45 protein-coding genes (2 of these 45 running past the window's edge) are annotated in these 57,671 nt (G+C 44.6%); 14 read left to right on the top strand and 31 right to left on the bottom strand.

Going from position 1 to position 57,671, the window contains the following annotated elements:
• The 10 genes from ACYTPF_RS15540 to rplM form a co-directional block, all read right to left on the bottom strand.
• A protein-coding gene (locus ACYTPF_RS15540) for a cytochrome c1 (protein ID WP_110288465.1) crosses the window boundary here: on the bottom strand, positions 1-22 show its start. The gene continues 713 nt to the left of window position 1, outside the view; only the first 22 of its 735 coding nucleotides appear in the window; it begins with the start codon at positions 20-22; its stop codon lies beyond the left edge, outside the window.
• A complete protein-coding gene (locus ACYTPF_RS15535; protein ID WP_110288466.1) occupies positions 19-1,284 on the bottom strand; it encodes a cytochrome b in 1,266 nt (421 codons plus the stop codon). The genes ACYTPF_RS15540 and ACYTPF_RS15535 overlap by 4 nt, the downstream gene beginning before the upstream one ends.
• Positions 1,285-1,289: 5 nt before the next feature.
• On the bottom strand, positions 1,290-1,919 hold the full coding sequence (gene petA, locus ACYTPF_RS15530) for a ubiquinol-cytochrome c reductase iron-sulfur subunit (RefSeq protein WP_118490220.1): 630 nt from the start codon (positions 1,917-1,919) through the stop codon (positions 1,290-1,292).
• Positions 1,920-2,269: 350 nt separating this feature from the next.
• Complete coding sequence (locus tag ACYTPF_RS15525; protein WP_461852846.1) at positions 2,270-3,787, bottom strand: amidohydrolase; 1,518 nt, start codon at positions 3,785-3,787, stop codon at positions 2,270-2,272.
• Positions 3,788-3,789: 2 nt separating this feature from the next.
• A complete protein-coding gene (locus ACYTPF_RS15520; RefSeq protein WP_461852845.1) occupies positions 3,790-4,998 on the bottom strand; it encodes a M14 family metallopeptidase in 1,209 nt (402 codons plus the stop codon).
• A gap of 75 nt (positions 4,999-5,073) precedes the next feature.
• On the bottom strand, positions 5,074-8,199 hold the full coding sequence (locus ACYTPF_RS15515) for a TonB-dependent receptor (RefSeq protein ID WP_461852844.1): 3,126 nt from the start codon (positions 8,197-8,199) through the stop codon (positions 5,074-5,076).
• A 67-nt stretch (positions 8,200-8,266) separates the two neighbouring features.
• Positions 8,267-9,256 (bottom strand): FecR family protein, encoded by a 990-nt coding sequence (locus tag ACYTPF_RS15510; protein WP_461852843.1) that lies wholly within the window; start codon positions 9,254-9,256, stop codon positions 8,267-8,269.
• Positions 9,256-9,819 carry an RNA polymerase sigma factor gene (locus ACYTPF_RS15505; protein ID WP_461852842.1) on the bottom strand — a complete coding sequence of 188 codons (564 nt, stop codon included), beginning with the start codon at positions 9,817-9,819 and terminating at the stop codon, positions 9,256-9,258. The genes ACYTPF_RS15510 and ACYTPF_RS15505 overlap by 1 nt, the downstream gene beginning before the upstream one ends.
• Before the next feature lie 141 nt (positions 9,820-9,960).
• Positions 9,961-10,353, bottom strand: coding sequence for a 30S ribosomal protein S9 (gene rpsI / locus ACYTPF_RS15500; protein ID WP_014948330.1), 393 nt, complete (start codon positions 10,351-10,353; stop codon positions 9,961-9,963).
• 12 nt (positions 10,354-10,365) lie between these two features.
• Positions 10,366-10,794, bottom strand: coding sequence for a 50S ribosomal protein L13 (gene rplM, locus ACYTPF_RS15495; protein ID WP_012517329.1), 429 nt, complete (start codon positions 10,792-10,794; stop codon positions 10,366-10,368).
• Positions 10,795-11,288: 494 nt separating this feature from the next.
• Here rplM and ACYTPF_RS15490 point away from each other — a divergent pair, with 494 nt between their 5' ends.
• Entirely contained in the window at positions 11,289-11,939 is a 651-nt protein-coding gene (locus ACYTPF_RS15490) for a tetratricopeptide repeat protein (RefSeq protein WP_461852841.1), read from the top strand.
• Positions 11,940-12,103: 164 nt separating this feature from the next.
• Here the strand turns inward: ACYTPF_RS15490 and ACYTPF_RS15485 are convergent, their stop codons facing one another.
• Positions 12,104-14,113, bottom strand: coding sequence for a TonB-dependent receptor plug domain-containing protein (locus tag ACYTPF_RS15485; protein ID WP_461852840.1), 2,010 nt, complete (start codon positions 14,111-14,113; stop codon positions 12,104-12,106).
• A 252-nt stretch (positions 14,114-14,365) separates the two neighbouring features.
• On the opposite strand from ACYTPF_RS15485, the gene ACYTPF_RS15480 reads away from it, so the two are divergent.
• Entirely contained in the window at positions 14,366-15,532 is a 1,167-nt protein-coding gene (locus ACYTPF_RS15480) for a hydroxymethylglutaryl-CoA reductase (RefSeq protein WP_461852839.1), read from the top strand.
• 21 nt (positions 15,533-15,553) lie between these two features.
• Here the strand turns inward: ACYTPF_RS15480 and ACYTPF_RS15475 are convergent, their stop codons facing one another.
• The 12 genes from ACYTPF_RS15475 to djlA form a co-directional block, all read right to left on the bottom strand.
• A complete protein-coding gene (locus tag ACYTPF_RS15475) occupies positions 15,554-15,922 on the bottom strand; it encodes a YbaN family protein (RefSeq protein ID WP_461852838.1) in 369 nt (122 codons plus the stop codon).
• Between the two features lie 301 nt (positions 15,923-16,223).
• Positions 16,224-17,171, bottom strand: a complete 948-nt coding sequence (mazG, locus tag ACYTPF_RS15470) for a nucleoside triphosphate pyrophosphohydrolase (RefSeq protein WP_461852837.1) — start codon at positions 17,169-17,171, stop codon at positions 16,224-16,226.
• On the bottom strand, positions 17,149-19,332 hold the full coding sequence (relA, locus tag ACYTPF_RS15465) for a GTP diphosphokinase (RefSeq protein WP_461852836.1): 2,184 nt from the start codon (positions 19,330-19,332) through the stop codon (positions 17,149-17,151). The genes mazG and relA overlap by 23 nt, the downstream gene beginning before the upstream one ends.
• Positions 19,333-19,344: 12 nt before the next feature.
• Positions 19,345-20,805: a 23S rRNA (uracil(1939)-C(5))-methyltransferase RlmD gene (gene rlmD / locus ACYTPF_RS15460; protein WP_461852835.1), complete on the bottom strand. Its 1,461-nt coding sequence runs from the start codon at positions 20,803-20,805 to the stop codon at positions 19,345-19,347.
• Positions 20,806-20,935: 130 nt separating this feature from the next.
• Positions 20,936-21,313: a holo-ACP synthase gene (acpS, locus tag ACYTPF_RS15455; RefSeq protein WP_269917273.1), complete on the bottom strand. Its 378-nt coding sequence runs from the start codon at positions 21,311-21,313 to the stop codon at positions 20,936-20,938.
• A gap of 20 nt (positions 21,314-21,333) precedes the next feature.
• Positions 21,334-22,071 (bottom strand): pyridoxine 5'-phosphate synthase, encoded by a 738-nt coding sequence (gene pdxJ, locus ACYTPF_RS15450; RefSeq protein ID WP_461852834.1) that lies wholly within the window; start codon positions 22,069-22,071, stop codon positions 21,334-21,336.
• Between the two features lie 264 nt (positions 22,072-22,335).
• Positions 22,336-23,049 carry a DNA repair protein RecO gene (gene recO / locus ACYTPF_RS15445; RefSeq protein ID WP_461852833.1) on the bottom strand — a complete coding sequence of 238 codons (714 nt, stop codon included), beginning with the start codon at positions 23,047-23,049 and terminating at the stop codon, positions 22,336-22,338.
• An 87-nt stretch (positions 23,050-23,136) separates the two neighbouring features.
• Complete coding sequence (locus ACYTPF_RS15440; RefSeq protein WP_179982417.1) at positions 23,137-23,418, bottom strand: hypothetical protein; 282 nt, start codon at positions 23,416-23,418, stop codon at positions 23,137-23,139.
• Between the two features lie 107 nt (positions 23,419-23,525).
• Positions 23,526-25,247 (bottom strand): single-stranded-DNA-specific exonuclease RecJ, encoded by a 1,722-nt coding sequence (gene recJ, locus ACYTPF_RS15435; protein ID WP_179982416.1) that lies wholly within the window; start codon positions 25,245-25,247, stop codon positions 23,526-23,528.
• 250 nt (positions 25,248-25,497) lie between these two features.
• A complete protein-coding gene (gene dsbC, locus ACYTPF_RS15430; RefSeq protein ID WP_179982415.1) occupies positions 25,498-26,220 on the bottom strand; it encodes a bifunctional protein-disulfide isomerase/oxidoreductase DsbC in 723 nt (240 codons plus the stop codon).
• Positions 26,221-26,603: 383 nt separating this feature from the next.
• Complete coding sequence (gene xerD / locus ACYTPF_RS15425; RefSeq protein WP_179982414.1) at positions 26,604-27,530, bottom strand: site-specific tyrosine recombinase XerD; 927 nt, start codon at positions 27,528-27,530, stop codon at positions 26,604-26,606.
• Positions 27,531-28,400, bottom strand: coding sequence for a co-chaperone DjlA (gene djlA, locus ACYTPF_RS15420; RefSeq protein WP_179982413.1), 870 nt, complete (start codon positions 28,398-28,400; stop codon positions 27,531-27,533). It abuts the gene before it with no gap.
• A gap of 407 nt (positions 28,401-28,807) precedes the next feature.
• Between djlA and lptD the strand changes: the two genes are divergently transcribed.
• The 7 genes from lptD to ACYTPF_RS15385 all read left to right on the top strand — a co-directional run bounded on the left by lptD (position 28,808) and on the right by ACYTPF_RS15385 (position 37,759).
• A complete protein-coding gene (gene lptD, locus ACYTPF_RS15415; protein WP_179982412.1) occupies positions 28,808-31,066 on the top strand; it encodes an LPS assembly protein LptD in 2,259 nt (752 codons plus the stop codon).
• 53 nt (positions 31,067-31,119) lie between these two features.
• Positions 31,120-32,409, top strand: a complete 1,290-nt coding sequence (surA, locus tag ACYTPF_RS15410) for a peptidylprolyl isomerase SurA (protein WP_269475054.1) — start codon at positions 31,120-31,122, stop codon at positions 32,407-32,409.
• 13 nt (positions 32,410-32,422) lie between these two features.
• Positions 32,423-33,409: a 4-hydroxythreonine-4-phosphate dehydrogenase PdxA gene (gene pdxA / locus ACYTPF_RS15405; RefSeq protein ID WP_179982410.1), complete on the top strand. Its 987-nt coding sequence runs from the start codon at positions 32,423-32,425 to the stop codon at positions 33,407-33,409.
• On the top strand, positions 33,406-34,233 hold the full coding sequence (gene rsmA / locus ACYTPF_RS15400) for a 16S rRNA (adenine(1518)-N(6)/adenine(1519)-N(6))-dimethyltransferase RsmA (RefSeq protein WP_179982409.1): 828 nt from the start codon (positions 33,406-33,408) through the stop codon (positions 34,231-34,233). The genes pdxA and rsmA overlap by 4 nt, the downstream gene beginning before the upstream one ends.
• An 8-nt stretch (positions 34,234-34,241) precedes the next feature.
• Positions 34,242-34,616 carry a Co2+/Mg2+ efflux protein ApaG gene (gene apaG, locus ACYTPF_RS15395; RefSeq protein ID WP_179982408.1) on the top strand — a complete coding sequence of 125 codons (375 nt, stop codon included), beginning with the start codon at positions 34,242-34,244 and terminating at the stop codon, positions 34,614-34,616.
• 7 nt (positions 34,617-34,623) lie between these two features.
• Entirely contained in the window at positions 34,624-35,451 is an 828-nt protein-coding gene (locus ACYTPF_RS15390) for a symmetrical bis(5'-nucleosyl)-tetraphosphatase (protein WP_461852832.1), read from the top strand.
• A 283-nt stretch (positions 35,452-35,734) separates the two neighbouring features.
• Positions 35,735-37,759, top strand: coding sequence for a HAMP domain-containing methyl-accepting chemotaxis protein (locus ACYTPF_RS15385; protein ID WP_461852831.1), 2,025 nt, complete (start codon positions 35,735-35,737; stop codon positions 37,757-37,759).
• A 76-nt stretch (positions 37,760-37,835) separates the two neighbouring features.
• On the opposite strand, the gene lysC is transcribed toward ACYTPF_RS15385, so the two are convergent.
• From lysC to ACYTPF_RS15355, 6 genes are all read right to left on the bottom strand, one after another.
• Positions 37,836-39,185, bottom strand: a complete 1,350-nt coding sequence (gene lysC / locus ACYTPF_RS15380) for a lysine-sensitive aspartokinase 3 (protein ID WP_179982405.1) — start codon at positions 39,183-39,185, stop codon at positions 37,836-37,838.
• A 58-nt stretch (positions 39,186-39,243) separates the two neighbouring features.
• Entirely contained in the window at positions 39,244-39,693 is a 450-nt protein-coding gene (locus ACYTPF_RS15375; protein ID WP_179982404.1) for a DUF192 domain-containing protein, read from the bottom strand.
• A gap of 72 nt (positions 39,694-39,765) precedes the next feature.
• Positions 39,766-42,378, bottom strand: coding sequence for a bifunctional aconitate hydratase 2/2-methylisocitrate dehydratase (acnB, locus tag ACYTPF_RS15370; RefSeq protein ID WP_461852830.1), 2,613 nt, complete (start codon positions 42,376-42,378; stop codon positions 39,766-39,768).
• Positions 42,379-42,741: 363 nt separating this feature from the next.
• Positions 42,742-43,695: a DNA ligase gene (locus ACYTPF_RS15365; RefSeq protein WP_461852829.1), complete on the bottom strand. Its 954-nt coding sequence runs from the start codon at positions 43,693-43,695 to the stop codon at positions 42,742-42,744.
• Positions 43,696-43,835: 140 nt separating this feature from the next.
• Positions 43,836-44,117 (bottom strand): DNA ligase, encoded by a 282-nt coding sequence (locus ACYTPF_RS15360; RefSeq protein ID WP_461852828.1) that lies wholly within the window; start codon positions 44,115-44,117, stop codon positions 43,836-43,838.
• A 6-nt stretch (positions 44,118-44,123) separates the two neighbouring features.
• Positions 44,124-45,302: an alpha/beta hydrolase-fold protein gene (locus ACYTPF_RS15355; protein ID WP_461852827.1), complete on the bottom strand. Its 1,179-nt coding sequence runs from the start codon at positions 45,300-45,302 to the stop codon at positions 44,124-44,126.
• A 355-nt stretch (positions 45,303-45,657) separates the two neighbouring features.
• Between ACYTPF_RS15355 and ACYTPF_RS15350 the strand changes: the two genes are divergently transcribed.
• Entirely contained in the window at positions 45,658-46,662 is a 1,005-nt protein-coding gene (locus tag ACYTPF_RS15350; protein WP_461852826.1) for a 5'-methylthioadenosine/S-adenosylhomocysteine nucleosidase family protein, read from the top strand.
• A 77-nt stretch (positions 46,663-46,739) separates the two neighbouring features.
• Here ACYTPF_RS15350 and ACYTPF_RS15345 read toward each other — a convergent pair whose 3' ends face one another.
• Positions 46,740-49,550, bottom strand: a complete 2,811-nt coding sequence (locus tag ACYTPF_RS15345) for a bifunctional aconitate hydratase 2/2-methylisocitrate dehydratase (protein ID WP_179982398.1) — start codon at positions 49,548-49,550, stop codon at positions 46,740-46,742.
• 401 nt (positions 49,551-49,951) lie between these two features.
• Entirely contained in the window at positions 49,952-51,166 is a 1,215-nt protein-coding gene (locus ACYTPF_RS15340) for a PQQ-dependent sugar dehydrogenase (RefSeq protein ID WP_461852825.1), read from the bottom strand.
• A gap of 151 nt (positions 51,167-51,317) precedes the next feature.
• On the opposite strand from ACYTPF_RS15340, the gene ACYTPF_RS15335 reads away from it, so the two are divergent.
• From ACYTPF_RS15335 to ACYTPF_RS15320, 4 genes are all read left to right on the top strand, one after another.
• Entirely contained in the window at positions 51,318-51,794 is a 477-nt protein-coding gene (locus ACYTPF_RS15335; RefSeq protein WP_461852824.1) for a hypothetical protein, read from the top strand.
• Positions 51,795-51,904: 110 nt separating this feature from the next.
• A complete protein-coding gene (locus ACYTPF_RS15330; RefSeq protein ID WP_461852823.1) occupies positions 51,905-53,473 on the top strand; it encodes an AMP-binding protein in 1,569 nt (522 codons plus the stop codon).
• Positions 53,474-53,723: 250 nt separating this feature from the next.
• The gene (locus ACYTPF_RS15325; protein ID WP_461852822.1) at positions 53,724-56,612 is read left to right on the top strand and encodes a PAS domain S-box protein; all 2,889 of its coding nucleotides are present in this window, start codon (positions 53,724-53,726) and stop codon (positions 56,610-56,612) included.
• Positions 56,596-57,671 carry the 5' portion of a response regulator gene (locus tag ACYTPF_RS15320; RefSeq protein WP_179982393.1) on the top strand. It continues 4 nt past the right edge of the window, so only the first 1,076 of its 1,080 coding nucleotides appear in the window; the start codon lies at positions 56,596-56,598; the stop codon falls past the right edge of the window. The genes ACYTPF_RS15325 and ACYTPF_RS15320 overlap by 17 nt, the downstream gene beginning before the upstream one ends.

Below are 57,671 nucleotides of genomic sequence, written 5' to 3'. Positions count from 1 at the left end.
AAAAGCACATCATTTTTTTCATTTAGAAATCCTCTCTGGCACAGGTTTAGTGTTTTCGTTTTTGCTGTACAAGAACAATGCAATGAAGAAACCGAAGTACATTACTGTAGCAACTTGCGACGCAATGATTTTCCAGTTTTCTTGTGGCGTACCACCTAAGTAACCTAGGAAGATAAACACAATTGCAAACACAATAAGGTTTACTTTGTGCAGACCACAGCGATAGCGCCATGACTTAACGCGACCACGGTCTAACCAAGGCAGAGCGAATAGCGCAGCAATTGCACCGAACATAGCTAGTACACCGAACAACTTATCAGGTACCGCTTTCAAAATTGCGTAGAACGGCGTGAAGTACCACACTGGGAAGATATGCTCAGGTGTTTTCAACGGGTTAGCAATTTCAAAGTTAGGATGTTCTAGGAATTTACCGCCCATTTCAGGGGCAAAGAACAACACATAAGTAAATAGCGCTAAGAAAATACAGAATGCCACAAGGTCTTTAAGTACGATGTGTGGGAAGAACGGCAATACGTCATCAGCAATGTCGTACTTGCTTGTGTAGTATTCATGGATTTCATATTTGGTCTTTTCAGACTCAGGCAGTGAACCTTTCTTGTGCTTAATTGCAATACCATCTGGGTTGTTAGAACCCACTTCGTGTAGCGCGATAATGTGAAGGAACACAAGAATAACGATAACTAAAGGCAACGCAATAACGTGTAATGCGAAGAAGCGGTTAAGTGTTGCGCCAGAAATAACGTAGTCACCCTGTAGCCAGATAACCAAATCAGGACCAACAACAGGGATAGCGCCAAATAGCGATACGATTACCTGTGCACCCCAGTAAGACATTTGTCCCCAAGGTAGTACATAACCCATGAATGCTTCAGCCATAAGCGCTAGGTAGATAAACATACCAAACACCCACAGAAGCTCACGAGGCTTCTGGTAAGAACCGTAAATCATGCCGCGGAACATGTGTAGATATACCACAATAAAGAACGCTGATGCGCCAGTACTGTGCATGTAACGAATGATCCAACCGTAGTCGATCTCACGCATGATGTATTCAACAGAGGCAAACGCGCCTTCTGAAGATGGAACGAAATTCATGGTCAACCAAATACCAGTAACAATTTGGTTTACCAAAACGATAGTAGCTAGAAAACCGAACACATACCAAAAGTTCATGTTCTTTGGAGCAGGATATTGAAGAGCGTGCATATTCGCAACGCGCATCATTGGGATGCGTTCTTCAATCCAACCTAGGAAAGCATTCATAATAATTAAGCCTCCGCTTCTGAACCGATGATGATGTTATTGTCATCAACGAATTGATATGGCGGTACAACTAGGTTTAATGGTGCCGGTACGTTTTGGAATACACGTCCTGCCATATCAAACTTAGAACCGTGGCATGGGCAGAAGAAACCATCTGGCACACCCTCAACCACTTCTTCGAAAGCGCCGTCTTTAAGGTGCTGTGGAGAGCAACCTAGGTGCGTACAGATACCCACTAGAATCAGGTATTCTTCTTTCATCGAACGGAAACGATTTTGAGCAAAAGTAGGTTGCTGCTCAGCTTCAGAGTTAGGATCTTTCAGCTTATCTTCGTGTGTGCCTAGTTCTTCAAGAATCTCAGGCGTACGACGTACAATCCATACAGGCTTGCTTCGCCACATTACACGTACTAATTGTCCAGGCTCAATCCCGCTGATATCTACTTCAACGTCAGCACCGGCTGCTTTCGCTTTGGCGCTTGGATTCCAGGACGCAATAAAAGGCACAGCAGCACCAACGACACCTACACCACCAACTACCGACGTGGCAACGGTCAAGAACCGACGACGAGTGTTGTTTTCTGGCTGGTTTTCATTGTGTGCAGACTCTGTTGCATCTACAGATACATTGCTCATCCACATTTCTCCAGGTTTGGATAATTATGATGTGTAACCCAAGCTTATACTGGTTTTATCACGCTTGCGTCATGCATCATATGGCTTGTCATGACAGCAACGTAACAGCAAAAATTTACTGGTTTACGAGGTCACGAAAGTTTTCAAAATTTTCGACCGCAAATGATAAAAGAAAAGCCCTTATAAACACAAGGTTTTACTGATATTTAAGCGATAATTTAATCTGGGGTCATCGTTAAAAATTAGCGAGTGTTCGGAATAGAATCAAGAATTTGACCGAGATTCGGCCAAACCTTTTAGTTACATTACAAGATTGTTATAAACCTCTGACGCAGTAGTACGAGAATATTCTACTTACGATAATCAAGTGCTGGTGCTCTCTGCCCAAGCATGGGTTCATAGTTCAACGTACTTTTTCGTTGCTGAAACTCTTGCTTCGCTTTACTGATATTTTCAGGTTCAGAGAAAAGGGATACAGCAGTTTGCGTGATGACCTCACTGGCCAAGTACATACCTTTGTAACCTATATCAGTACCACTCATTGCTGATGCCTGCCAAGTATGGGGTGGGGTTCCTTTTACCCAGGTGGCGCTAGATACTCCCACGGTAGGCACTTGCCAACTCACATCACCAACATCAGTTGATGCAGACCAAACAGTAATCTTTTCATCGAAGGGCTCTGGAGTGCTGTGAGCATTGTGGTTAAAGGCCTGCTCGCGAGTGCGACTTATTTCGCTAGCAAACTGTTGCTCGCTTTTAGTCAAAATAATCGGAGGTGCGGCGTCAATGTGCTTGTGCATTAATTTTGATAAGGTCACATTAGGTAATACATTCCACACCCCACCTGTGACTTCCCAATTAACACGGGTTTCAGTACCAAGTGCTGCTCCCTCCGCCGCTTTTTCCAATCTATCCCACAGTGACAGCACAACAGCTGGCTGTGCTGAGCGTACGTAATAATACACTTCGGCGAAGTCCGGCACTACATTGGGCGCAGTTCCGCCGTCAGTGATGACATAGTGAATTCTCGTGCCATCCGGTACATGCTCACGCATTAAGTTTACCATCATGTTCATAGCTTCTACGCCATCTAATGCCGAACGCCCTTTATCTGGCGCAGCAGCAGCATGCGCGGCAATCCCATAAAAGCGAAACTTACCACTTTTGTTGGCCAGCGAAGATGATGGTGAAGAAGTCGTGCTATCCGATGGGTGCCAATGAAGGGCAACATCTACGTCTTCAAATACGCCAGCTTTCACCAAATAAACTTTCCCTGAGCCCCCTTCTTCAGCGGGTGCGCCGAAAACCTTAAGAGAACCTTGATTTGGATGGGAATCGAGATAATCAGCCAAGCTAAGCGCAGCACCTATTATCCCGCCGGCAAACAAGTTGTGTCCACAAGCATGACCTGCGTGAACATGTCCGTTAGTGCTAATCGGCTGTTTATCAGACGTATTTAAAACCCCCATGCTGGGTAGGGCATCCATTTCGGCAAGCAAGCCGATAACAGGCTTATGCACACCTTCTTCTGTCTGGCCTACCGGGTTGTACTGCGCAATGAATGCAGTGGGCATTCCCGCAATACCGGCCGTTACTTTGAAACCACGCTTAATTAACGTCTGTTGCATTAATGCGCTGCTATTGTGCTCTAGAAAACCCAATTCAGGTTTTTCCCACATAGTTTTAGCAATATGCTTCATTGTGCTTTGATGAACAAAAGTAAGCGCGGCTTTAGAGTCTATCGCCGAAACATCCGTTTGCTCTATACTTTCAGCCCTAACAGGGCCTGCAACACTAATCGAGGACATGAGAACTGCGATAGCAAGTTTATGGCGAAGCGCTTTGGGTTTATTTGTGCGTAAATGCATAATCATTGCTCACAACTTGCTGCTTCGTCTGCACACGCTTTAATATAAAATTCTTCAGCAGGAGTGGCAATTAACGTATCGATAAGCGTATTGGCGGCGTGTTTAGCAACGTAGCGAGTTTTCTCATTCGGCTCATTATCACCAACTTCATAGGTAACACCATGCACGTGATAAACATCAGCAAAAAACTGTTTAAAAACGCCTTTACCTGGTGAAGTGCCAGGTTTATCTACGACTTTAAACACGCCTTTGGTTTGTGTTTGCAAGTCGGCCAACCAACCTACAACCATGTCGCTAGGGGCGATACTTTCATCTACCGGAATGGTATAAAAAACATTGTTGTGGGTAGAATGAAAGTCCATACCCATTACAATTTTCCCGCCAGCATTCGTGATTTTATCTAGATATGTTTTCACTGCTTTGGTCTCTGGTTGAGAGAAGACATTCCAATCGCGGTTTAGATCTTTATGCCCAACACTATGTCGCCAATGACCATTGGCTACACCATCAGGGTTTATGTTCGGAACAACCAGAACATTAAAGCGCGACAAAAACGCATTGTTTTCAGATGTAATGGATAAGAATTGATTTAGAAAAGAGAACATGGCTACCGCGCCTGTTACTTCTGGTGGATGTTGACGACCAACGAAAATAACCCACTCGGTGTTTTCAGGCTTTTCAAGAGCAAATGCAGAAAGTGTGCGGCCTTCGGTAGATTTACCAATCGTAAACGGCTTAATGCCAAAGTCTTGCTCTGCTTGTTTTAGCCAGTTTGTGTAAACAGAATTTGGAATTGGACGCTGGGCAGCCACATACAGTGGCTGCTTTGATACCGGCAAAGTTAGTGTCATGCCCTGCTCTGTGGTATCAAACGCGGTTATCTTCCAGCTTTTTCGATCGTAACTCACTTTAGGTAAATACCTTGGCGTATAACCATCAAAGGTCAGCACTACATCTACTTTTCCTGCTTGTTTTGACAATAAATCACCTGCTGCGGTAACACTAAAGTAATACCAAGGGCTAGGATTTATAGGCTTATCTTCTGGTAAGAAGCTCAATACATAGGTGCCGTTTTCGTCGACTTCACAGGAATCTAATTTTCCGGCTTCAAAATCTGCAGAAAAAGTAACGCCCTTGAATTCGCACGCCAATGTAACGGCGGAAGCAAGAAGGGAGACAAACCCCAATGCAATGACAAATAATCGAAACATGATATCTCCATGAAATAAGCGCCTCCTAATGGTAGACGCCTCTTTATGATGTAAAAGTAGGAAAAGTTTTTTAACTTAAAATTTATGATTAAGTGTTACGTAGGTATAACGGCCAATCGATGAATGAAGGCTACTGCTAAAACCAAAGGTTTCATCGGCAAACGGCGGTTCTTCGTTAGTCAGGTTACGCATGCCTACGGTCACTTTCGTTTTTCCGCTAAACAATGCATCTTTACTAAAGCGGTAACTTACGTACGCATCTAACGTTGACCAGTCATCAATGACGTAAGTCACTAAATCACCTGAATCGTCGGTATAATTTAAGCTAGTGTCTTCAACATCACTAACGTAACGATATTTAAGACCAGCACGCCATGCATCTCGAGAATAGGTTAGCGATAAATTAGCCCGCCATTTTGGGCGTTCGTTTTGACGAATAAGGTCGCCATCGCTACCAAATATGGCAACTTGCTCCCCTTCGTACAATAACGCTTCGTTTCCAGCTTCTTGTGCTGCAACCACTAGGTCTGTGATATCGTCTGACCCTTGATCAAACTTTCTCAAGTTGGCGGCACTGAGCTTAATGGAAAAATCACCTACTTCAGTTTCAAAACGGTAATCAGCACTGTAATCGATACCAGAAATATCTCTTGGTAGTAAGTTAGTGTAATCATTTCGAATATATATAATTTCGTCATTTTCATCACGAACCACATTTTCATTCGAGCCACCCTGGCTACGTAATAGCGCATCATACAAAATTTGTGTTTGGCTATTTAAAATACCCACCGTGTTCTCTTGTTTGATTTGCCACCAATCGACTGTAAGGGTTAACTCTTTGGTAGGCGTAAGTACTACGCCAAACGAGTAATTTTCACTTTCTTCGGGGCTTAAGGTATCGCTACCATTTCGAAGTTCTAGCGTACCACGATTCGTTTGTGTCAACGGATCGGTTCTGGTATTAGAACGGGCAACATTTACTGCTGTGGTTTGTGGCAACCCTGGCGCTTTAAAGCCCCCTGAATATGCACCACGAATTAATGCGTTTTCATTTACCGTCCATGCAAGGGCAAATTTAGGTTTAAATACACTGCCTACGTCAGAGAAATCTTCGTAACGCCCGGCTACCTGTAAATTTAAATTTTCAACAAACGGTTTATCGGCCAACAGTGGAATAGCAAATTCCGCGTACGCAGATACCACATTACGACTTCCGCTAGCATCTGGCGTAGGGCTACTTCCTAATACTTGGCTAGCAATTTCGGACGAAGTGCCACCCACTAAGTCACTGAAAAACAATGTGCCATTCAAATCATCGGTACGTTTGTCAAAAAAGCTTTCATAGCGATATTCAATACCTGCGGCAAAACCTACATCACCGGCGGGTAAACTAAATAAATCTGGTCGAGATACTTTGGCATCAATTGAAGCAAGTTCTGTTTCTGACTCCCGCTCAACATCCACCATAAAGCTGTCGATAACACTTTGAGATACCGGCGTATCATCGACCGTATTTGGGTTAGTCACACTGGCGCCGCTAAAAATATTGTAAGCCGTGCTTTCATCAGTACTATTAGCCGCTTGTTGGAACAAGGTGGTGTTAATTCGATTTGCGGTATCGATAGTATTGGCTTTTGAATACAACACGGCAGAATCGAAGTCCCAATCACCGATATAACCACGAGAGCCTGCTAATAAACGATAGCTGTAATCATCGACTTCGATATTTCGAGGGCCTGTATCAATGGGACGATAGCGACGAACAGTCACGTCTTCACCAAAAGGGTTGTAAAATGCATCAGCAGAAACTGTAAAACGCTGTGCTGTTAGATTGCCCGATTGTTCACGAATACGTTTCGCTGTTGCTGAGTAGTAAAGGGCTTCACCGTATATCTCAACATCATCATTGATTTGGTGATTCACCAAGGTGTATAGATTGAGCCTATCGACTTCCGAGCTCAAGCTACGCTGTGAGTTTGAGTCGAAGCGCATATCTCGAGGCGTTGATCCAGAAGACGCGCACACATAGCCACTAACTTCCGCAACACAATCGTCGTATGACGTTGGCTCAAGGTGAAAGGTGCCTAGACTGTCTGAGGAAAATTCCCCCCATGGCGTTACCGTTGAGCGATTATCTAGTTGTGTATCGCCAACAAAATCAGCAGGCACTTCGCTGTAGTTACGTAAGTCAGAACTGGCAGAATAATCCCGCTCACTCGCCATAACCATATCGCGATGATAGTACCCACCACTAAAAGTAACGTGAGTTTTATCATTGTTAAATAACCAACCACCAGCGCCGGATAAATTGATTTGGTCACGACCTGTACCCTGACTACTGCCATAATGAGCTTGAAGCTCACCGCCCGTATACTTGTCGTCTAAAACATAATTTACTACACCTGATATGGCGTCAGTACCGTAAATAGCTGCAGCGCCATCGCGTAACACTTCAACACGTTTTAGTCCTTTAACTGGAAGCGTATTTGAGTTCACGGTAGTAACAGGTACTAAGTTTTCGGCTTGCGTACCTGGGTGTAGCACTAATCGGCGACCGTTCAACAGCGTAAGCGTATAACCTGTGCCTATACCACGTAGGTTTACTGATGAGACATCGCCACGTGCGTCGTTAACACCACCAACTACACGCTCGCTATTAAAATTTACAGCACCTTGTTGCGGTAACTCCGCTAAAATTTCAGCGCCACTGCTTAAGCCTAAACCGTCAATATCTTCAGATGACATCATGGTGACGGGCAATGCGCCAGTATCTTGCATCCCACGGATGTTTGAGCCAGTAACCTGAATACGCTCTACACTTGCTTCTTGTTTCTGAACGTTAGCAGTAACGGGAACGGCAGAAGGGTTTTGTGGTTGGTTTTTCTCTTCGCTTCCAATCGGTGTAACAATATAGGTACTTTTAGAGGTTTGCTTGTAGATGAAGCCAGTACCTTCAAGCAAGGTAGAAAGTGCTTCTTGCACATCCATACTACCTTCTAGCTTAGGGGCGATTGTTTGCTTTATTCTAGCGTCTGAAAACAAAATTTGAATTTCACTGTGCTGTGCCAGTGAGAGTAATGCGTTATCAAGTGTAGTAGCTTGAATTGAAAGGTTATCTATTTGCTGTGCATTTAAGCCTGAGCTTAGTGACAATGCGACACACAGGGCTAACGTACTTGTTGTGGTTTTTGGCAACTTCATGGCTGCTCCTATAGTATTTTAATGTGTTCCCTTTTAGTTAATACGCAGCCAAAAACAAAACCCTCCGCTATTTCTTCACTAGTTTTATATTTTCTTCATCTCTTTTCGCTTCTATCGGCAAGGTTGCTTCAAGTGCCGTTAAAATCGCATCGCCATCTGACAGCTTAAAAACGCCACTGATACGCAAATCGGCTACATCCTGACTAATCACTATTTTTTTGCTTCTATAGCGGTTAAAACTGGCAATAACTTTATCTAACCGTTCTTCATCAAAACGTAAGTAACCCGTACGCCAACTTTGCGCTTTTACTACACTGTCCACATTTTCTTTTGCGATAAGTGCACTGGTATCATTGAATGATGCAACTGCGCCGGCTTCCAATAACACTTGGGTATCACCTTTCGCTGGTTTGTCGGTGTTCGACTCTGCCTTTTCTTCAATGGCGACAATACCTTCTTCTACGGCTATATCAAACCCAGACTGTGACAGCTTTATATTAAACTTCGTCCCTACGACTCTCACTGTTTTATTTACGGTATGAATTAAAAATGGACGGGAGCGATCTTTAGCAATATCAAAAAATGCCTCACCGTGTTCTAGCCAAAGCTCTCTGTGCGCTTCGCTAAACTCTATATTAATGCGGGTATCTGTATTTAACGTAATGGTAGAGCCATCTGGTAATCCAACATTGCTCACCTCGCCGATGGCAGTGGAATAACTATTGGCAAGCTCACTGTTAGCAATACGTTGGTCAGGCGCATCATAATGCGTGATGAGTAAAAAGCAGAATGATGCTACAACAATAGATGCGGCTAGATAGCGCATGCGATAGAAACGTTTTTCCAACTTTTGGCGCCACCCTATATGAGGCGCAATGTGAGCAGAGCTCTCCCATACTAAAAGCGCATCGTCAAAAGCTGCTTGATGGGAGGCTTTTGCATCGCACCATGCAAGGATCTCACTTTCTTCTTTAGCTGTCAGTTCACCAGAGTAAAGACGCACAACGTAATCACTTGCACGTTTATTGATTGAATGCTGGTTCAAAGCCGTAGCCATTAATCTTGCACCTTATTTCGAATAGCCGTCAATGCGGCCGAAATGTATTTTTCTACTGTACTAACAGAAACGCCTAATATATCGCTGATTTCCCGATAAGCTTTACCTTCAACACGGCAAAGTACAAACGCAGATTTGTGATGAGGATTAATATTTTCAAGCACACTTTCAATTTCGATGAGTTTCTCAGCTATCCCTGCGTGCTTCTCGGGTTCATTGCTCCACGTAGAGTATAGGGTATCAGAAAATGGTTCATGCGCTTCATGAGCACGTACCTTTGCTCGCCGTTCTCTATCGATGATTAAATTGGTGACAACGGTAAACAAGAAACTTCTAAACGTATCTTGGCGCGCTTCAATCTTTTTAGCCATTCCATCTAGTGAAAACAGTTTGGCGTACATTTCTTGGAGAATATCTTCCACTTCCGAGGAATTAGCTCGTGCCCTTACTCGAATAAACCGACGAAGTGCCGGTTCATGCTCAGAAATGAGGTGGTAGAGCGTAGCGTTGTCGCTTTGAGATTGCGCTATAGCTGATTGAGTATTTAAATAAACAACTTTCACACTGATTCTTCATTCATTTCTGGCCTACTTATTAATACGCAGTGAAGCATAAATCCCTCCACCTTTTTTTATTTTATTTCTAGCCAGAAAATAAAAAACCCGGCATAAGCCGGGTTTTTGCAATACAAAAAAACGTAAAAATTAACGCTTTGAGAATTGTGGACGCTTACGCGCTTTGTGTAGACCAACTTTCTTACGTTCAACGCGACGTGCATCACGAGTAACGAAGCCAGCTTTACGAAGTGCTGGACGTAGTGCTTCATCATACTCCATAAGAGCACGAGTAAGACCGTGACGGATTGCACCCGCTTGACCGTTAGAACCACCACCTTTAACAGTGATGTATACGTCAAACTTTTCAGTCATTTCAACAAGTTCAAGTGGCTGACGAACAACCATGCACTCTGTTTCACGACCAAAGTACTCGTCAAGAGCGCGTTGGTTTACTTTAATGCTACCTGTGCCTGGACGTAGGAACACACGAGCAGTAGAACTTTTGCGGCGGCCTGTGCCGTAGTATTGAGTATCTGCCATGTTAATAGCTCCTTAAATGTCCAAAACTTGTGGTTGCTGTGCTGCGTGAGAGTGTTCTGCACCAGCGTAAACTTTCATTTTACGGAACATTGCGCGACCTAGAGGGCCTTTTGGCAACATGCCTTTAACTGCTTTTTCAAGAACCATTTCTGGCTTGTGAGCAATTAGTTTTTCAAAGTTTGTCTCTTTAAGACCACCTGGGTAACCAGAGTGCGCATAGTACATTTTGTCTTGCGCTTTACGGCCTGTAACCGCAACTTTTTCAGCGTTGATTACGATGATGTAATCACCAGTGTCCACGTGAGGTGTGTACTCTGGCTTATGCTTACCACGAAGGCGTAGTGCGATTTCAGAAGCCAAACGGCCTAGAGTTTTGTCTGTGGCGTCTACCACATACCAGTCACGTTGTACCGTTTCTGGCTTAGCAACAAAAGTTTTCATTTTCAAATTCACCCGAATAATATCGTCGTTACTGATTTCTGAACACCAGAAATCACCTTAAAATCAACACAAAGACCCCTTCGAGCCGGCTGATTCTTCCACCTTCCCAAAGGTGGGCGTAACTGGGCAGGGCGCGAATTATACAGGAATTGAAGGAAATGCGAACCCCTAACAACAAAAAACATGGATAAAATTCCATCATCAGCCGATGACACAGAAACTGAGTTAAGGTACTGTACGTCCGTTGCATTCAATTCTTCTAATAACTCTAATGAAAAGACCCCACTTTGTAGCTTCAGTTTTTGTGCTGCTCGCACTAACAAACATATCAATTAGTTATTCCCTTCCCTTCAGAAAACGGGGCGAGCAAACCGATATTGTTCACAATGGGTTAAACAAACTTCAGTATTAAATGCAGCCTTTCTTTACCTGTAGTGGCTACGCTCTAATGGCCATACTCTTTATCTAATTAAACTCTTTTATCCGGTATTTTCATGACAATAAAAAAACGACTTTCCTCACTTGTTATCGCAGGATTAACATCAGCGGCACTTATCACACCGGTAGCGGCGTCACCCGATGAGCTACTTAAGCTTCAACAACAGTGGGCAACTGTGAACTATCAATTAGAGGGCGATGCGCAACTTAGCGCTTTTTCAGAACTTATCGAACAAGCTAAAAAACTCGTAGAGCAATCCGAGAATAGTGCAGAGTCACTTACTTGGTTGGCTATTTCTCAATCAAGCACAGCAAGTGCCAAAGGAGGGTTAGGCGCCTTAGACTTTGCTGAAAGTGCGAAAGAAAATTTAGAACGCGCCATCGAAAAAGAAGAATCAGTTCTAGACGGAACGGCACTAACCGTACTAGCCGCGCTTTATCACAAAGTGCCGGGCTGGCCTGTGAGTTTTGGTAGTGACAAAAAAGCTGAAAAGCTGTTTAAGCGTGCACTTGAAATTAATCCGCAAGGTATGGATCAAAACTTCTTTTATGCCGAGTACCTTTTTGACGATGGAGAATATGAAAAGGCCCAGGCTTTTTTAAGTCGTGCCCAAAACGCGCCTGAAAAAGCTAATCGCCCGCTAGCAGATAAAAAGCGTAGGGAAGAAATCGCTGCCCTTCAAGCAAGATTAGATACTAAAGCTTAGTTTACATAGCAGCTTGATAAGTAAAGGTGGAGGTTGTCATTAACTTTCCACCTTCGCTTAATCCACGCCATTTAATTAATGCTGCTTAATTGACGCCGCTTTACAGCCTTGGCTTTGTCGCTTTTTCTGCAATCTTCACCGACTGCCAGCGTCTTGCTTACTTCCTATCCACCAAATTTAATGCGAACACCTGCATTGGCAATAAAACCATCGTTGCGTGACCAGATATCGGTTGTCCAACGTCCACTTGGTGCCTGTGACTGCAACAATAACGGGTGCTCATCGGTTTGCTGAACATCAAGCAGGTTTTCTAAATTTAAGAACCAGCTGTAGCGCCCTGTTGTTATTTGTCCGAGTAAACCTAAATGCCAATAAGGCTTGGTATGGGTTATGTACGGGTTATCGTCTACACGCTGAACGCCAGTATAGTACGCCTCAAAACCTAGCATAAACTTGCCGTGCTGCTCCCACATAGCTACAAAGCCAGCTGAATGCTGAGGTGTTAGCGCGAGCTCTCGCCTACCACTAGCGTTGGGCACTTCTTCTGTCGCGTCTAAGTAAAGATAGCTTGCGGTCAACTTCAGGTCTTTCCAATAGTAGCGAAGTAAGACTTCAGAACCTCTAATTTTCGATTCACCTTCTGCGTTTACTAAGCGTACGTTTGTAGGCGGTGTCCCGTCGCTCGTTTCTACAGTATCTAAGCGAGTCACGTTATCAACGTTAGAGCCGAATAAGGTAAGACTGGTTTCAATATCATCAAAACGATAAGTAACATCTAAAGATGCGGTCTGCGCTTGTTCTTCCTGAAGGCCATCTATTGGTAATAAACGCGACAGCCCCGCAGCTTCGATTTCTTCAACAAAAGGCGTGGGGGCGAAATAGCCCTCTCCGTAAGAGCCTCTTATTGTCACGTCGCCTGGGCGATATAAAAACGATACTCGTGGGCTAAATTGAGTACCATATTCACTGTGATCGTCTAGCCTCGCACTCGCTGATGTTGTGAATTCATCGTTTATTTGATAATCCAGCTGGGTGAAGATACCCGGAACCTCATAGCTGTAATCAAAAGACCCAAAGGTATCCGAATCGTAAATATTAGATTGATAGGCTACTCCTACCAACCAATCACTCTTGTCTGTATAGCCTGCCAAACTAGTCTCAGCGAGGTAACTTTCGTGTTTATCACTTTCTACGCCTGATAACTCATTGCCGAACTGATGCGTATGTTCTTGCGACATTGCTGAAAAGCGTGAATTAAGGGTAAGTGTATCGCCAAGGGGCTTTTCGAACACAAGACCACTGTCAATGCGCTCTGACTCTAGCCCACGAATAAAAGAGACGGCATTTTCTCCGGTTCCTACAGTTGCATCACCTACGGTGCCACCTTGGCGATTTTCCGTCATATAACCGGTTGTAAAATAAAGGCGCTCGCCCTCATCTCCTTCCCAGAAAATACGCGGTCTTACCGTGTAACGTTCATAGCCGGCCAAGTCGGCCCAGCCGTCGTTATCGAGATCTTTCTCACTTTGATGATGCGCACCAGCAGTCACCGAGCCACTTAGGCTGTCGCTGAAAGGCGTTGCCATATAGGTAGTGAAATCTTGCCCGTCACGAGTGGTGAAATTCACCAACGCTTCTCCTTCAAACTCATCTTTTGGGCGACGAGAGACAAGATTAATAACACCACCAAGCGCTGAGCCACCATAAAGAGATGACGCAGAACCTTTGATAATCTCAACGCGCCCTAAGTCTGTAGGGGGAATTTGAAGTAGTCCAATTGACGCTGATTGGTTACCGTAAAGCGGTAGCCCGTCAGATAAAAGCTGGGTATAACGGCCATACAGACCTTGCAAGCGAATATTAGCACTGCCAAGGGCAGGCGATGTGGTTTGCATTCTCACACCACCAGTTTCGGCGACCAACATAGAAATATTGCCCGGTCGCATGGCAGCCTTTTCCTGAATTTCTTCTCGGTTAATCAATTCAACCCGAACAGGCTGATCATCGGCTATGCGACCTGAGCGCGTTGCTTGAACCACTATTTTTTCGACTTTTTCTTCATGGTGCTCATCGTGTTCATCTTCATGAGCATAAGCGTTAGGCGCAAATATAGGTAAATTGAATGCTGACAATGCCATGATGAATAGTGAAGGCTTAAAAAGTGTCTTTGGCATGATTATCCATAAGTCCATTATACAGAGCGCGCATTACATCATAATCTGTCGTCACACTCACACTATTCCACCTCATGAAATCTTACATTCAAGGCATATAACTGCGCTATTCACTCCCCCTCTTTCCAAAACGATAGGACGTCATAATTGATGGGTAATTCTTTATAGGCTGCATTTATCTGTATGTATAAATTGTAAACAGTGTTCATCTGATACCAGCACTCCTATTATGAAGAAAAAAGGAGTGGCCGTATGCCGAAGATCCCGCGTTCATCAGATAACGACTATACCCATGATATGAGCCAGACCCGCCGCGAATTTATTTCGCGCGAAACCGGTACTAAACTCAATAATTTAGCTCACTATTCCATACCGCCCGACTCACTATCAGGAAATATCGAGAATTTCACTGGTGTTGCACAGGTACCTATTGGCTTTGCTGGCCCAATTTTGATAAATGGAGAGTACGCCAAAGGCGAATTCTATGTTCCGATGGCAACAACAGAAGGTACGCTAACAGCCAGCTACAGTAGAGGTATGCGTTTAACAAGAGAAGCAGGGGGCGTAACCACCACTGTTATTGACGATGCCATGCAGCGAGCACCTATGTTTGCGTTTTCTGATGCTCGAGAAGCCCTTGCATTTGGCAAATGGATCGAACAGAACTTCGATGCCATAAAGCTCGCCTGTGATGACACCACCAGCGTGGGGAAACTTAGAGATATAGAGCAATATGCCGCCTCTAAGCTTCGTTGGCTTAGATTCAACTTTACCTGTGGTGATGCGGCTGGGCAAAACATGGTAAGCAAAGCCACTAAAGCAGGCTGCGAGTGGATACAGGCAAACTATTCGGGCCCTATTGAGCACTTTGTGCTGGCAGCAAACCTTGATACCGATAAAAAGCACTCGCACTTAAACTCGCTGCATACCCGCGGAAAGCGCGTTGTCGCAGAAATCACCCTACCAAAGCAACTTATGACGGACATTATGCATTGCCCGCCTGAAGCCTTGTTTAAACAGCGTCAATATTCAAATATGGGCGCGATGATGGCCGGTAGCGTTAACAATGGTGCCCACTTCGCCAACGGCATCACCGCTATGTTCATCGCTTGTGGGCAAGATGTAGCTAATGTGGCTGAATCGTCGGCCGGGTTTACCTACGCTGAGATTACGCCAAATGGAGATTACTATTTCTCTGTTACGATTCCATCGTTAATTGTTGCTACGTACGGTGGCGGAACCGGCTTAGCTACACAAAACGAATGCTTAAGCGTACTTGGGTGTACAGAAAGAGGTAGCGTTAACAAGTTTGCCGAGATAGTTGCAGCGACAGTGCTATGTGGGGATCTATCTCTTGGTTCTGCTGTAGTTGCGGATGAATGGGTGAGCAGTCACGAGCGACTAGGTAGAAACCGATAAAGGCGCTCAACAGCAGGGATGCTATACAGCAGGGATATTGGGGCGCGTAACTACGAAATATGCGCCTATTCCCATAAACACTGCAATGCCTATGTAAGCGGGGATCGGCATGGATGCAAATAGACAAATAAGAATAAAACTTATCAGCATACTGCAACACGCTATGCATTTTACCTTTTTAGATATTGCACCGTGTTTACGCCACGCAACCAGACTAGGCCCATATTTGGGGTGTTGAATAAGCCAACTCTCAAGGCGCGGTGAAGATTTAGTGAAACAAAAAAGCGCGCCTATCAAAAATACCGTTGTCGGCATCACAGGTAAAAAAGCACCTACAATACCTAAACACGTTAAAAACAACCCTAACGATAAATACAGTATTTTTTTCATAAAACAGTTACGCCCAATCCAGTCCAACTCCGTGGTCAGTGTTGTTACTTAACACCGGCTAAGCACCATTCCAACGTGCTAGTTTTATACACAGATTATAGACAAAATGGATCTACATGCCCTTGTCGTAAATCAAACCTACTTATTAAACATATGACAAAATGGCAAAGTTTCCATCTACATTGGTCTAATTTTTTGACTTAACGCGTGATATATTTATATACAAGTAGTTCAACACCTTTGAGACAAACTAGACGTTGAATAATCGGCGACAGTGTTTTGAAATCGTAGTTAAAGCAAATCACTTAGCATGAGAAGATTGTTTAACCTGCTGCCACAGCGCTTCCATTTCATCTAAAGTCAATGCGTCAAGCTTCTCGCCCTGCTTTGCAGCTAAACGCTCTACACCTTTAAAACGGTTGGCAAACTTATTACTAGCATTGCGAAGCGCAGTATCAGCATCCACTTTGCAATGCCTTGCTAAATTAACCATGGCAAAAAGTGCATCGCCAATTTCTTCTTCAATCGCTTGTTGGTTGTCATGCATATCATTGCTTGAAGGCTTTTCGTCAGCACTGCTTGCAGATAGTAGGCGTTGCTTCGTATCCAGCTCTTGCTGAATCTCTTCCACTTCCTCACGCACTTTATCTATGACAGGTGCAGCATCAGGCCAATCAAACCCTACCTTTGCGCAGGCTTTCTGCAGCTTTTGCGCATACATGAGTGCCGGCATACCTCTAGGTACGCTATCTAGAATACTGGTTTCTGTTGCTTCGTCTTGCTTTAAACGCTGCTTTTTAAGTTGCTTTTCTTGGGCTTTTATTGCGTCCCACTGTGCATTCAAAGCGCTGTCGCTCAATGGCGTACGTTCTTTGTTTGTAACGCTTAACTCATCGCTTTTTACTTCATCGTCTGACTGTGCACCAAAGACATGAGGGTGACGGCGCACCAGCTTATCGCTAATGCTTTGCGCCACATCGTCAAAAGAGAATTCCTTCGATTCACTGGCGATCTGCGCGTAGAACACTACTTGAAACAGCAAGTCACCCAACTCATCTTTGATATCGTGCATATCACCAGCGGCAATAGCATCAGCCACTTCATAGGCTTCTTCTATGGTGTAGCGAGTTAGGCTTCCCATGGTTTGTTTCACATCCCATGGACAGCCAGATTGCGGGTCGCGCAGCTGCGTCATAATGTCTAGCAGCCGCTGCATTTCGCCAAGGCTAGCTTTGCTTGCGTTTTGCATCTGTCACGCCTTTAAGCTGTCGCAATTGAGTTAAGACTTTTGACACTCTCTCAAGATCATTAACCTCGATAGATATGGTAATAAGTGCCGTCTGCCTGTTTTTATCACTTAAGCTATTTACCCCTAAGAGCGGCACGTTTTCATTCGCCAACACCGTAGTAATGTCGCGCAACAGGCCGTTTCTATCGTGGCAAAATATATCAATGCCTGTCTCAAAACCCACTTTAAGCTCATGTGACCAATTCACTTCGATCTGGCGCTCAGGGTGCTGTGACAACAAGTTCTGCAGCTGACTGCAGCTTTCTTTATGAACGCTTACGCCACGGCCTTGCGTGATATAGCCTAAAATAGCTTCGCCGGGAACCGGCTTACAGCAGTTAGCCAGCTGACTCATTAAGTGCCCCACGCCCTGCACTACTACCGCGTCTTTTTTACCCGTGCCTGCCGCAGTTTTGCGTGTTTTTACCTTAGGGCTAATTTCAGGTTCGGGGGCTGGTGGCTCTTGCAAGTGATGAATAAAGTTAATCACTTGCATAACGCGCACATCACCGGCACCTACCGCAGTGTATAAGTCGTCAAGGGTTTGTAAATTAAACTTCTCAAACGCCTCATTAGGTACTTTAGCAGGCAAGTGGGCACGCTGAAGCTCCCGCTCTAGCAGCTCTTTACCGGCAGCAAGGTTTTTATCTCTGTCCTGCTTTTTAAAGAAGGAATGAATAGTGGCGCGGGCCCGTGACGAATGTACATAGCCAAGGCCTGGGTGCATCCAGTCGCGACTTGGGTTCGGCTCTTTCCCGGTTAATACTTCTATTTGGTCGCCACTTTGCAGTAAATAAGTGAAAGGCACGATTCGCCCATTCACTTTTGCGCCAATACAGCGATGGCCTACGTTACTGTGAATGTAGTAAGCAAAATCAAGCGGCGTAGCGCCTTGGGGAAGGTCAATAACGTCGCCTTTGGGTGTAAACACGTAAACCCTATCGTCAAACACCTGGCTGCGAAGCTCTTCAACCAAATCACCCGATTCCGCCACTTCTTCTTGCCATGCAAGTATGCGGCGAAGCCAGTTTATGCGCTCGTCATAGCCGGATTGTTTACCCGTACTGCCCTCTTTATATTTCCAGTGAGCAGCCACACCAAGTTCTGCGTCCTGATGCATTTTTTGGGTACGAATTTGAATCTCAACCGACTTTCCTTCAGGCCCCACAATCACCGTGTGAATAGACTGGTAACCGTTAGGTTTAGGGGTTGCGATATAATCGTCAAATTCGTTAGGTAAATGTTTATAACTTGCGTGAACGGTACCTAACGCTGCGTAGCAATCTTGTAGTCGCTCGGCAATAATACGTACTGCACGAATATCAAAAAGCTGCTCGAACGTAAGGCGCTTTTTCTGCATTTTTTTCCAAATGCTAAAAATATGCTTAGGGCGGCCGTATACGTCAGCGCGGATTTGTTCGCTATCAAGTAAGCCTTGCAAGTCGCCTACTATGGTCTCTATGTACTCGGCGCGCTCTCTGCGCTTGCCATCTAACTGCTTAGCGATTTGTTTGTAGGTGATGGGGTGTAAGTAACGAAACGCAAGATCTTCAAGTTCCCACTTTAACTGTCCGATACCCAACCGGTTTGCCAATGGTGCGTAAATACTCGCGCACTCGCGAGCCACCATAACACGGGTTTCTTCGTCGGCTTTTTTAACCTGTTGAAGTGCACAAATACGCTCGGCCATCTTAATAACAACGGCGCGTACGTCTTCTACCATCGCAAGGAGCATACGACGAATACTGTCTATGTGCTGCTCGTCTGATCTTTCAGCAAAGCCAGAGCCGTTCACTTTACGGGCATGTAACGACTTAATGGCATCCATTCGACGCACGCCAACGATAAGGTCTCGAATCTCCCCACCAAACTCATCAACAATATCTTCTTCACTTAAAGCGTGCTGTTCGCAATAAGGAAACACTAGGGCAGCCTGAAGCGTTGCATCATCCATATTAAGTTGACACAAAATCTCAACCATTTCCTGGCCAACCAATAGCCGCTCGGGAATGGAAGACACTGCACTTAGCTTATCTTTTGTTTCTGCACTCAGCTCAAGACTGTCTAGCCAAGCTTCAAAGGGGGGCCGGTCTGCTTCGTGGACCTTTCTTGTTGATACCATATCCTTTACTCGTTACTGCTGCTTTCGCGTAAACAAGGCCATCATTTCCATGTGATGGGTGAAGGGGAACATTTCTGCTACGCCCGCTTTTTCCATTTCATAACCTCCGTCTATCAACACTTTTGCGTCTCTAGAAAACGTACTTGGGTTGCAAGAAACATACACTATCGTTTTTGGTAGTGCTTTTACAAGCGCATGACAAACGGTCAATGCCCCTTCTCTTGAAGGATCAAGCAGTACCTTATCAAAGCCCTGCTGCAAAGAAGCCTCGACATTGGTCTTATCTGCCAAATCTAAATGCAGCCACTCAACATTGTTAATGCCCTGTCGCTGTGCATTGTCTTTTGCGCGGCGCACCATCTCTGCAACACCCTCTACCGCTTGTACCCTAGCACCTGACTTAGCAATAGGTAAGGTAAAATTGCCCAGGCCGCTAAACCAATCGGCTATACGTTCGTTGGGCTGTGGGTTTAGCCAGTCCATTGCTTGGTTAATCATTTTTTCGTTAACCACTTTGTTTATTTGAATAAAGTCGTTAGCACTTGGTGAAATAGAACAGTCATTTATCGTGGACATAACCAAATCAATGCCATGCCCTACACTGCGAATTTGCCCTTGTTTGTTCTCAAGCTTTAACTCTATTTTATCGGTATTGGCGAGAGAGTACTCGTTAACCAGTGCATTCACCGCATCAATAAGCTCTGCCTCAAGCGCTTTAATATGTTTAATAACAAGGTGCGAAGTGTTATCACCGGCAATTAGGCTTATATGCCCAATGTGTCGAGCTGACTCAAAACCTGTGAGCGAGTTTTGCAAAGGGCCAATGATATTAGATAAAGGGTCAACCAAAATTGGGCAGCTATCCACATTGGTTACTTTGTTGCTATTGGCTTCGCGAAAGCCTAGTTTAATTTGATTCGGGTTGCGGGCGTCGATAGCCAGTCTTGCTTTTCTGCGATATTGAGGTCGAGGCCCCACCAAAGGAGATTGCCAAACGCCTGCTTTCATTGCCAATTGACGCTCCATCATCACTTTAAGAGCGTTGTCTCTTTGCTCAAGGGCAGCATCCGGCTTTATGTGCTGTAGCTGACATCCACCACACGAATCAAACACAGGGCAGAAAGGCGCTTGCCTTGCCTCACTAGGTAATTGAATATTTGTCGCTTTGGCGTTAATGACTTTCTTTTTGCTTGATAGCACCTCAATGTCGCAGGTTTCTCCAACAAGGGCACCTTCAACAAACATTATGGGGTTGCCGCGTACTATCCCATGGCCCATCCAGTCGACATCTTCAATGGTCACCGTACTGGAATTTGCCTTCTTACTGGCTTGTGAGGCATTTTTAGTTTTTCCAAACCGAAGTCCTGCGACCTGTGCGTTGGCACTGGCATTACCTTTTTTTCCATTGCCACTTAGGCGGGAAGACGCTGTGCCTTTTTGTTTGCTGCGTGATTGTTTAAAAAGGTTTGCCAAGTGTGACTCCGGTAACTTGCTCTGCGTGGTTTGATATTTTTAGCGTTTTTTTTAAACGCAGCCCAGATAGGTGTCATCTACCTGGGCTACTTTCAATCTGCGTTTTAGTAGGCCGCGTTTTAGAAAATGATTAGGACTCTAGTATAACGGTGGCGACGGCATAATGCTGCTCGTCTGAAATACTGATCACGCTTCGGGTAATGCCCCTTGCCTCACACATAGCAGCAAATTCACCAGAAAAATGAAGTTCTGGCGCCCCTAGGTCGTTGTTACGTACCTCTATGTGTTGCCAACTAATCCCATTTCCAATACCCGTACCAAGGGCTTTCACCGCTGCTTCTTTCGCGGCAAAGCGTTTTGCTAAAAAGCGCACTGGTGTAGCGTGCTCACTAAACGTCTGCCACTCGGCAGGCGTAAGTACACGCTTAGCCAAACGTTCGTTAGCGCTCTCGCCTTTGCCAAGGCGAGCAATTTCTACAATGTCAGTACCTAGCCCTGCAATCGCCACGCTATATTTGCCCTTTTGAATTAAATGCCAGCGCGTGCTTCAAGCATCAGCTTTCGCATATCAGCCACTGCTGTGTGAAGTCCGTCGAACGCGGCGCGAGCGATGATAGCATGACCAATATTAAGTTCGATTAGCTGAGGAATCGCCGCTAAAGGTTTAACGTTGTGATAGTGCAAGCCGTGACCCGCATTCACTTTAAGTCCTAAACTGTCAGCATATTCAATACCTTCTACTAAGCGAGCCAGCTCTTTTTGCTGCTCATCTTCACTGGTGGCTTCTGCGTATTGACCAGTGTGAATTTCAATGTAAGGCGCGTTACATGCAGCCGCTGCATCAATCTGCGCTTTATCTGCGTCGATAAACAAAGACACTAGGATGTTGGCATTCGCAAGACGCTCGCACGCTGCTTTAATATTCTCAAAGTTGCCCGCTACGTCGAGACCACCTTCAGTGGTTAACTCTTCACGTTTTTCCGGTACTAGACAGCAAAAAACAGGTTTTACTTCTTCTGCAATGGCCAGCATTTCATCGGTTACTGCCATTTCTAGATTAAGTCGGGTGTTAATGGTTTGCGCTAAAATACGCACGTCGCGATCTTTAATATGACGGCGATCCTCTCGTAAGTGAACGGTAATGCCGTCTGCACCTGCACGCTCAGCAATGTCAGCAGCGTGCACTGGATCTGGATAATGTGTACCGCGCGCATTGCGAAGCGTTGCGATATGGTCGATGTTAACGCCTAATAGAATCGTGCTCATTTCACCACCTAACCTGTAAGAGCGAAAGAAGATGCCTGCTCTTCATGTTTAATACATTATTTAAAGGGCGCAAACACCCTTCCTTAGAAAGTGCAGATTGTAGCAAATTTTTTTATAGAAGGTGCTGTTTAAGCATTTGAGTTAAGAGAAAATAATCTAATGCCATTAGCCTTGATAGCAGTTCTTATCTAGTGCTAGACGCGTGAAGATAAGCACTATTATAAAAGGTGTTGCACCTCATTAGCGACTTTACATGCCAACGCACTAACGGGGTTTCTGCATAAATAGTTCGCGGCTTTTAAGCGGCTTATCGCCAATGAGTGGTTTAAGCAAGTCGCGACAAAGCACTTTAGCAACCTTCTTGCTAAGCGGGGTAAACTCCCCCTGCGACAAACTAAGCAACGCTTGCCCGGGAAAGCCTCGCATGCCCCTTATGCCGGCCATATCTTCGGGTATAGGCACAAAGCCCGCATCTATTTGAAAGCTATAGCTACCTGTTTCTTCTATTGGCAATTCGTATTCTACGTCAGTCGTGAAGTCGGGCAGTAACCCCATTTCATCAAGTAGTGCAAATTCGAACTGTCGCAAGGTCACTTCTATGTCGCTATTATCACGAAGGGACAGCAATGCATTTTCATAAGCGTTGTGAACGCCATCGCTAGCAAGCCCCGCTGGCATAACGCGGTTGGTTAGCTCGTTCACATACATGGCACAAAACAACGCTGTGCCTACTAGATTGATGGACGGAGCGACGCTTTCAACGTGCCTTAGGCTTTTTAACTCTGACTTTCCGCTTAACTGTAGGCGAAGGTGTTGAAAAGGTTGAAGCAGGCTCTTTTTATCTGATTTACTGTTTTTGACGCCCTTAGCTACCGCGCTAACACGCCCCTCTTCCAGGGTAAAAAAGTCAACAATATAGCTGGTCTCCCTGTAAGGGCGTCTATGCAGTACATAGGCATTTAACCATTCATTATTCATTGTTGTTCACTATTGTTTAGCACCGAATCGGTAGCTATTTAGGTGCAAGTTAAAAGGTTTATTTTAGCGGCAAGGGTATGTGACTTATTAGCTGCGTTTAATTCTTACCACTTTCATGGTTTCAAATTCAATGCCAGCCACATCTTCTACATGGCGATAATAAGTAACGTTTACTCGAGCCCCTTTTAAGCTTTGATATTGCTGTTTTCGCCGGTAAATAAAAGGGACATCAATGCCTTCAAGCATAATGGTGTGGCGTATCCAATCGCTGTCTTTTTCTTCACGCTGAACGTGAGAAATCACTTTAATATTGTCGGTTTGATTAAGCTGACTATGCTTTTCCACCAGTTTCTGTCGTTCGCTTTTCACCCTTGCCTCTTTTTTCTTATTTTTTAGCTCTTTAGTTCTTTAGCTCGTATCGCTTTTTGACTAGCTAGGTTTTAGAAGGCTCAATGCTGTACGTGAATCAACTTCGTTTAAACCGCTTCTATTTGCTCAATAATAAGCTGTACAGTTTCTTGCCCTCTGAAAACATTGATATCAAGGCGGTAAGCGATATGTACACGCTTTACCATGGCGTTAGGCCATGCTTTTAAATCAATGTTAAAAGCAATAGCGTCTACTTCACTGGCGCCATCACTTTTCAACACCATCTTAAGGTGCTTTTGTCCTACTAGTCGCTGATCGAGAAGCGTAAATTCTCCATCAAATAACGGTGATTCAAAACCCTGACCAAACGGACCTGCCTGGCGCAATAAATGCGCAAAAGGCAAACACAATTCTTCTGAAGATAAATCACCGTCAGAGAGCAGTGCATGATTGCCATCAAGCTTTTCCATATGGGTACGAGCAACGTCAACAAAAGCCTGCTCGAAGTCAGGAAGCTTGGCGACAGGCAAACTCAAACCAGCGGCCATGGCGTGTCCACCAAATTTCTCGATAACGCCAGGATAGCGTGTATTTACTTCATCAAGTACATCGCGAATGTGCACACCAGGAATGGAGCGCGCCGAGCCTTTAATCACAATATCGTCTTGATGAGCGAAAGCGATAACAGGTTTAAGATACTTCTCTTTTAGCCGGCCTGCCACAATACCAATCACGCCTTGGTGAAAGTCTTCGCGATAAACCACCAGTGCGCTTGGCATATCGCCTTCATCCAGTGCCATCTGCTCTAGTACAGTTTCGGCTTGTGCTTTCATGCCGGTTTCAATTTCGCGGCGTTCTTTGTTAAGCGCATCGAGCTCTGCCGCTATCATTCGCGCTTGAATGGTTTCATCTTCTAGTAAGCAAGCAATGCCTTGCGACATATCGTCTAAGCGACCGGCAGCATTAAGTCTGGGACCTACTACAAAGCCCAAGTCGGTGGAGGTTAGGTGCGCGCAATCGCGGTTTGCGACTTCAACTAGCGCTTTAATACCTGGTCGACACTTACCAGCACGGATACGCTGAAGACCTTGGTGAACTAAAATTCGGTTATTTTTATCTAAAACCACCACATCGGCCACGGTGCCAACAGCAACAATATCTAACAGGGAAGCTAAGTTGGGTGGTGCAATACCTACTTTCTCAAAATACCCTTGCTGCTGTAGCTCAGCTTTAAGCGCAAGCATGATATAAAAAGCCACACCCACGCCAGCTAAGTTTTTAGAGGGAAATTCACAGCCAGGTTGGTTAGGGTTCACTATCGCATCAGCTGGCGGTAATGTATCACCTGGCAAGTGGTGATCGGTCACCACAACCTGCATACCTAAAGATTTAGCATGGGTTACTCCGTCAATACAAGATATGCCGTTATCCACGGTTACAATAACCTCGGCACCTAGTTTCGCTGCCTCATCGACAATAGGTACGCTAAGCCCATAACCAAAATCAAAGCGATTAGGTACAAGGAAATCAACGTTGTGATAGCCCATAGCTCGAAGCGCCAGTATACATACCGATGTACTGGTAGCGCCATCGGCATCAAAATCGCCCACTATGATAACGCGCTTATTTTGCACAACGGCATTGGCAAGGATTTGCGCGGCTTGAGGCATCCCTTTTAATACATTGAAATGCGTAAGTCCTTTAAGGCCATTCTCCAAGTCATCCATATTCGCAATATTGCGACCGCGGTAAATTCTGTCGATAACAGGGTGTAAGTCGGAGCTTAACGAGGCGCCGGATACCTCGCGGCGAACAATAGGCAAAATCATGAAATACCACTAAACCAATACTGTGATTGCAGTTATCTTAAACACTTGATATTAAGAAAGTTTAGGCAAACTTAAATTGAATATATTCAATAAAGAATACACGTTTTCAAATAGAAGCTCTGCGCTAACTGCAAAGTGAAACCATACGAAAGAACGTAAGAAAAATAACGCTATGAATCATACCGCAGAAAACAAAAAAACGCACAATGCGTGCGTTTTTTTCATGTCAGTAACTAAAGAGTTTAAATGACTACTCTTCGCCTTCCAACGCTTTTGCGAGCAATGCGGCAGGCTGGTAACCAGGAATCAATGAACCATCAGGCAACACGATATTAGGCGTGCCGTTCACCCCTAGTTTTTGGCCTAGCATATATTGCTCTGCCACTTTGTTTTTGCAGCTAGCGCTTACCACATCGTTGCCAGCTTTAGCTTTTGTTAATGCGCTTTGCGGGTTTTCAGCACACCATACTGACACCATATCTTCATAGTTCTGGCTATTTAGCCCAGAACGTGGGAACGCTAGGTAATGAACCGTAATACCGGCATCGTTAAGCTCGTCAATTTCGTTATGAAATTTACGGCAGTAGCCGCAAGTGATGTCTGTGAACACGCTTATTTCGTGCTTTTCGTTTTTAGCTTTAAACGTAATAGACGACGATTCCATTGATGCAACGCCCTCTTTACGCAAGCCTGAAAGGGCCAGCTCTGTTTCGTTGCGCATTTCTTCATCAATGTTAAAAACACGAGCCTGAAGCAAGTATTGTCCGTTTTCACTTACATAAAACAAGCCGCGGTTTGTAGATACCTGAACCAAGCCAGATACAGGAGAATCGGCAATAGTTTCTACATCTAGCCCAAGCATTGACGTTAATTTATCGCGGATAGCGGCTTCGTCAGCAGCTTGCGCGCTCAACCCTAACAGAGAACCTGCCGCTACTACGCTGGCTAACAAAATTTTCTTTACTGCTTTCACTAAATACTCTCCATTTCGCCATTTAAGCTTGTTTGTACTCACTTGGCCTAGATTGCAGCTGCCTAAATATGTGCTTTCATCTTAAGGCAACCACTAAACATTTTCATACTCATTACTTTCAGACCGACGAACTTAGCAAAAAATTGCACTTTTCTCGCTAATTTTTTGATTATCTGTGCATTGCGCTGCAACAGAATGCTATTAAGTTAACCACGGGGTTAATAAACTACAACACCCCGGTATTGGCCTACTACGCTTAATCTAAAGTAATCCTTCATTTATATCCTATCACACCCCTTTTCGTTTAATACATGCATAAGCAGAGCCTCGTCGTACACAGAGCTCAGTTTGTAGCATTCTTGCTCAATGCATTTTTGTACTCGTTAGCCTCGGGGGTGATGACTATGAATAAGCGTCTGCAGTCGCTCTGTCGCTACATGGGTATAAATTTGGGTTGTAGATAAGTCGCTATGACCTAACAACATTTGTACTACTCGTAAATCTGCGCCGTGGTTTAACAGATGCGTAGCAAAAGCATGGCGTAATGTATGGGGGGATAAATGTTGTTCAATACCTGCTTTAACCGCATAGTACTTAATGCGATGCCAAAATGTTTGGCGCGTCATTTTTTGTCCGCGCTTACTTAAAAAAACCACGTCAGAGGTTTTTGTGGCAAGAATAGGCCGGGCGGTTTTTATATAGGTTAGTAACCATTCGATTGCATCTTCCCCAAGAGGTACTAAGCGCTCTTTGTTTCCTTTACCTACTACCCTTACCACGCCTTGTTGAAGGCTAACTTGGTCCATCGTTAACCCTATTAACTCACTCACACGCAGGCCCGTAGCATAGAGGACTTCAAGCATGCTTTTGTCTCGGCATTCAATTGGGTCGTCAGTTAAAGGGGCATTAAGTAAATCTTCAACCTGCTGCTCACTTAAAGAAGAAGGCAAGGCTTTTGGCGTTTTTGGGTTAGACAACGCAGAAACAGGGCTGTCTACGCGAATTTGTTTGCTTATAAGAAACACAAAAAAGGCGCGAATGGCGCTAAGCGCGCGTTGCGTACTGCGAGTGGACAGGCCTTTGTCATGGCGATAGGCAAGGTAATCTTGAAGCTGTTCGGTAGTCAGCACAGCAATATCCTTCACGCCTTGATTGTTGCTGTAAATGGCAAGCTTAGTGAGGTCGGTGCGATAGCTTTGCTGAGTATGTTCTGAAAGCCCTTTTTCGAGCCACAACATTTCAATAAAACCATCAATATGTGCCTGACTTGCCGCAGGCACATAGGTTAACTCACGTTCAATTTTTGCCATTTAGAAGCCACGCTTTTGCTTAATCAACTCGTAAGCTGACTGAATATCTTGCGCCTTCTTTTTGGCAATCTCCATCGCCTGTTCTGGCAAGCCTTTAGACACGAGTTTATCTGGATGATGTTCAGCCATGCGCTTTCTGTAAGCTCGCTTTATTACTTTCTCATCGTCAGATGCTGCTACGCCTAAAATGCGATAGGCATCATCTAAGCTTTGCTGTTCTGAGTAGGCCGATTGCTGACCACGGTGCCGCTGTCCTGCCCCCGAGTGAGCACGTTGCCCCGCACCTGAGTGTGCCCGTTGTCTGAATCGAATTTCAGCTTCATACATCGAAATAAGGTAATCTAAATCACGACGCCTAAAACCCAGAGGTTTCGCCACTTTTTCTAATACGTTGTATTCTTCTTGAGAAAGCTGACCGTCGGCAAACGCCGCTTGAATAAGAATTTCCAAGAATACTTGCAGAATATCCCGTCGACCGTGGCTGGCATCATAGAAGCCTTTTAACGTATCCACTAAAGGGAAGTCTCGTGCTTTGCCCTCTCTGAATGCATCCTGTGCTTCTCGGCGGGCATCACCTGTCAGGCGCATTTCGTCCATTAACGCTGTAGCAATTTGAATCTCTCTATCAGTTACCTTGCCGTCAGACTTAGCAAGATGACCTAATGCACTAAACAAGCTATGAAAGAAAATGGCTTGCTGCTTTAAATTGTCCTGATCAGTAAAAAAGCGCCCAAAGCCACCTAGTTGATTAAAGTCTTGGCGATAGGCTTTATCAAAAAAGTGTCCGACTACCAGCCCTAGGATCGCGCCTGGTATTTTCAAAAACATAAAGCCGAACAAGGCGCCGAGGATTTTTCCCCAAATTGACATCGCGTCATTCTCCATTGGTGCACTGTTTAAAAAGTTGATGTTACTGTCGTTAATTCACGCCGTGCAAAGCGCGTTAATCATCATATCAAATACATAAGTTAATTAACTAGGGCTTAAGCAGAGCGAAATCAAGCTTACTGCCGCTAATTACCGCTGTCTTTGTTGTGTTGTGCATATAAAAGTGTATTTTTTTACCTGAATGGTTGGTAATTGCGACAGAAGCGCTTAGAATTGAGCGCTTGTATAAAATAGTAATAGCTAGTGAGCCCCAAGCTTTTCTAAGGTAAAAGCAGCAAAGGGCGCTTGATCACTGGTTTTTTTAATCGTTATGTCGAACTAACCGAGACGCAAGTCGTCTTACTTGGGTTTAAAAGCAACATACAACAAAACAGGCCACCCATTTACGCATGAAAAACACCTGCGCCATGCTTGTTTCCGCGACTCTTTTGCCTACGGTCGCGTTTGCACAGGAAACGACAGCTTCAAATTCTCAATCAAACTCAGATGCAGCCCCTCTTGCATTCTGCTCAGTCGAACCTGTTACTTTTAGTAGCCAAGCATTGATGCCTAAGGGCCATGTTAAAGTTGAAGCTAATCGTACAGAAATCATTCAAGACACTGTAGCTCTGTTTTCTGGCAATGTAGACATAACGTCAGACACCGCGATAATCAGTGCCTCGCAGGCACAAGTTAATGGAACCGGTAGTGGGCGCGACCTTATTGCAAAAGGCGATGTAACCTACCAAGATGCGCAACTAAAAGTGGAAAGCGATGCGGTAACCTTGCGTTCTGAAGAAGAGCGCTTGGAGATGCAAAATACCCGCTATAAGCTGACTGGGTTTGTAGGACAAGGTGCAGCCGAAGATATTCTGTTAGATACAGATACCGGCATAGTTCTAAAGGAAGTAAGTTTCTCTACTTGCCCAGAGGGTGATGAAGACTGGATGATTCGCGCCAGCGAAATCAGCTTGGAAAAAGGGACGGTATGGGGTCAGGCCAAACACACCAGGTTCTACATTGCCGATGTTCCAGTATTTTACTTGCCTTATTTTGCGTTTCCAGTAAGTAATGAGCGACAAACCGGCTTGTTATTTCCCGAGCTGACGAGTTCTAGTCGAACTGGCGTAGACTACACTCAGCCTTTTTACTGGAATATTGCGCCTAACTACGACATGACTATATCTCCCCGATTAATGTCATTGCGCGGTCTTCAGCTAAATACCGAGTTTCGTTACCTAACAGAACGCAGTCAAGGTACAGCCTACGTTGAATATCTACCAAGTGATTCGGATATTTCAGGTAACCCAGACCGATATTTTTATCGCCTTGAACACCAAGGGTTAATTGCTGATAACTGGCTGCTCAATATTGATTTCAACGGCCTAAGTGACGATAACTACATAGTAGACCTTGGGTCAGACTACTACAGCCGCTCTGATACCCATCTATACCGAAATATTGGTTTAAGTTACTACTCTCAGAACCTTTCAGTCAGTATGCAGGTTAAAGATTTCGAAGTATTAGGTGATACTGCTGACAGCTATCGCGCTGTTCCAGAAATTAAAGTTAACTACAACAAAGCACTAGGCGAATACTTTGAGTTTAACCTTGACTCAGAAGTCGCTCATTTCGACAACACGTTAGATACTGCGCCAACCGCAACGCGATTCCACATTGCGCCAACGCTTGCTGTACCGGTTCGCGCGGCGTGGGGTGAAGTCGTTGCCGAAACCACAGTTTTTCAAACTGTATATCAGCAAGACAATGTGGAAGGAACCGATTTAGAAGAAGATGTAGAGCGTACCCTTGGTCAGGCTCGTCTTTACGGTGCACTATACTTCGAAAGAGATACATCTTGGTTTAGTGACGATATGTCGATGACCCTTGAACCTAAAATTCAGTATCTTTACACGTCTTATGAAGATCAAACTGCAATCGGCTTTTATGACTCAACACCGCTGTTGACCGATGTTGAAGGCTTGTTTCGAGGCCAAGAGTTTACTGGCCTTGATAGAATTAGCGACAACAACCAGATTACCCTTGGTGCTACCACACGCATGTTAGATAAAAACAATCGGGAACAATTCGTTCTTAGTGTGGGTCAGATATTCTACCTTGAAGATAACAAAGTGGTTGCGGCAACTAAAAATCAAGATCGTTCAGCCCTTGCCGCTGAGGTAGATTGGCGCTTTAACCAAAATTGGTTTTTCCATTCTGATGTGCAGGTCACCACTGATACAGACAAAGTTGACCTGAGCAGCGTGGGCATTGAATACCGTAAAGATGACGCGCGCTTTATTCAATTAAGTCATCGCTACGTTCGCGACCTTAGTGGTGAAACCATTAATCAAATTGGTGTTTCAGCAAGCTGGCCAATTTCTGAGAATTGGCAGTGGGTTGGACGTACTTATCGAGATTTAGAGCGCAATCGAAGTGTGGAAACCTACGCAGGTATTCAATATGAGTCGTGCTGCTGGGCAGTTCGACTTGTTGCTCAGCGCAGTTTGAACAACCGCTACAACGACAGTGGCGTCCAAACAACGGATGATTTTGACTCTGGTGTTTCGCTACAGTTTATCTTCAAAGGCATTGGTTCGTCGGGAACCCAAAGAAGCATGCTTGAAGACGGTATGTTTGGCTATCGCCAGCCTTATAGTTTAAATTAACCCGCAGTTGAGCGCTCAGCAGCGCTTGAAAGCAATTAACCAATAATAAAAGAGTGTGTATGAAGTTCATTATCCGTGCATTGATGTTAGGTGCCCTACTCTCGTTTAATAGCGTGGCACAAGAAGTAATGCTTGACCGCGTTGCTGTAATTGTTGACCAAGGCGTTATACTTGAGAGTGAAATTAAAGCCCTCGTACAAGACGTTAAGCGCAACGCTGAAGCTAACAACCAACAGCTACCTTCAGACCGTGCGCTTCGTACACAGGCTATTGAGCGTTTAATTACGAAGAGCCTTCAGCTACAAATGGCTGAGCGTATGGGTATTCGTATCAGTGACCCTCAACTTGAGCAAACCATTGGTAATATTGCGGCCAATCAAAATGCGACCGTTGAACAACTTCGCGCCCAATTAGCCGCTGAAGGCATTGCATACGATGACTATCGCGAAGATATTCGTGAAGAAATCATTATGGGTGAAGTGCGCCGCGCAAACGTACGCCGCCGCGTTTATATCACGCCTCAAGAAATAGATACGCTGATAGAAATAATGGAGCAACAGGGTGCAACGCAGGCAGAATACCGTTTAGGTCATATCCTTATTGGCTTTCCACCTGAACCAACAGACGAAGACATTCAGGCAGCACGTGACCGCGCAGATAAAGTTATCTCACTATTAGAGTCGGGCTCTGATTTTGCTAAAATTGCCATTGCTTCATCATCCGGTAACGAAGCATTAGAAGGTGGTGATATGGGCTGGCTGAATATTAATGCTATGCCAACACTCTTCGCTGAAGCAATTCAAGATAAAGATAAAGATGCGCTTGTTGGTCCTATCCGAAGCGGCGCAGGCTTTCACATTCTAAAAGTACTAGATACTCGCGGTATTGAGAAAGTTACCGTTGAAGAAGTTAACTCGCGCCATATTCTGGTTAAGCCATCAATTATTTTAAGCGAAGAAAAAGCAAAACAGATGCTAGTGCGCTTTAAAGAAGAATTGAAAAACGGTGAGGCGGACTTTGCAGAGTTAGCAAAAGAGTATTCGGAAGACCCGGGCTCGGCCCTTCGCGGTGGAGAATTAGGTTGGTCTGACCCAGGTAACTATGTACCTGAGTTTAAAGAAGCATTATCACAGCTTGAACCTGGCGAATACAGCGACCCAGTGCGCACGGTTCACGGCTGGCACTTAATTCAACTTAACGACCGTCGCATGGATGACGCAACGGATAAACGCAAAGAAGAGAAAGCTTCTCAGCTCATCTTCAATCGTAAATTTTCAGAAGAAACCGAGAACTGGTTACGTGAGATGCGTGATGCCGCTTACGTCGAAGTTGTCGAATCTTAATAATAAGTTATTCATGAGCACACCAATTAAAATAGCAATAACGCCGGGAGAACCGGCAGGTATCGGGCCAGATTTGATCATTAAACTGGCCCAGGAAACATGGCAAGCCCAGCTTGTCGTGTTTGCCGATGGCGACATGCTAAAAGCACGAGCAAGCGCCTTAGGGCTTCCGTTGACACTAATCGATTACGATGCAAATAACCCGCAGATACAAGATGCGGGTTCGTTGTTTATAAAGCAGATAGACAAAACTGCTGATGTTATCCCCGGAACGCTTGATAGTGAGAACGGGCTTTATGTAGTCGAAACTTTACGCCAAGCGTGCCAGGCCAATATGGACGGTGACTTTGACGCTGTTGTAACTGGCCCGGTACATAAAGGTATCATTAACAAAGCAGGGGTGTCCTTCAGCGGACATACTGAGTTTTTCGCTTACCAGTCTAATACCATTGATGTGGTTATGCTGTTAGCTACAGAAGGTTTAAATGTAGCGCTAGCTACGACTCACATCCCTCTCGAATACGTGGCAAAAGCGATAACCCGCGAGCGCCTACACAAAGTTATACATATTATAAACACTGACCTGAAGCTAAAGTTTGGCATCAATGAGCCCCACATTTACGTATGCGGATTAAACCCGCACGCGGGTGAAGATGGCCATATTGGTACTGAAGAAATTCACACTATTGTTCCAGCGTTGAATGAACTAAGAGACGAAGGCCTTAAGATCACCGGCCCCCTGCCTGCTGACACCATATTTCAGCCTAAATACCTAGAAAATGCCGACGTTGTGCTAGCTATGTATCACGACCAAGGCTTACCCGTGCTAAAATACAAGGGTTTTGGGGCGTCAGTGAATATCACATTAGGATTACCTTTTGTTCGCACTTCAGTTGATCACGGTACTGCATTAGATTTAGCAGGTACTGGTGAAGCCGACGCCGGTAGTTTCAGAAAAGCATTGGAAAAAGCCATTGAGCTTGCACATCATCAACAATGAGTAAAACACATTTAGGCCATACGGCCAGAAAGCGATTCGGGCAGAACTTCCTACACGATGACTACGTGATAGGTAAAATTGTTGCAGCCATCGCGCCAAAAAATGAGCAAAACCTGGTGGAAATTGGGCCGGGTTTAGGCGCATTAACAGACCCTGTTTGTGAAGAAGTTGACGCATTAACGGTTATTGAACTTGACCGCGACCTTGCCAAACGACTGCGACATCACCCCTTTAACGGCGAAAAACTAACCGTTATTGAACAAGACGCGATGACGATGGATTTCGGCGCACTATGCAAAGAAATGCCAGTAAAAGACAAGAAGCTTCGTGTATTTGGTAACTTGCCTTACAACATTTCAACGCCGCTAATGTTCCACCTTTTTGATCATGCTCAATGCATTGAAGACATGCACTTTATGCTTCAAAAAGAAGTGGTTAATAGGCTAGCAGCGGGCCCTGGCTCTAAGAACTACGGCAGGCTTTCTGTTATGGCCCAGTATTATTGCCACGTGATCCCTGTTTTGAATGTTCCGCCAGGTGCCTTCAAGCCACCTCCGAAAGTAGACTCGGCTGTTGTAAAACTAGTTCCGCATCAAGCTCCACCCGTTGATGTTGAATCAGTAAACACGCTTGAGCGCGTTTGTGCACAGGCTTTTAATCAACGCCGAAAAACTATTCGTAACTCACTGAAAGACAGCTTAAGTGAGGAAGAAATCCGTGAGTTAGGGATAGATCCAACTTCTCGCGCAGAAGTGCTATCGCTTAACGACTTTGCCACTATAGCTAACGCTGTATCGGCAAAAGAGCACCAACAAGAGCAGTAAGTTCCTCTATGGATGTACTTGATATAAAGGTGCGGGTGAAAACCCGTCACCTTCCTGAGCACCTTCCCTCAGATTCCAAGCAATTTGCTTTCGCCTACCACATTACTATTGAAAACAATAGTGAGCATACCGTACAACTGCTTAGTCGCTACTGGAAGATAACCGACGCTAACGGTAAAACGTCAGAAGTAGAAGGTGATGGAGTGGTAGGAAAACAGCCTATAATGAAAGCGGGTGAACATTTTGACTATACGAGCGGCGCAGTCATTGACACACCAGTTGGCAATATGGAAGGCTATTATGTAATGGAACTAGAAAGCGGCGAGCGCTTCCGCGTTCCTATAAACGTATTTCGCCTAGCTATTCCAAGCATTCTTCATTAAGGGTTTTATGTCTAAAGGTAATACCTACGTCATTGGCGATATTCAAGGCTGTTATGACGGCCTTCGCCGCGTATTGGATAAAGTAAAATTTGACGAGACAAACGACAAGCTGTTTGCTGTCGGCGATTTGGTTGCAAGAGGAGAAGATTCGCTAAGCACATTGCGTTTTCTGAAATCTCTTGGCAGCCAATTTAGTAGTGTTTTGGGAAACCACGATCTTCACTTACTTGCTGTTGTAAACGGTATTCGCAAAGCGAAAAAGTCAGACAAATTAGAGCCACTACTTAATGCGGCAGATTTAACAGAACTTGTCGACTGGTTGAGGCAGTTCCCGCTGGCAGCGAAGTTAGACGAACAATCAATAATGGTTCACGCTGGTCTTTATCCTCAATGGTCTATCGATGAGTGCGTTTCACTTAGTAATGAAGTTAGCAACATCCTCAAGTCCGATGATTACGCCACTTTTCTTTCAAAGATGTACGGTAATACACCCGACAAGTGGTCAGATAAACTTGAGGACGACGAGCGACTGCGCTTTATTGTAAATGCGTGTACGCGCATGCGGTTTGTTCATACAGATGGCACCCTCGACTTTGACAACAAGTCTCATCCTAGTACAGTTTCTAATACTGCTAATAGCACCTTAAAGCCTTGGTTTGAAGTAGAAAATACAAAGCTCACAACTAGCCAGCGAGTAATTTTCGGACACTGGGCCGCCCTATCAGGTCATACAAATAACTCACAATTTGTTGGTTTAGATACTGGCTACGTGTGGGGGCAAAGTATGACGCTGTTGAATTTAGATACCTCAGCTTTGATTAGCGTTACAGCATAGAATCATTATTGTATACACGCCTATAGATACGAAACTTATCTGAGAAAGAACCCGCTTTTCCCGGCTTAACTGGTTGTACCAGTAATAACAATTAGACTTAAGTGCTAAATAAAATAAACATTAAGTCTTTGTAGCCGATACACTTACTTGTAAAAGTAACGATGATGTTTCGTTACCTGCTCAGCATTCAAGCAAGCGTCACTTTATAAGTGCTATATTTTGTTAGCTGAGGCGGGTAATATCGTTAGGGATAAAAATAAAAAACACTCATCCAGGAGTTCCGATGAAAATAACGGTAGCCACACGCGTAATCGGGGGATTTGTAGCGATTAGCGCACTTCTAATCGTTATAAGTGTTGTCTCACTTTATAACCTCAATTCCATAGGCTCTGCAACAGAGGAAGTAAATGACGTTGCTTTGCCCACGGTAGCAGGCAGTAATGCACTTAAAGCAAGCTTCCTAAATATGGGTCGACTTACCTTCGAAAGCTATATCGAAGAAGATTTAAGTGATCTTAAGGACAAAAGAGCGTCATTCGACTTTGCCAAAGATACCTTTGAAAACGAGTACAATAAGCTAGCGCAGGCCGTTAGTAATGAGCCAGAGCTTAGAAACACGCTAAACAGTGTTCGCGAATCTTATGATGCGTATATCACTAATGTTGAGGCTATGTACAAAAATCACCAAATGTACCTCGATTTGCGCAACAATATACAAGACAAACTAGGTGATGCTGAAGATAACGCAGACGATGCCTCTACCTACCTCCTGGATTTTTCAGACCTAGACGCGGTTCAGCGCGATCCTAACCTCAGACGTGCTGCTGAGATTGGTGGTCAACTTGAAACTTCGCTTCTTTCGCTACTTACTGTTTCTTACGAATATATCAAAACCGAAACGCTAGTGCGTTCACAGACACTTGGCAACGAGGTTGACCTTGTAGTTGAAAAAGTAGTTACCCAGCTAAGCGAAATGGTTGAAGCAGCGGGCGGTCGTGATGACTCAGGTACACTTGATGATATTAACGACTTAGTAAATGACGCCATCAACGCCATAAAAGCTAACGACGGCGTAGTGCAGCTTCATGTGGATCGTTTAGAGCGCAGAAACGATGCGGAAAAAGCACTTAATGCATCAGATTCAAATATCGCACAGGGTGTTGTGGCACTTGAAAACCTGCTGAATCTTGCTGATAAGAAAGCATCTCATATAGAAAATCAGGTGAACGGTGCCATTACAACAGGTAACACCTTTGTTATTGTTGTTGTTCTCATCTCTATTGCCGTAGCAGCCTTCATTGGCTACGTAACCGTTCGTGCTATTACACGCCCGCTTTATCGCGTAAACGAACTACTTACTGTTGCTTCATCGGGTGACCTTACTCATCGCCTAGACGATTCAGCGCAAGACGAGTTTGGTCTCTTAGCACGAAACTGTAATACCCTCATTGGAAACCTTAAGGAACTTATCACCGCCATAAATGTTCGCGCTGAACAGCTAGCTGCGGCGTCGGAACAGACATCAGCCGTGACGGCACAAACCACACATTCTATTCAGGATCAGAAATCACAAATTGGCCAAGTCGCGACGGCGACAACAGAAATGCACTCAACGTCGCAGCTTGTTGTACAAAATGCCGAAGACACGCTTAGCCAAATTCGTCATGCTGATGCCGAAGCAGAAAATGTTCGCCAGATCTCGCTGGAAAACAAAAACACTATTGAAATCTTGTCTCGGGATGTTCAAGAAGCAGCCGACGTTATTAATAAGCTTCACCAAGATAGCGCAAGCATTGGTGGCATTCTTGACGTTATTCGCGGTGTTGCCGACCAAACTAACTTACTTGCATTGAACGCCGCTATCGAAGCTGCTCGTGCCGGTGAGCAAGGCCGAGGCTTTGCGGTCGTTGCAGATGAAGTAAGAACCCTTGCGAGTCGCACACAGGAGTCGACACAAGAAATCAATGCCATGATTGAAGTTCTTCAAGCTGGTGCTGAAAAAGCGGTGTCTGTGATGGACCAAGGTAAAGAGCAGACCGCGGCTTGTGTTGCACAAACCGAAAAAGCCACGCAGGCGCTAGATATCATTACCGATGCAGTTCATAAGGCCCATGATGTTAGCTCTCAAATTGAGCAGTCAGCCCGTGAACAAAATACCGTATCGCAAGAAATCAGTGAAAAACTTGAAACCATTGTAGGCATTGCTGAAGAGACGACAGCGGGTGCACAGCAGACCTCTGAATCTAGCCATGAAGTGGCACGTCTTGCCGAAGAGCTACAGCAGTCTATCAGGCAGTTTAAGGTTTAATTTCTGGAGAGTAATACAAACAAAAACGGTCGCCTTGAGGCGACCGTTTTTTTTACGCTTTACGCAAATCTAGTCCTTATTCAAACAATGCCGAATGCAGCTTGCGAACCACGTCATCACTGTCGGTCTCGTTAACCAAAAACGATAGGTTGTGCGGGTTAGCGCCAAAGCAAATCATGCGTAAGTTAAAATCAGATACCGCAGATAGAATCTTACTTGAAACCCCAATAGCCGTTTGCATGTTGTTTCCTACAACGGTGACAAGGTCGTAACCTTTTTCTACTTTAACGTCACAGATGGTTTCAAGTTCGGCAATGGTCTCTTTATTCAAACGCTGAGCTACAGAGTTCGCGGGGTTATCAAGGGTAAAAGATACCGAGATTTCTGAAGTGGTGACCAAATCGACACTCAGCTTATGCTTAGCGATGATAGCAAATACCTGCTGTAGGAAACCTTGCGCGTACATCATCTTTGGAGTTTTCACTGTCACCATTACTTGCTCTTTACGGCGAGTAATCGCACGGTACGGAGGCTCGTGCTCACAATCACGCACAATCCATGTTCCGCCCTTTTCTGGCTCTTTGCTTGAACCTACAAACACTTTAATGTCTTTGCGAAGCGCAGGCTCCATAGTGGCAGGGTGTAGTACCTTGGCACCAAAAGTAGCCATTTCCGCGGCTTCTTCAAAGCTGAGCTCAGGTAACGGATGGGCAGCAGGAGTAATGCGCGGATCAGTTGTGTACACCCCAGTTACATCAGTCCAAATCTCGCACGATTCGGCATCAAGCGCTTCTGCAAGTAGTGCAGCCGTAAAATCAGAGCCACCACGACCAAGGGTTGTTGTACGGCCTTCTTCATCTGCACCAACAAAACCTTGTGTAACTACAATCGCATCTTTGATTTCGGGCGCGAGCAGCTGCTTAGCAAGTTTTTCAATCTCTTCTATTTGAGGCGCGCCTTCACCGAATTCGCTGTCAGTACGAAGTACTTTGCGAACGTCAAAGTTCATGGTTTTCACGCCTTGCTCCGCAAGCACTGATGAGAACATCAATGATGACATTCGCTCACCCATAGAAAGCAGCTGATCTTTTAAATCATCGCGGTGAAGGATTTCTTCGTGAAAGGCTAAGCTGCGCATTTCTTCTAGCAAATCGTTGAGTTTAGGCTCTACTGCATCTTTATCATCAAGCTTATTTAGAATAGCGTGTTCTATATCCACAATGGCTTGGCAGGTTTCTTCAATTTGCTGTTGCGTCATTGGTGTATGAGCTAGGCTTACAAGGTGATTTGTTACCCCAGCTGAAGCACTCACTACCACAATGCGTGTTTTTTCATTACCGGCAACAATTCGGGCGCAGTTTTGCATTACTTCGTAATTCGCTACGCTAGTTCCACCGAACTTAGCTATCGATAAGGCATTTGTCACTATATTTAACTCCAGAATAAAACTAGCTTTTCGCTAGCAGCAACCGCGCTTTACGCGGTTAATCAATCGTTATTTGGTCGCCTACTTTTATATTATTCTCGGCAAACCACCCTTGGTTCATTTCCAACGCGTAAAGTACCTCTTTCGATGATCCGACCGACTCCAAACTATGGGGTGTGAGAGGTTTTATATCCGTTATTACGCCATTTCTGTCGATAAATGCTACGTCTAGGGGAACAAAGGTGTTTTTCATCCACATGCCCGCAAATTTGGGGCTAGAAAACTTAAAAAACATACCGCAGTCTTCGCACAAGGCTTTGCGAAACATAAGGCCCTGCGCGCGTTGCTCAAAGGTATTGGCATACTCAACTTCATAGTGCTTGCCACCTATCTCCAGTGTAATAGATTCGAAGTCCACTGAATTCAGTGACGATACAGGGTCTACCTGCGCTTTTGCACACCCTAAGGTTAATACAAGTGCAGCAACAATAAAGAAAGATTTTCCCATTAGACATTCCTTTTCGCCATAAAAAAAGCCGGTCACCACTAAGGCAACCGGCTTTGTAGTTTATACACTATTTTAAGCAACATTCAACGTTGGAATAATGCGCGCCTTAGCTTCTTCTTCCGCCTTTTTAAAGCTAGGCATTTTGTCGAAGTTTAAGTAGCGGAATACTTCTCCCGACATTGCGTTAATTTTGCTGGCGTATTCCATGTATTCCTCAGCGGTAGGAATGCGGCCCACAATTGCGCCAACCGCAGCAAGCTCTGCTGAGGTTAGATACACATTCGCTCCATCACCTAAACGGTTAGGGAAGTTTCGAGTAGATGTGGAAAGCACAGTGGCGCCCGCGTCTACCCTTGCTTGGTTACCCATACAAAGTGAACACCCCGGCATCTCGGTGCGTACGCCCACACGACCGTAAATGTTGTAGTAGCCCTCTTCCATTAACTGGGCTTTGTCCATCTTAGTCGGTGGCGACATCCATAATCGGGTTGGAAGTGTTTTATTGTATTGCTCAAGCAATTTGCCGGCTGCCCGGAAGTGGCCAATGTTTGTCATACACGAGCCAATGAAGACTTCATCTACCTTATCACCTGCAACGTCAGATAGGGTTTTCGCATCGTCGGGATCATTAGGGCAGCAAACGATAGGCTCTTTAATGTCGTTAAGGTCAATTTCGATAACCTCGGCATATTCAGCATCCGCATCGGCGCGCATTAATTCTGGGTTAGCAAGCCACTCTTCCATTTTCTGCGCGCGGCGCTCTAGCGTGCGAGGATCGCCATAACCTTCATTAATCATCCAGCGAAGCATAGTAATATTTGAACGCAGGTATTCAGCAATCGACTCTTCAGAAAGGTTGATAGTACAACCTGCAGCTGAACGTTCTGCCGATGCATCCGATAACTCAAACGCCTGCTCTACAGTAAGGTTTTCCAACCCTTCGATTTCTAATATACGGCCAGAGAACGCATTGATTTTGCCTTTTTTCTCTACCGTTAATAGCCCTTGTTTAATGCCATATAGCGGAATGGCATGTACAAGGTCTCGTAAGGTAATGCCCGGCTGCATTTCGCCTTTAAAACGCACCAATATAGACTCTGGCATATCCAAGGGCATAACACCCGTTGCTGCAGCGAATGCCACCAAGCCAGAGCCCGCTGGGAACGAAATTCCCAATGGGAAACGAGTATGCGAGTCACCACCGGTGCCTACTGTGTCAGGTAACAGCATGCGATTTAACCAGCTGTGAATAATACCGTCACCGGGACGAAGCGATACCCCACCCCGATTCATAATAAAATCAGGCAGCGTGTGCTGGGTTTCAATATCCACCGGTTTTGGATAAGCAGCCGTGTGACAGAATGATTGCATGGTTAAATCGGCCGTAAAGCCTAGGCAAGCTAAGTCTTTAAGCTCATCACGGGTCATGGGACCTGTAGTATCTTGCGAACCAACGGTTGTCATTTTAGGCTCGCAGTAGGTGCCGGGGCGAATGCCTTCAACACCACAGGCTTTGCCTACCATTTTCTGCGCAAGCGAGAAACCCGCTCCGCTGTCTTTCGGCTGTTCAGGCGTACGGAATAAATCCGTTGGGCCTAAACCTAGTGTCTCACGCGCCTTCTCGGTAAGACCGCGCCCGATGATCAGGTTAATACGTCCGCCGGCACGCACCTCATCTAAAATAACTTTCGATTTATAGCTGTATTCAGCAAGTAGCTCACCAGTTTCGTGATTAGTAATTTTTCCTTCAAATGGGTAGATATCTATCACATCTCCCATATTCATTTTTTCAACGTCGGCTTCAAATACTAATGCGCCCGCGTCTTCCATGGTGTTAAAGAAAATAGGTGCGACTTTGGAACCGATACATACGCCACCGCCCCGTTTGTTAGGCACGCCCGGCAAGTCCTCGCCAAAGAACCACAAGACAGAGTTAGTCGCCGACTTACGCGATGAGCCTGTACCTACTACATCACCAACAAAAGCAACGGGGTAGCCCTTACTTTTGACTTCTTCTATTTGCGCCATTGGTCCTTTAACGCCTGGCTCCTCTGGCTCGAGCCCTTCGCGAGGCATTTTGTAAGCTGCAAGAGCGTGTAATGGTATGTCTGGACGTGACCATGCATCAGGTGCGGGCGACAAATCATCGGTATTGGTTTCACCTGTAACCTTAAACACCGTGTAAGTGATTTTATCGTCCATTAACTTGCGCGACGTGAACCACTCACCTTCTGCCCATGATTTAATGATGTCAGTAGCGTACTCGTTACCCGCTTTGTGTTTTTCTTCCACATCGTGATAGGCATCAAACATCAGCAACGTGTGTTTTAACTCCTTGGCAGCCAATGGCGCAAGGTCTTCATCGTCAAGTAGCTCTACTAACGTCGCAATGTTATAACCGCCATGCATATTTCCCAGCAATTCAACAGCTTTCTCTTTTGAGATAAGTTCACAACTGTCTTCGCCTTTTGCAATGGCACTTAAGAAACCAGCTTTGACGTAAGCCGCTTCATCAACACCTGGCGGCACACGCTCTGAAAGCAGCTCTAATAGGAATTCTTCTTCACCTGCTGGCGGGCTTTTCAACAAATCGACAAGGGCTGCTACCTGTTCTGCATTAAGAGGTTTTGGGGGGATATTTTGGGCTGCACGTTCTTCAACGTGATTGCGATAGTCTTGTAACACAGTCTCTTCCTCTAAGTTAGCTTGCGCAATGGGAGTAAACGGTCTTGTACGCACTTGACGCAAGGAGTGTTTAATTAATCATCAACAGTATAACTTCACAGGCTAAGTTTTGAAATTTTTAGCCCCTATTATCCGCTTATAATCGCTATTCATAACATTACTTTTGAACGCTAAAAGCGATTAAAGGGCGGTACATAAAGTGACAAAAACAATTACTGGTTAAGTAAGTTATAGGGTTTTATATGTTAAAGACAAGGGGGGTAGCTTTATGTGACGCTTGTTCAATTGAAGTGCATCGTAAAGGATAGATAACAGCTAATTAAAAGCTCGATATTGAGGCTATTTCGCTAATTAATATAGGTACTATTTTTTTGATAAGTCAAAGCCGGGTCTAGTGCGAAGGTAGCTCGCAAACTTTGGCTTACCGTTTTTCGTTACACCGTAAAACTTAAAGGTTACCCAGCTACCTATAGCCGGAGGCGCTTGGCGCTCTTTGTTAGAAAATCCTGTTCCCAGTTTAAATCGAATGCCGTCAGATGTTTCTACCAACAGTGATCCCATCATGCCTTTAAATTTTCCTTTTCCTGGAAGTTGCGCCAACACTTTCGCTTCAGCATCTTCAAAATGTTTTACCTTTAGTAGATTGTCACTACGCCCTGCCTGGTAAAACGCCTTCCCATGATGAAGCATCAGCCCTTCACCACCGTTTTTGGTTACTTGTTTAAGCTCTTCTTCAAGCGCGGTTAGAGACAAAAGTTTAAACTGAGGGATCACGTCAAACGTGGGGTTGGGAGTGGCCTTTTTAAGGCTATTAAGCTTGTTCAGTCGGCTGTCAAAACGCTGTCCTGCTACAGGCATGTCGAAGGCCATAAACCTAACTTTAGCCCAGCGTGTGTCTGGTATAGACACTGCTGCAATGTCGTACGCGGTAGTTTCGGCCCCAGACAAAGAATTAGCGACAAGGTGCGACTTCTCTTCCGTTAACTTAGAAAGCACAATGGAAGCGGTAAGCTCAAACTGCCCTCTTGCAACCCAAAGTTCACCGTCAATTGTCGCTTTAGGCCAATTGGCGGTAAACCATGCTGGCGCAAATATCTTGTTGTTGTTTCGGGTCCTAAGTTCAGTGCCGTCCCATCGTGCCCGAATACCGTCTAACTTTTCGCTCACCCAGTAATCGGTGATGTTTATATCATGGCGGCTGTGTTCATACTGCTTGGCAAGCTGCAAACCGTCGACAATATCAAGCTTGCTCTGTGCACAAACGTGAGAAACTGCCGTGATCAAAAACACACAAACAGATGTCAGAATATAACGCATTGGCTCTTTCCATAAGTTATAAAACGGAGCCCGTTAAAGCCATTAGAAAGAGACTAAAACGACAAAGGCAGAGTAGATTACTCTGCCTTTGGACTTTTTTTAACTGTACGTAAGAAGGTTTTTGTTTGGCTGAAAAAGTCTTAGTCAGTAATGATATCAAGAACTGAGATAAGCACATCCTCGGCTAATGCCTCACCAAACGTTCTTTCTTCGTCACGTCTCTTTTGGTAGGTCTCTAAACATGCGTTTAGCCGCTCATCGGCCGTATTCACTTCATAAACTTCAGCGCGATTAGCTTGCTCAATACAGTGTCCAGTTTGCGCTGTCGAAACAGAACTGCATCCGCTCGTTACAGCGCAAATCCCAATCATAAAAACGGTGGCAATATTGTTTATACGTTTAATTTTGCTTTGGTATTTCAATGTAGCTTACTCATCCAGTAAATCATGCAAACGCTTTTGTCTATCTGTATAAACTTGGTAACCATCGTGCTGCGGTGTCGAAAGCTCCAAAGCCTTGTTTACGCTCTCAAGTGCTTTTTTATACTCACCCATTTGCTCGTAACCATACGCTATGCCGTTATACGGGTCAGGCATTTCAGGGTACTTAGCTATATCGTGCTTAAACAGCTCAATAGCCTTGTCGTAATTTTCAGAGCGCACATAATGATAACCTAATTCTCTAATTACCCATTCAGGCGCCTCTAATTTTTCCCCGCGTTGCTTTGAAACGCGATCGTAATATTTGGAAATGCTTTGAATATCACCATCGAACTGTTCAGGCCTTAAATAAGCTGACAAGAACAGGTTGTGATAAGCACTAAAAATAGACGCTGCCGTAACCAAGTTGTGCCGAACACCTGCATATTCATCATTTACCCACCTCAAACCAGCAGGTTGGTTTGCCCGCATACCCAAAATCATATCATCATAGTAGGGTCGCATTGGCGCCGGTTCGTTGCCTATAGACGTATAGATATAGTGATCCAGTTGCCTGGAAGATTTAAAAAACGCAACCGTTCTTTTTGCCGGCGCACCATAGTTCCACCACACCGCAGGACTATAGGCAATCACAGCCTTAAAAAGCTCAGGATTTTGAGTGAGCGCATACAACCCGAATACACCACCAGCGGATCCCCCGGCTATCACCCGAAAATCATGCACCCGGTATTTATTCTCGACCATTGGGATAAGTTCAGTGGTTATAAAAGACAAAAAGTTTGCCCCGCCCCCGCCATAACCTACAGGCCCGTATGGGTCTTCATTTGCCGTAGGGAAAAGATCTCGAAAACGATCGGTATTTTCAATGGCGACTATAATTACTTCTGGCGCAGCATTTTCAGATTGAAGTGATTCAAGTACCGCATTCATTATAGGTAGATAAACCGCACCATCTAACCGATAAATTACAGGGTACTTCTTGTCGGGGTTATCTGCGTAGCCTTTAGGAAGTTGAACAACGACTTCTCGTTCTTCCTTCAACACTTTAGATTCGAACTTCTCTACTTTCAGTTCGTAGTTTTTTGCTTCTTCGTTAGATTCAGCTTGAATTGACGAGCTAGCAAAAAGACACACTAATACGGTTAGTGTAACACGCTTGAATAACATAAGGGTTAAGTCCTTTTATTTGAGAGCACCTTATTTAGAGCTATGCTAAACGCTTAAATAGCCAGCTTTTTATGGGTGAGTTAATTATTTAAGTGAGCTTTTAGTTAACACTACTTGGTATACAAATTTTAAGCAACAAACAAAAAGAGTTGCCTACTCTCACACCTTTATTAATGCCTATCATCACCATAATAAGGTTGTCCATATTTAGCGATCTTGTTGGCTCGAACTTTGCCATAATTCTGCGATAGTGTTTAATTGAGACTGTTCCGATAGCTATTTATCTCAATAACATACAGTTCTCGCTCATCAACCGCACCTCATTGGTGCAAACAATAAATTAATTAAGGTCAATATGCGCTTAAGTAGTTTTGTTTTATTCGTGTGTATATCGCTATCGTCGTTAGCAAATGACGATACTAATCAGTACGGTCCAAAAGATTTTTCCAATGTAACAAACAAATGGACAGCCGTGGTTGCTGCTTACGAGCCAGAGATTGAAGCCATTGACGCCGCGTTTGCGACTATGGACGACGCTCAAATTTCGCAAACAGTTTATATTAAAGGGGTTAAATATCAGTTAGGCACGTATAAAGGTGAGCCTATTGTTGTATTTAGTACGGGTGTCAGTATTACCAACGCAGCAATGACTGTGCAGATGGCGCTGGATTACTTCCCTATTGATAAGCTGGTTATGATGGGTATTGCAGGGGCCATAAACCCGAAATATACACCAGGCGATATCGCAGTGCCTGAACGTTGGTATTTCCATGACGAATCTGTCTATATCAACCCGAAGAAAGGTGACGCTAACACCTATGAACTCCCGGATTATTACGCTAAACAACTCGAATATTACAAAGCGCGACGAGAGGCAGATAAGCACTCGCCAAACTATAAAAACTTAGGCTTTATTCATCCTACTGAAGTGGCTGTAGTTAAAGAAGGGTGGGACACCCGCAAAAGAATGCCCTATTTTACTGCCGATAAAACACTGTTGGACATGGCAAAACGCGCGCTCAAAAAGATTCCGCCTATCACTATGCCGTCTGGTAAGGAAATACTGGTTGATATAGGTGGAAATGGAGTAACAGGTTCAGTATTCGTAGACAACGCTAAATACCGCGAGTGGCTGCGTGACGTCTACACGGCTGATGTTGCAGAAATGGAATCGGCAACGGTCGCACAGGTGAGTTTTGTTAACGACGTAGATTGGTTAATAATCCGCTCAATAAGCGACTTAGCGGGCGGTCAGCACGGTAAGAATGTTGAAAATGTATTTGACGCAATAGCCTCTGGCACCGGCACTAAGCTGCTACTTGGCATACTCGACGAACTCGTAGCAACCGCCCCCAAATAACAAATAAACGGGGTCAGAGACAAAAAAAGCCCCAACCTTGGTTGGGGCTTTTTAATGTTTTGTCTAGCGGTAAGTGCTTATACGCGCTTAACTGCTACGTCCGCTTCAAACTTTGGTGCTACAGCCAAATCTTCTGAAGGTGGAGCAAACTTAGTTAGGTCAATGCCTTCAACCGCTTGCTTGTATTCTTCAGTTGTTGGGAAACGGCCAAGTACGGTTGAAAGTACTACTAGCGGCGTAGAGCCTAGTAGTGATTCACCTTTCTTCTCAGCAGAGTCTGCTACAACACGGCCTTGGAAAAGACGTGTAGAGGTAGCAATTACGGTATCACCCGGCTCAGCTTTTTCTTGGTTACCCATACATAGGTTACATCCAGGACGCTCTAGGTAAAGAATGTTGTCGTACTTAGTACGCGCTGCTTCTTTCGGCTTAGCATCGTCGAACTCGAAGCCTGCGTATTTCGCAAGTACTTCCCAGTCGCCTTCTGCTTTTAGCTCGTCAACGATGTTGTATGTAGGTGGAGCAACAACAAGTGGCGCTTTAAACTCTACAGAGCCGTTAAGCTTCTCTAGGTTACGAAGCATTTGTGCGATAATTTGCATGTCGCCTTTGTGCACCATACAAGAACCTACGAAACCTAGATCTACTGGCTTACCATCGTAGTAAGAAACTGGACGAATAACGTCGTGGGTATAACGCTTTGACACGTCTTCGTTATTAACGTCCGGATCAGCAATCATTGGCTCATCGATTTGATCTAGGTCGATAACCACTTCTGCGTAGTATTTAGCGTTGTCATCTGGTGCAAGCGCTGGTACTTCGCCAGACTTGATTTCAGCAATACGCTTGTCAGCAAGGTCAATTAGACCTTGAAGCATGTTAGCTTCGTTATCCATACCCTTGTCGATCATGATTTGGATACGGCTCTTAGCAAGCTCAAGTGAGGCAACCATAGTCTCATTGTCAGAGATACAGATTGACGCTTTCGCTTTCATTTCTGCAGACCAGTCAGTGAACGTAAACGCTTGGTCAGCAAGTAGAGTACCGATTTGTACTTCAATTACGCGACCTTGGAACACGTTCTCGCCAGCGAATTGCTTAAGCATTTGAGCTTGAGTAGCGTGAACTACGTCACGGAAGTCCATGTGCTCTTTCATGCTACCTTTAAAGGTCACTTTCACAGACTCTGGAATTGGCATTGCCGCTTCACCTGTCGCAAGCGCTAGTGCTACCGTACCTGAGTCGGCACCGAATGCTACGCCTTTTGACATACGAGTATGCGAGTCACCACCAATAATGATGGCGCGGTCGTCTACCGTGATGTCGTTAAGCACTTTGTGAATAACGTCAGTCATTGAGTGATAAACACCTTTAGGGTCACGTGCTGTGATTACGCCAAAGTTGTTCATGAATGACATTAGTTTAGGAATGTTAGCCTGTGCTTTCTTATCCCATACTGACGCAGTGTGACAACCAGACTGGTATGCACCGTCAACAGTAGGTGAAATAGTTGATGCCGCCATAGATTCTAGTTCTTGGCAGGTCATTGGGCCAGTGGTGTCCTGAGAACCTACAATGTTTACTTTAACGCGAACATCAGAACCCGCGTGAAGCGGCGCATCTGAATTTACGCCTACCGCATTGCGGTTAAAGATTTTTTCTACAGCAGTAAGGCCTTGGCCTTCGTGTGAGACTTCTTTCGATTGCGCGTAAACTGCCGGAGCTTCAACACCTAGTGTACGTGCAGCAAAAGATTGTAGCTGCTTACCGAATACAACGGCGTAAGAACCACCCGCTTTCATGAACTCCATTTTTTGAGGAGTAAATGAAGCAGAAACGTCAGCAAGTTCTTCTGAACCGTTGAAAAGCTTCTTCGCTTTGGTATCAATAGTCAGTACCGTACCAGTTGCAACAGAGTAAGCTTCTTCTAGCACTGGGTCGCCGTTTGCATCGCGAACTACTTCGCCGTTCTCGTCTGTTTTCTTAACCCAGTTTTTAAGGTCAAGACCAATACCACCAGTTACATCTACGGTAGTAAGGAAGATTGGTGCAATACCGTTAGTACCAGCAACAATTGGTGCTTTGTTTACAAAAGGAATGTAAGGGCTTGTTGGCTCACCTGCCCATAGTGCAACGTTATTCACACCAGACATACGTGAAGAACCTACACCCATTGTGCCTTTTTCAGCAATTAGCATTACTTTGGCGTTAGGGTGCTTTTTACCAAGCTCAACAATTTCTTGCTGTGCTTCAGGAGAAATCATGCACTGGCCGTGAAGTTCACGGTCTGCACGAGAGTGCGCTTGGTTACCAGGAGAAAGAAGGTCAGTTGAGATATCACCTTCAGCAGCGATATAGGTCACTACTTCAATTTTCTCTGGAACGTCAGGAAGCTTGGTAAAGAATTCAGCTTTTGCGTAGCTTTCTAGTACGTCTTTAGCAATCGCGTTACCCGCTTTAAATGCTGTTTCAAGACGTTCAGTATCGGCTTCGTATAGATAAACCTGAGTTTTAAGTACTTCAGCTGCAGGCTTGGCAACTGTTTCATCATCAGAAAGTGCAAGGTCTAGAAGTGCTTCTACAGACGGGCCGCCTTTCATGTGTGAAAGTAGCTCAAGTGCAAACTCTGGCGTGATTTCTTCTACTTTTTCTTCGCCAAGTACAATTTCTTTCAAAAATTGCGCTTTAACACCAGCAGCAGGCGTAGTTCCCGGCAAAGTGTTATAGATAAAGAATTTTAGAGAGTCTTCGCGGTGCTCGTTTGTTGTATCTTTAATTTGAGCAATAATTTCAGACAGCAGTTCAGCACTGTCAATTGGCTTAGGGTTAAGACCTAATTCCGTTTTACGGGTTTCGATCTCTGCCAGATATTCTGAATACAAACTCATATAGTTCTCTCGGTCTTAGTTTTACTTGGGCGTAGTGTTAAGTCGGTCTTAGCTATACGCATATAAAAATGAGGGATATTTTAACTGATTTTTAGCAGTTACGTAATGACTGAAAGTAATCAGTTGGTTATACAACTGCTCGATTCAACGTTAGATAAACCTAAAAGAGCATAGGTGCAAAAAATGACTTTTTGCTGAAAACAATCTTTAACTATTAATTTCAGCCACTTACGAAAACAGAAATTGAATTACGGAGTCATTTTCAACAATAATGGTTTGACCAATAAAGATAAATAATAGTGTTACACTTATGACAAAGATTCATTCTATTTATGGTGCGACCAGTTCAAATTACCATCAATTTTGAAACAAAATTTCAGTTTATTGATCTTTTATTGAACTTAGTTCTGTTTGGGCGAAACTTTTACCACCTTGGCATTTCCTCCATCCGTCAATAGAAGAAGGTTGCCTTCACCATCGACCGCGATGTCTCTTAGCCTCACTTCTAATGCGTCAAAAATCTTCGTAGAAACATACTTATTCGAAGTTTTATTGACCGCATATAAGGCTTTAGCTTTCAAACTGGTAACAAGCAAAGTATCGGTCAACATTGGAAACTTATCATGTGAGTAGTAAACCATAGATGACGGTGCGATGGAGGGTGTCCAATCCACAATGGGGTCTGTCATATCCGGATAGGTTGAAAAAGGTGAAATTCGTGCACCTGAATAGTCTTTTCCTAACGTAACGACAGGCCAACCGTAGTTCGCGCCTTTTTGAAGCAAGTTCACTTCGTCGCCGCCATCAGGTCCGTGCTCATGCAGAAATACCTGCCCTTTAGGCCCTTGCACCAGCCCCTGCGGGTTGCGATGCCCCAATGAGTATACGTAAGGGCTTTCTGGAAATGCTGGGTTCATTAACGGCTTACCCGCTATGGAAAAACCAAGTACTTTACCTAATTGTGAACTAATAACCTGAGCTTGCTCTCGGTAATCAAACCCGTCACCTGTGGTGACTAAAAAGCCCTGTTCTCGGCTTGCATCGCGAGTTCCAAGCTGAAGAAGCTTCCCGCCATAGTGCACAGGCGTATCTTTTGTTTGCGCGACTTCAATTACGGGTTCAATGTTACTAATGCCAGAGGTGAGAGAAAGCTCACCTTTTACTACAGCAAGACGGTTAGCATCATCACTACCCTTGGAATAACTGAGTAATACAGTGGGGTTGGCGGGGAACTGAGAAGGGATAAGAATATCTAACACGCCTCCCTGCCCTTTTGTATACAAATGATCGAGACCCAAAGAAAATCTAGAAATTTCACCTTCATCATCAGCAATAACGAGCTCACCATCCCTTGTCACTATCACTATATGCGTAGTTGCGTTCACCTCATCAATAACCGTTGTCAACGCCTTCGGGAACGCTAACGAGGTTACTAAGTGCTCGGTTACAACATTGCTAGCAAAACTTTTTAATGACGCCGGCACATCACTTATACCGGCATGCTTTTCAGTATTTCTTGTGGGCTCGACATCAACGTCAGACGCCAGAACTTGCGAAAACGCACCACTAGCTAACGCGAAAACCAAAAACCTTTTTATAGTACGCACTGACTTCATTGTGATTGTCCTCGCTCGTCTTTACTAATTTTAATTAAGCTACAGTGATATGCTTAGTGAGTAAGCGTAATATAACTACATTCAGTCTTCTTGTTGCGCTTTGTCGAGAGTTAATACATGGTACTTACTGACGAATTTCGGAATGTATGACATGAGACACTCAACTCGCCGCGCTATTTTTCATTTTGTCCCATCTTGGGCAGTCGGTTTCCTACTTGCAAGTGTATTTCATTCAATCTCTGTTTTGATGGGCTTGGTTCAAATTGGCGTGGAGTTAAACATTAGCGATTGGCTTTCCATGATATGGCAGGACGCTTTAGGTCTCTTACCCACTTACGGTGCTATTATCGCCGTTACTTTACTGTTAGCTTTCTCAATAACACACTTTATCGTTAAGCAACTCAACCTTCACGAAGCAAAAAGCGCGACCAGCACTAGCCGAACCGTTCTATTCGCTGTTGCAGGCGGCCTCTCTTTTCTATTGATGTTACTAGCCATGCACCCCATTTTAAATGTCACCCTTATTGCGGGTGCTCGCTCGTCGCTAGGGCTTGTAGCACAGTGTTTTGCGGGCTTCTGTGCGGGATACATTTACAGCCAATTCAGTGATAGTTTTAGCAACCATTAATAACTAAAACTTATACTATTAAATAAGCCAACACTGATGTAAATAAAAAGTTAAGTTTGCTAATGTAAGACATATACCTTACACCCTTTGCCTTACTAGGAATAAGCAACATGATAACTTACCCAGATAATGTGACATGCCTAGCCGACTATATTGAAAGTGTTTTACAGAAGTTTGCAGATAAACCTGCATATACGGCTCTTGGACAAACCCTCACGTTTGCCGATATCGACAGTAAGTCGTCTGCGTTAGCCCGCTATTTTGTGCACGAAGCAAAGCTGACTCCTGGTACAAAAGTAGCCATTCAACTTCCTAACCTTATCCAGAATCCTATTGTCGTTTATGCCGCATTACGCGCGGGGCTTGTTGTAGTAAATACTAACCCGCTATACACCGAGCGAGAGATGAAGCACCAGTTTACCGATAGCGGTGCAAAAGCCTTAGTGATTTTAAGTGACTTACTTCCTAAGTTTACCAACATTAAAGATGATACTGGTATCGAGACAGTTATTACGACATCGGCAACAGAGTTACTAGACCCTAGTACAGCGCCATCGCTCGACGGGACGGTTTCTTTTACCAAAGCAATTGAAATAGGAAGTGCACTGCCTTCGTTCTCTCGTCCTTCAATAGCGTTAGATGATCTCGCCATGCTGCAATACACCGGAGGTACAACCGGCGTTTCTAAGGGCGCAGCGCTTAGCAATAAGAATGTAATGGCTAACTGTATTCAAATGCTTGATCGCATTGGTGAAGGCTTCAAAGACGGCGAAGAAGTGTTGGTATGCCCGTTACCGCTTTATCATATTTATGCGTTTACGGTAGGTATGATGGCGCTATTTGCGAAAGGCACGCACATTATTCTTATTCCTAACCCGAGAGACATCGACGGTTTCATTCAAACACTTAAGCCTCATAAAATATCCGCCTTTATGGGTATAAATACGCTATTTGTCGGTCTTGGGCGACATCCAGAATTTGCAAAACTTGATTTTTCTAATCTTCATCTCACTATGTCTGGCGGTACAGCGCTTACCCAAGCAGCTGTGTCAATTTGGCGAGATGTAACGGGTAACACCATCACCGAGGGCTATGGCCTGTCTGAAACCGCGCCCGTGGTTTCATTCAACATTCCAGGAAAAGAGGAAATAGGCACAGTCGGCCATGAGCTAGAAGACACTGAAGTAGCGCTTCTTGATAGTTATGATAAGCCAGCTTCAGAAGGTGAGTCGGGGCAAATAGCAGTGCGCGGACCGCAGGTTATGATGGGCTATTGGAATCGGGATGATGAAACGGCAAAGGTAATGACCGAAGACGGCTTCTTCAAAACCGGTGATATCGGTATTCGCACAGAATCTGGCGCAATTAAAATTGTAGACCGCTTAAAAGACATGATTATTGTTTCAGGCTTCAACGTTTATCCGAACGAAATAGAAGATGTGCTAACGTCGCACCCCAGCGTGATGGAAGCGGCCGTTGTTGGCAAGCCTGATGATAAGACAGGAGAGCGAGTATGTGCTTACATTACGCTATCAGGGGATGTATCGACGGAGGATGTTATTGAACATTGTAAGACGCAGTTAACGAACTACAAAGTGCCGAAGTCAATTACAATATTAGAAGAACTACCTAAATCTACTGTAGGTAAAATATTGCGTCGAGAACTCCGTTCTGCCTAAAAACACAAAACAGCACAAAAATAGCAACTAATAGAAAAGCGCATAGTGACAAAACCTATGCGTTTTTTTATTTTAAAATCAGGCAACTGCTACCAAAGAATAAGCTTAACGTGTTGAAAAAATCGCGGTTCTGTCTTTAACTTAAACAAACCCCAATCACTTTCGTTGCACTTATGCAATTTACGACATTACCTGTCTACCCGCTGACTTGCTTTAGATTAACTTTACGTCTTCCAAAGGGCCTTTTGTTGTGAACCGCCCATTGCTAGAACGTCAGGCTATGGACAAGCATGGCATGGTTGCAACTATGGATGTAAAAGGGAATATCCTTAGTGCTAATGAAAAGTGTTGTGAGTTCTCAGGGTTTTCTGAACAAGAAATAGTGGGTGAGAATATCACCGCCTTCGACATCACCAATATTACAGTGGATGAAAAGTACGAGATATTCAGCTCACTTTCACAAGGCCAAATATGGCAAGGCGAAGTTCACAGCATAAGAAAGACGGGTGAGCCTTGGTATGTATTTGCCACTGTGGTTCCAGTTGTTAAAAAAGCCAATCTTGTCGACCATCTCATTATTATTGGGACAGATATTTCCCAACAGAAGCGTTTAGAAAAGCGTCTTTCTGAAGGACGCGCCTTTTACCGCAGCATTACCGATAGTATTGGAGAAGGGGTTTATGCAGTAAATGCAGCAGGTCAAACGCAATTTCTTAATCCTGCCGCTTCTCAGCTTCTAGGGTGGACTTTAGAAGAACTTCAAGACCGTCGTTTTCACGATACCGTCCATTACCAAAAGGGAGACGGCACCCTCCTACCTAGAGAGCAATGTCCAGTAAACCTCGCTATTCGCAAAGGAGAGTCTTATACCTCATATGAAGACTTTTTTACCGATAAGCGAGGCAGGCTATTCCCTATTTCTATCGTTGCGGTACCGCTGATGAATAACGAAGGTGAACCCGACGGGCATGTGGGTGTATTCAACGATATCAGCGGCCAAAAAGCCATTGAACAGAAGCTACAAAAAGCCTATGACGAAGCGCAAAGTGCAAACAAAGCCAAAACCGACTTCCTTGCTACAATGAGCCACGAGATAAGGACGCCGATGAACGCCATCATTGGTTTGACGCATTTAGCCTTAGAAACAAACGATAATGAACAGCGCCAGCAATACTTAGAGAAAGTTCAGCGCAGTTCAAATGCGCTGCTCGAGTTGATGAATAGTATTTTGGACTTTTCCAAAGTTGAAGCCAATAAAATAGATATTCTCGACGAGCCATTTACGTTAACTAAAATGATAGAAAAGCTGGCGCAGGTGTTTCAAGTAAAAGCACAGCAAAAACATCTTCAGTTACTTTTTGATATTCGCTGCAATACCAACACGCCATGCAAGGGGGATAGCGAAAAAATCTATCAAGTCTTAATAAATCTATTAAGCAACGCTATCAAGTTTACAGAAGAAGGTTACGTTCTCCTTAAAGTCGATAAGCGGGATAATCACCTTTTCTTTAGTGTAAGCGACACCGGAATGGGAATTAGCGATGCAGGCAAAGCAAAACTTTTCAACGCTTTCGAGCAGGCTGATGCATCCATTTCTCGAAAGTTTGGTGGTACAGGTTTAGGGCTTGCGATTTGTAAGCGACTTGTAGAATTCATGGGGGGAGAGCTGACCCTCGAAAGTCAAATCAATGAGGGAAGTTGCTTTGCATTCTCGCTTCCCGTTTGCCTTGATGACGAGACGCCTACTAAGGCTTTACTTCCTGTCTCCGTCCCCTCAGAAGTACTTTGCATTCAGACACACGAAAGCGTGGAGCAAGGATGTCATATTCTTTGTCAAACGTTAGAAAGACTTAACATCAACTGTCAAATTGTAGATCAGGCAGAAGGGCTATTTTCACAGCAGACGCCCTTTAGCATCGCTTATTTACCCATTGATGAATCTAGCTGGAAACGCTTTGCCAATCACATGCAATTTGGTGAATACCGCGACTTAAACGTCAATGTTCTGATAACCCCATTTTGTCGAGAAGACGTTCGTAAGCGATTTGGAAAAATTTTCCCTAGTGATGTTCGAATTATTGAGCTTCCATTTACAGAAAGCGAAATTATTTCTGCTTTATCGCCTTTGCAAGTGTCGACAAATCAGGAGGCAACCGAAGGTCTTGAAAGCAAAAAGTGGCGAACGAATCGATTGGCAGGTAAGCGAGTATTAGTAGTAGATGATGACCTAATAAGTGTGGAGATAAGCCAACAAATCCTTGCTGATTTAGGCGTAAAGGTGTTGACCGCTACAACGGGAGAGCATGCGCTGGCACTTTGTAACTCGAATACCTTTGACGCCATTTTACTTGATTGTCACTTGCCAGATATATCTGGTTATGACATCGCAGAAACACTAACGCAAAATGGAAATTGGTTCACGCCAATTATCGCGCTAAGTGCTGATGAAACCAATGAAGCATCAGAAAAAGCGCTAGCGGCTGGTATGTGCCATCACTTAGTAAAACCCGCCACAGCAAACGAAATTGTCCATACCATCGATATTCATATTCACTCAGGCTATGTTGATATCATGCCTTTGGATGGATTGAATAAATTCTTCACTGCTTTATTAGATTTTTACAACAAGTATAGCCAACGAAGCGTAATGTCGGACCTGCTCAATATTTTTCATGCGCCATCCTGCACAAGCCAGCTATTAAAAAATTTAATTGCAGATGCTCAGAAGATTGGGGCAAGTACACTAGAACGACATTTACAACGTATTATAGACGTTCAACAACGTCCGGATACGGTCATTGCGAAGTACATTGCAGAGCTTTCTTTCGAGCTAGATGCGACGCTGCGTCTAATTGCGCATACCATAGATAAAACAGGCCAAAAAAATGACTCGGTTGAAAGTAAAAACATGGGAACGGAGCCTCTGCTCTTATCTCTATACCAAATAAAAACCTTTCTTGAAGCTTATGATGCAAAAGCACTTGACCATATTACTGAAGTTGCAGCTTGCCATTGTGATTCAGCCCATTCACACAGCATAAGTCAATTAAAACAGCGGGCCTCTGTGTATGATTTCGAAGGGGCTTTAGTTGTGGCGCAAAAAATCATAGATGAAATTAAGCATGAACAAGCAGAATAAAGTAGCACAAAAATTCAGTATCCTCGTTGTAGACGACGAGCCAGCCAATATTGATATATTGCTTGGCATACTAAGCCCTTATTATGATGTTAAGGTCGCGCCATCCGGCGCGGTTGCGCTAAAAATAGTGCAGCAATTCACGCCAGACCTAATATTGTTAGATATTATGATGCCGGGAATGGACGGGTTTGAAGTTTGTAAAAAGCTAAAAACGGATAGACTGCTAAGTAAAATTCCGGTCATTTTTGTTACGGCATTGACCCAAGGAGAAAACGAGGAAAAGGGTTTTAAACTTGGCGCCGTCGACTATATAACTAAACCGGTATCGCCCAGTATTACCCTTGCGCGCGTGAAAACGCATATCAGCCTCGCTCATCAAATGCGTACTACCGAACATTTAGTGTCAAAACGCACTGAAGAGCTTAGCAAAAGCCAGCAAAGTGCCATTACTATGTTAGCGGCAGCAGGACACTATAATGACACAGACACAGGGCACCACATTTGGCGCATGGCTGCCTACAGCAAATGTTTAGCGATTGCGTGGGGATGGTCCTATGATGATGCTTGCTTGTTAGCGCAAGCCGCTCCTATGCACGATACAGGTAAAATAGGTATTCCCGACGCTATTTTGAAAGCGCCTCGAAGGCTAATAAACAGCGAAATGGAAGTGATGCGCACCCACGCGCAAATTGGTCACAAAATTCTTTCTCAATGCGATACCCCGTTGTTTAATCTTGCTGCAGAAATTGCTCTATGTCATCACGAGAAGTGGAATGGTACGGGTTACCCCGAAGGTTTATCTGGAGAAGACATCCCTGAAAGTGCTCGTATAGTCGCCATTGCCGATGTATTCGATGCCCTTACGATGAAACGCCCTTATAAAAAAGCATGGTCTGACGAAGAAGCATTTGAACACCTTAAAGAAGGAGCAGGGAAACATTTCGACCCCAGACTAGTAGAGTGTTTTTTTTCAATCAAACAGGAAATACTAGATACTAAAAGCCATTGGAATCAGCTAGAGGCGGAAGGCCAAATGGCATCAGTAACGGATTTACTCCC

This window comes from Alteromonas sp. HB246098 (genome assembly GCF_054890645.1).
Note: the sequence above shows the minus strand (reverse complement) of the source record. Positions and strands in the feature narration are given on the sequence as shown.

What these genes read in the sequence shown, in the direction of transcription:
- ACYTPF_RS15535 (WP_110288466.1), bottom strand. Translation starts at nt 1,284, where the DNA reads ATGAATGCTTTCCTAGGTTGGATTGAAGAACGCATCCCAATGATGCGC.
- petA (WP_118490220.1), bottom strand. Translation starts at nt 1,919, where the DNA reads ATGAGCAATGTATCTGTAGATGCAACAGAGTCTGCACACAATGAAAAC.
- ACYTPF_RS15525 (WP_461852846.1), bottom strand. Translation starts at nt 3,787, where the DNA reads ATGCATTTACGCACAAATAAACCCAAAGCGCTTCGCCATAAACTTGCT.
- ACYTPF_RS15520 (WP_461852845.1), bottom strand. Translation starts at nt 4,998, where the DNA reads ATGTTTCGATTATTTGTCATTGCATTGGGGTTTGTCTCCCTTCTTGCT.
- ACYTPF_RS15515 (WP_461852844.1), bottom strand. Translation starts at nt 8,199, where the DNA reads ATGAAGTTGCCAAAAACCACAACAAGTACGTTAGCCCTGTGTGTCGCA.
- ACYTPF_RS15510 (WP_461852843.1), bottom strand. Translation starts at nt 9,256, where the DNA reads ATGGCTACGGCTTTGAACCAGCATTCAATCAATAAACGTGCAAGTGAT.
- rpsI (WP_014948330.1), bottom strand. Translation starts at nt 10,353, where the DNA reads ATGGCAGATACTCAATACTACGGCACAGGCCGCCGCAAAAGTTCTACT.
- rplM (WP_012517329.1), bottom strand. Translation starts at nt 10,794, where the DNA reads ATGAAAACTTTTGTTGCTAAGCCAGAAACGGTACAACGTGACTGGTAT.
- ACYTPF_RS15490 (WP_461852841.1), top strand. Translation starts at nt 11,289, where the DNA reads ATGACAATAAAAAAACGACTTTCCTCACTTGTTATCGCAGGATTAACA.
- ACYTPF_RS15485 (WP_461852840.1), bottom strand. Translation starts at nt 14,113, where the DNA reads ATGCCAAAGACACTTTTTAAGCCTTCACTATTCATCATGGCATTGTCA.
- ACYTPF_RS15480 (WP_461852839.1), top strand. Translation starts at nt 14,366, where the DNA reads ATGCCGAAGATCCCGCGTTCATCAGATAACGACTATACCCATGATATG.
- ACYTPF_RS15475 (WP_461852838.1), bottom strand. Translation starts at nt 15,922, where the DNA reads ATGAAAAAAATACTGTATTTATCGTTAGGGTTGTTTTTAACGTGTTTA.
- mazG (WP_461852837.1), bottom strand. Translation starts at nt 17,171, where the DNA reads ATGCAAAACGCAAGCAAAGCTAGCCTTGGCGAAATGCAGCGGCTGCTA.
- relA (WP_461852836.1), bottom strand. Translation starts at nt 19,332, where the DNA reads ATGGTATCAACAAGAAAGGTCCACGAAGCAGACCGGCCCCCCTTTGAA.
- pdxJ (WP_461852834.1), bottom strand. Translation starts at nt 22,071, where the DNA reads ATGAGCACGATTCTATTAGGCGTTAACATCGACCATATCGCAACGCTT.
- recO (WP_461852833.1), bottom strand. Translation starts at nt 23,049, where the DNA reads ATGAATAATGAATGGTTAAATGCCTATGTACTGCATAGACGCCCTTAC.
- recJ (WP_179982416.1), bottom strand. Translation starts at nt 25,247, where the DNA reads ATGATTTTGCCTATTGTTCGCCGCGAGGTATCCGGCGCCTCGTTAAGC.
- xerD (WP_179982414.1), bottom strand. Translation starts at nt 27,530, where the DNA reads ATGGCAAAAATTGAACGTGAGTTAACCTATGTGCCTGCGGCAAGTCAG.
- djlA (WP_179982413.1), bottom strand. Translation starts at nt 28,400, where the DNA reads ATGTCAATTTGGGGAAAAATCCTCGGCGCCTTGTTCGGCTTTATGTTT.
- lptD (WP_179982412.1), top strand. Translation starts at nt 28,808, where the DNA reads ATGAAAAACACCTGCGCCATGCTTGTTTCCGCGACTCTTTTGCCTACG.
- pdxA (WP_179982410.1), top strand. Translation starts at nt 32,423, where the DNA reads ATGAGCACACCAATTAAAATAGCAATAACGCCGGGAGAACCGGCAGGT.
- rsmA (WP_179982409.1), top strand. Translation starts at nt 33,406, where the DNA reads ATGAGTAAAACACATTTAGGCCATACGGCCAGAAAGCGATTCGGGCAG.
- apaG (WP_179982408.1), top strand. Translation starts at nt 34,242, where the DNA reads ATGGATGTACTTGATATAAAGGTGCGGGTGAAAACCCGTCACCTTCCT.
- ACYTPF_RS15390 (WP_461852832.1), top strand. Translation starts at nt 34,624, where the DNA reads ATGTCTAAAGGTAATACCTACGTCATTGGCGATATTCAAGGCTGTTAT.
- ACYTPF_RS15385 (WP_461852831.1), top strand. Translation starts at nt 35,735, where the DNA reads ATGAAAATAACGGTAGCCACACGCGTAATCGGGGGATTTGTAGCGATT.
- ACYTPF_RS15375 (WP_179982404.1), bottom strand. Translation starts at nt 39,693, where the DNA reads ATGGGAAAATCTTTCTTTATTGTTGCTGCACTTGTATTAACCTTAGGG.
- ACYTPF_RS15365 (WP_461852829.1), bottom strand. Translation starts at nt 43,695, where the DNA reads ATGCGTTATATTCTGACATCTGTTTGTGTGTTTTTGATCACGGCAGTT.
- ACYTPF_RS15355 (WP_461852827.1), bottom strand. Translation starts at nt 45,302, where the DNA reads ATGTTATTCAAGCGTGTTACACTAACCGTATTAGTGTGTCTTTTTGCT.
- ACYTPF_RS15350 (WP_461852826.1), top strand. Translation starts at nt 45,658, where the DNA reads ATGCGCTTAAGTAGTTTTGTTTTATTCGTGTGTATATCGCTATCGTCG.
- ACYTPF_RS15345 (WP_179982398.1), bottom strand. Translation starts at nt 49,550, where the DNA reads ATGAGTTTGTATTCAGAATATCTGGCAGAGATCGAAACCCGTAAAACG.
- ACYTPF_RS15340 (WP_461852825.1), bottom strand. Translation starts at nt 51,166, where the DNA reads ATGAAGTCAGTGCGTACTATAAAAAGGTTTTTGGTTTTCGCGTTAGCT.
- ACYTPF_RS15335 (WP_461852824.1), top strand. Translation starts at nt 51,318, where the DNA reads ATGAGACACTCAACTCGCCGCGCTATTTTTCATTTTGTCCCATCTTGG.
- ACYTPF_RS15330 (WP_461852823.1), top strand. Translation starts at nt 51,905, where the DNA reads ATGATAACTTACCCAGATAATGTGACATGCCTAGCCGACTATATTGAA.